This window comes from Paraburkholderia sp. J7 (genome assembly GCF_905220155.1).
Classification (GTDB): domain Bacteria; phylum Pseudomonadota; class Gammaproteobacteria; order Burkholderiales; family Burkholderiaceae; genus Paraburkholderia.
The window spans coordinates 228599-286269 of record NZ_CAJMYZ010000008.1; the positions used below are offsets into that span (position 1 = coordinate 228599).

Genomic DNA, 57671 nt, shown 5'->3' on the forward strand with positions numbered 1-57671 from the left:
TGCCGCATTCCGGCCGAGAACGTCCTGCTCGGGCCAGGCGGCTTCAAGAAGCAGATCTCCGGCTTTAATGTCGAGCGCGTAGGCAATGCGTCACGGGCTCTGGCCCTGGGCCGTCACGCGTTCAATCTCGCGCGCGAGCATGCTGCCATGCGGGAGCAGTTTGGCCACCCCTTGTGCGAGTTTCAGGGCATTCAGTGGAAATTCGCCGATATGGCGCTCAAGCTGGAATCCGCTCAATTGCTGCTCTACAAGGCGGCAAACGTTGCGCGCGGCACGCTGCCTTCGCCCAACGACACGGCGCTTGCCAAGCTCGCATGCAACCTGGCCGGCTGGGAAGTCTCGAACGAGGCGCTTCAAGTGATGGGTGGCATGGGCTACAGTCAGGAGTCGCTGGTGGAATACTGCGTGCGACGAACGCGCGGCTGGATGATTGCCGGTGGATCGATCGAAGTACTCAAGAACCGTATCGCCGAAGGCGTGTTCGAACGCCGTTTCGACCCGCGCAAGTGAAGGGACACCATGAGCATGAATGAGACGATGGAGCCGACTCCCCGCACTGCCGTACGTGACATATCCCTCGCACGCTGTGTGCTGGCGCCCGAAAGCGTCGCGCTGATCGGGGCATCGGACGACCCGGCAAAGACGGCTGGCAGACCGCTGCGCTTTATCCGGCAGGCGGGCTACGAAGGGCGCATTTACCCGATCAACCCGAACCGCGACGTTGTGCAGGGGGAACGCGCCTGGCATCGTGTATCGGATCTGCCCGAAATTCCGGAGCACGCGTTCATCCTCACGGCAACGGAAGCCGCAATCGACGCGCTCGAGGCATGCGCGAACTTCGGCATTCCCGTGGCCACCATACTCGCCGCGGGTTTCTCTGAGACGGGCCCGGACGGCGCAGCACGCGAACAGCGCGTGCGTGACATCGTCGCGCGCACGGGCATTCGTGTTCTCGGGCCGAGCGGTCTCGGTATGGTGAACGTGCGCACAAAGCTCGCATTGACGGCCAATGCCGCCTTTGCCGAGCCGGATCTTCCTGTTGGCGGCGTGTTTGTGGCCTCACACAGCGGCAGCATGATCGGCGGCCTGCTCTCGCGCGGCAAGGCCAAAGGCGTTGGCTTTGCGGGTCTGGTTTCCGTTGGCAACGAAGTCGACCTGAGCGTTGGCGAAATCTGCGCCGCAACGCTCGACGACCCCGCCATCACCGGCTACATGCTCTTTCTCGAAACGCTGCGTCATGCGGACAAACTGCGCGCCTTCGCCCTGGCGGCGGCCGAGCGCGGGAAGCCCGTCGTGGCCTATAAACTGGGGCGCTCCGCGGCGGCAGCAGAGCTTGCTGTCTCGCACACCGGCGCGCTGGCCGGCGAAGACGATGTTGCCGACGCGTTCCTCAAGGATTGCGGCATCGCTCGCGTCGACACGCTCGAAGCATTTCTCGAAAGTCTCCCCCTGCTCCGGCAAATGCCGTTGCCCCGCTCCCGCGAAGCTGCGCGCGTGCCGCGTGTCGCGGTGGTGACCACGACCGGCGGCGGCGCGGCCATGGTGGTCGATCAACTGGGTGTTCGCGGCATCGATGTCGTGCAGCCCCGTGAAGAAACCTTCGCGCGGCTCGCGAGTGCGAGCGTGGACGTGTCCAGCGGGCGCATCGTCGACCTGACACTTGCGGGCACCCGTTATGACGTCATGAGCGCCGCGCTCCGCGTGCTTCGTACGGCACCGGAATTCGATCTCGTCATTGCCGTCGCAGGGTCTTCCGCTCGCTTCGCACCAGAACTCGTGGTTCGCCCGATTATCGATAGCGGGACGGCTGACCCGGCGTTGCTCCCGCTGGCCGCGTTTGTCGTGCCAGAAGCGCCGGAGGCGCTGCTGCGACTGACTGAAGCGGGCGTGCCGTGTTTTCGGACCCCTGAGGCTTGCGCCGATGCCATCGCCGCCGCGGCATCGAGACGCGCGCCGAAGCCCTTCGCGCAGCAAAAAGCGGCAGAGAAAAGCACTGCGAAACATGAGGATGCCTTACTGCTCGACGAGCTCGTGGCGTACGAGCAGCTCGCTCGAGTGGGTGTTGCGCATGCACCGGCATCAGCTATCTCAGTCAGCGAGGCCGCGGCGTTGCCCGAAGGTCTTGCCTACCCGCTCGCGGTCAAAGTTCTCTCTGAGCGGCTGCCTCACAAGACGGATGTTGGCGGTGTCGAACTCGGTATCAGCGACGGCGCCCAGTTGCGTGCAGCAATTGCTCGCATTGTCGAGAACGTGGGAAAGCATGTACCCGATGTCGCGGTGGAGCGCGTCCTCGTGCAACCGATGACCCAAGGCCTCGGCGAGGCGCTGATCGGCTATCGGCTCGACGCGCAGGTGGGCCCGGTCGTCATGCTCGCGGCCGGCGGCGTCTATACCGAGCTTTACCGCGATCGAGCGTTGCGGCTGGCGCCTGTCGATTTCGACGAAGCACGGGCGATGGTTGCCGAAGTCAAGGGACTGCGCGCGCTCGAGGGCTATCGAGGCAAACCACGCGGCGACATGGATGCTCTCGCCAGAGCGGTGGTGGCCATGTCTCGACTGGCCACCCTTCCCGATGTTTGTGTCGTCGAAGCCGAAGTCAATCCGGTGATGATCAGGCGTGAAGGCGACGGCGTACTGGCTGTCGATGCGTTAGTGCGCATCAAACAATGAAGCATGGCGCGCGTGACGGGCGTTCAGACGCACCAGGTTTTCCCGCCTGGTGCGCCCCAGCCAGGCAAATTCGCCAGGCGCACGTCACAGCTCCATACTGACGCCTCGCCTGAACAAGCGGGTGTTGACAAGATAGTAGACAACTCCGGCCGCAAGCCACGCGAGGCCGATCGCCTTTGCTCGCCAATCCATCAGGAACAGGACGTAGCCGATAATAAAAAGGCCGATAAGCGGCAACACCAGATGGAGCATCCATCGCTTTGATCGCTGCCGGATCATGAAGTGATTAATGACCGACAGATGCAGTACGAAGAAACCCGTCAACGCGCCAAAGTTGACGATGCTGCTGAGCTCGTCGATCCGCCCGAGGAAAGCCAGGCCGACCACAAGCGACACAACCGCGACGAGAATCGTGCTCACGTAAGGCGTCTGGTACTTGGGATGAACCTTGGAGAGCACGTGTGGCAGCTTGCGATCACGACCCATCGCGAACAAGATCCGCGAAATGGCCGCCTGCGCGACAAGCGCGTTGGCGATTCCCCACGAAAGCGCCGTGGCCCAAATGGTCGCGTAGCGCAGCGCGGGGCCCCCTGCAATCGCCGCCGTGTCATAGAACGCCCCATCGGTACTGGAGAACGTCGTTCCACGCGCAAGATCGACCGCAACCCACGTCTGCAGGACAAATAGCGAGCCCACCACCAGCAGGGCCCAGAGCGATGCCTTACCTACGCTGTCAACCCCGTCCCTGCTTTCCTCGGACAACGTCGAAATGCCGTCGAATCCCAGAAACGAAAGCACCGCGATCGAAACGGCTCCGACCACCACTGACACACTGAACTTGTCCGCATCGTAGAGCGGTTTCAACGTGAGACCCGTGGGATGATCGCCCGAATAGAGTGCAATCAGGCCCAGCACGATAAATACGGCGAGGATGATGCCTTCGGCCACGAGGATGTACCGGTTCGCCTTCGCGGTGAACTCTACGCCAACGAAGTTGATCAGCGTGTTGATGCCGATAAATCCCACTAGCCACAGCCAGTCCGGCACTTGCGGGAGGATCGGCCGCAGCGCCTCGGCGCTCACGAGATACAGAAGCGCCGGAACGAGAATATAGTCGAGCAGGATCAGCCAGCCCGAAAAGAAGCCAACCGTCTCATGGATGCCACGTTGGGCGTAGGCGTAAACCGAGCCAGCAACCGGGAATGCCCGTGACATCGCCCAGTAACTCATGGCGGTGAAGAACATCGCGACCATGCCAATCAGATAGGCGAGCGGCACCATGCCTCGCGCGTCCTGATAAACGTAGCCGAAGACACCGAATGGCGCGATTGGCACCATGAAAATCATCCCGTAGATGACCAGATCCCAAACGGTGAGTGCGCGCTTGAGCTCCTGCGTATATCCGAATTCTCTTTCGATTGACATAGTGTTTCCTAGAGGACGATTCCGAGCTGCTCCGCGATCGATTTGGGCAGTGCGTAGCGGCATGTTTTCTGAGGGTCAACGACCTGACAGATTTGCAGATCGCCGGCGACTGAGAGCAAATTGACTGCGTCATCTGTCGAGAGCCCCGTCTCACCTGCAATGAAGCTGACCATATTGCGCGCAGCCAGATTGGCTGCGTCATCCAGCAAACGAGCGGATGCGATCGTATAGAGGGTGTCCGCCGTCTGGGCCATCGGTGTCGGGAGCACACGGTCCCTGAGCACTGAAATGCTGACGGTGACTTCGCCGGCTATCTCCATGCCGCAAACGGAGACTTCGCCGTCTCCCATGGCGGCATGCAAATCGCCCAGTGCCAATAGTGCGCCGGGCACGTTGACTGGCAGATAAAGGGTCGTGCCTTCAGTGATGATCTTGCAGTCCATGTTTCCGCCATGCGCGTCCGGAACGCCGCATGACACTGAGTCATTGGACGGGGCCGTGCCGATTACACCGATCATCGGGTTGAGCGGCACGCGTACGCCTTGGGGCAGCGTGCCGAAGCCACCTTCCACGGGAATCACGCGGATCGACGGCGCCGTGATCTCATCGCCACAGACTCCGAGGCCCGGCGCCGTCATCATGACCGCCTGCTTGCCAAGTACGATTCGTTCGATCTGAACGGCGAGGACGTCCCCCGGTTGCGCGCCGTCCACATAGACCGGGCCCGTCGCCGGATTGATGCGACTCCAGTCGAGCCCGGTGTACGGTGTGTCGGCGGACCGGATCTGATCCTCGAAGCAATCACAGGTCTCGAATACGACCCGCTCGCCGTCCTTTACGGTCAAAGCGGGAGCGTTCCCCGGGCCCATTGCATAGATGAGGTGGTTTCTGCTAACTCGATGCACAACGATTCCTTTCTCTTTCAGTTCTCAACGGGCGATAGTGCCTATTAGCCAAGCAAAGTTAGACGTATATAGGATTACTGATTAGCGAGGCCTCTCTGGCTCCGTTGCCTTCCCGCTCGCCCTCAGTCGTTCATGATGACGCGAGGCGCACGGCGGCTGCGTGACGGAGAATTTCCTCGCTCACCTCCACCATGCTTCGATGCGTGGCCATTGCGCTTGAACGCAGCCGTTCGTAGCCTTCTTTCTCGGTGAGGCTGTGTTTCCCGACCAGGTATGCAACGGCCTGCGCGACGAGCGGATAGCCCTCGATTTTTTTCTGCAGTCCGGTGTTTCGCGCCTGCAGTGCGCTAATCCGCTCGCCGAGCGCAAACGCCATCATGAGTGCGGTATAGACCGCGCCCTGCGTGATCGGCGGATGCAGCATCGCCGTGGCGCCGAGCGCCACACCGCGCTGGATCTGCGAAAGCGTTTCCTGGCGCGTCAACGCACAGATCGGCACGCCCTGTGCACGCAGGCGCTCGGCAACGGACGGACTATTGAATGTGTCCAGTTCGACGATGGCAGCGAAGCAATCGTCGATTGACGCTGGCGTGTCGCCGTGCACGGCAAACCAGCGGATACCGAGCCGCTGAAGACTCTTTTCGAGGCTGGCCAGATGGCGTTCGCTGCAGTCGACCAGCGCGACGCGCTGGTGTCCGAAGTCTGGTGCGTTGATGGTCGGCTTCATTTCACGATTCTTAAACGCGGGCGGGTCGAATCGACCGACGAGCTTTCGAAGGTTCTCAAGTCGGTTTGGGTCAGATACGGGTCCGCCTCGATCGGATGAGGTTCGGTGTGAACGATGCGAAAACGGTTGCCCGCGAGTTCGGCGATATGGCAAGGCAGCGCACCGTGGTTATTGCGTGAGCAAAGCTGGATCGCGCCGATTGAGGTTGCGACAGGCCTCTCGTAGAGCCAGGCAAGCAACTGGCCCGGGTCGTCGTTGCCACACGCCGCACGCGCCTCGGCGAAGAGTTCGATCGAGACGTGCGCGCCGGTGTAGAAGTGGGACAGCCGCATTTGCCCGTGCCCGGCGTACTGCCGCCGCGTGAATTCAGGCGCTGACTCTTCGAAAAACGGACCGGCCGTCAGGAGCGACAGCGCCTCCAGCGGACCGATCTTCTCCAGTTCGGCTTCCGTCAGGTCGTAACTGAGCACGGGCAGGCGCAGTCCGAGGCGCTGGCTCGCCGCATCGAGCGTTTGCAGGAACGCATACGACGACTCGCCAACCAGATTGTTGAGAACGAACGCGGGCGGACGGGCCAGGAGTGCGTCGACGAGTTCGTCGATACCCGTGGTCGAACCAAGGTGCAGATAGCGTTCGCCCAGCACCTCGCCGCCCGATATCTGCAGCACTTCGCGCGTAATGCGGTTGCTCTCCCACCCCCAGACGTAGTTCGAGCCGATCAGGAAGGCGGTTTTGCCGTATGCGTGCAGGGCGTATCGCAGCAGGGGCAGCAGAGCCTGATTCGGCGTGGCGCCCAGATAAACGACGTTTTCGTTGCTCTCGAAACCCTCGTAGGAACAGGAATACCAGAGCAGCGCGCCGTGCTGCTGGAGGTCGGGAATGATGTCCTTGCGGCTCGCAGACGTCGACGCGCCGAAGATATGCCGCACGCCCTGCTCGAGCAAAGCGGCCGCGCCGTCGCGATAGGCTTCGGCCCCGCCTCGCGGATCGTATTCGCGCGCGCACAAACGGAATCCATAACGGCCCGAGCGGTTGATACGATCGATAGCATGCCTCGCACCGGCGAGCGAGCTGCGGCCCAGGCACTCGTAAGTGCCTTTGCTCGACCATAGCAATCCAATCGGAACGTCTTCAAGCGTCAAGTTATTGTTCTCGCAATAAAAAAAGCCTGAACCGCCATTCATGGCAGGTTCAGGCTTCGGTGCCTGTTTCAGCGAAACAAAGTCTTAAAGGCCTAACGTCGCCATGCTTTGCGTTTTCAGCTATTCAGCAAAATCGTTGCTCACGCAACAACGCGAGCGGATGATAAAGCAAAAGCGCGAGTGTATCCAATAGGAAATAACCCTTCCCGCAGGCAGCACATTCGGGCGGCCCCTCAGGCTTGCGCTCAGGCGTCGGACGACTCGGCCTTCGCACGCGCAGCCCGCAGCGGCTTTGCCGGATTTGCCCGCTTTGGCGGCTTTGCCACTTTGGCGCTCGATGCCGCAACCGGGACCGCCCCGCCGGCATCCGCGCTGAGCAGCACGCCCGCCGACACGATATAAGCCGCCGCGCTTTCGATATCGCCGCGCAACGCCGCGCAGGCGGCGTCGCCGTCGCCCTTGCGCAGCGCGTCGAGCAGTTTGTCGTGGTGCTTGACGGCAACGCGCTCGCCCACGCGCTTCGAACCTGAGCGCAGGTCGTAGTTGAGAATCGGGCCGATGCGCAGCCACAGCGTCTCGATCATCTGCAGCAGCATGGGCATGCGTGCCGCTTCGTAGATGGCGAAGTGAAACGCCTGGTTCATCGCGATCACCTTCGCACCGTCGGGCTTCGCCTTTTGCATTTCTTCGGCAAAGCGTTCGTGCAGCGTCTGCAGGCGCGACAGGTCTTCTTTCCCGATCCGTGCGGCCGCCTGTGCCGTTGCGAGTCCCTCCACGTTCACGCGGATCTGCGTGATCTCGCCGAACTGGCTGATGCTCATGGTCGATACGCGCAACGCCCGGTTGGGTGTGAGCTCGAGCACCTGCTCGGCTACCAGCCGGTGCACCGCCTCACGCACCGGCATCACGCTAACGCCAAGCGCCGTTGCGATATTGCGCAGCGAAATCTGCTCGCCCGGCATCATCTGGCCGGTAATCAGGAGTTCGCGCAGTTGCGCGTAGACGTCACGGCTGAGCGTTTGGCGCGTCAGCGGGGTCACGAGTTCGTTCAGAGCCATGAGCAGATCATAGCACATAGGGTATGCCCGATATGAGATCTGTGATCACAGTTATAACATTCAATCCGGTCACGATCTATTGACGGAGAGAACACATGTGGAAGGATGAATCGCTTGTCGGCAAGCGCGTGCTCGTCACGGCCGGCGCGGACGGCATCGGACTGGAAATCACGCGAGCCTTCGTGGAAGCAGGCGCGCGCGTGGCCGTCTGCGACGTTGCGGGGCAAAGTCTGGAGCGCATCGCGGCCGAGTTGCCCGGCGTGCTCGCCATCAAGGCGGACGTCTCGAACGAAGGCGACGTCGCGGCGCTCTTCGAGCGCATTGACGCAACGCTCGGCGGTCTCGACGTGCTCGTCAACAACGCGGGCGTGGCCGGGCCGACCGGCGGTGTCGAAACGCTGACGCTTGCCGACTGGGAACGCACGCTCGCCGTCAACATCACCGGCCAGTTTCTCTGCGCGCGGGCCGCGGTGCCGCGCTTGCGCACCGGTCGCGCGCCGGCAATCGTGAACCTCTCGTCGGCAGCGGGCCATCTGGGCATGCCGGGGCGCTCGGCCTACTCGGCCTCGAAGTGGGCCGTGGTGGGCTTCACGAAGTCGCTGGCGCTCGAACTCGGGCCGCAGGGCATTCGTGTGAACACCGTGTTGCCCGGCGCCGTCGACGGCCCACGCATCCGCGCCGTGATCGCGGCCAAGGCGGCTTCGCTCGGCAAGCCGCTCGAGGACGTGACGCGCAGCTACACCTCGCAGGCCGCACTGGGCCGCATGGTGACCATGCGCGACATCGCCTGCATGGTGCGCTTTGCCTGCAGCGATCAGGCTGCGAACGTGCACGGCCAGGAACTCGTCGTCGACGGCCTCACGCAGGCACTCAGCTAGGTCGTCGCGCTCACATCGAACCGGGCGCACAGCCGCCCCACCCCTATCAGGAAGAGCAAGGAGACCCCATGGCCAAGCGAGCCAAAGCCATCATCACCTGCGCGCCCACCGGCGCGATCCATACGCCGAGCATGTCGCCGCATCTGCCCGTTACCGCCGACGAGATCGCCACGGCCGCCATCGACGCCGCTCGCGCCGGTGCTGCAGTTCTGCACCTCCACGCGCGCGACCCGCGCGATGGGCGGCCCTCTCAGGACCCCGAACTGTTTCGCCCGTTCCTCTCGAAGATCAGCGCGGCCACCGACGCGGTGATCAATATCACCACGGGCGGCAGTCCGCATATGACTGTCGAGGAACGCATGCGTCCGGCCACCACCTTCAAGCCAGAGCTGGCGTCGCTCAACATGGGTTCGATGAACTTCGGCCTCTTTCCGATGCTGGAGCGATTCAAGGATTTCGAGCACGACTGGGAGCGCGAGCATCTGGAAAACAGCCGCAACCTCATCTTCAAGAACACCTATCAGGACATCGAGAACATCCTGCGTATCGGTGCGGCGAACGGCACCCGCTTCGAATTCGAGTGCTACGACATCAGCCATCTTTACAATCTCAAGCACTTCGTCGACCGGGGTCTCGTGACGGGCCCCGTGTTCGTGCAGACGGTGTTCGGCATTCTCGGCGGCATTGGCGCGGACCCCGAGGACCTGATGCACATGCACCGGACAGCGCAACGCCTGTTTGGCGAGCGCTTTCGCTGGTCGGTCCTCGGTGCGGGACGCAACCAGATTCCGCTCGCGACCATTGGCGCCGCCATGGGCTCGAACGTGCGCGTGGGTCTCGAGGATTCGCTCTGGATCGGGCCAGGCCAGCTCGCCGCGTCGAGCGCGGAACAGGTCTTGCGCATCCGCGCCGTGCTCGACGCCCTTAACATCGATGTGGCAACGCCTGCCGAAGCGCGCGACATACTGGAACTGAAGGGCGCGAGGGACACGGCGTTCTGAATCTACTGAGCGGCCTGTCCCGACCGCCCCTTTCAACCGACCACCCGGGTCGCCACGCCGGCACAAGCCGCCGGCGTGCCTTGGAGACTTCCGATCATGCCTACCGCTCACGCCTGCGGCGCCTCGCTGTCGCGCCCGGCCGATCGCACACTGACCGCATTGCTGTTTCGCAAGCTGATGCCGCTGCTCGTGCTGGCCTACGTCATCAGCTTCGTTGACCGAACCAATATTGCGCTTGCCAAGGCGCACATTGCCGTCGATCTGCACATCTCGGCGGCCGCGTATGGGCTGGGCGCCGGTCTTTTCTTTCTGTCCTATGCCCTGCTGGAGGTGCCGAGCAACCTCATCATGCATCGCGTGGGCGCGCGCTTCTGGATCGCGCGCATCATGGTGACGTGGGGCGTGCTTTCGGCCGCGATGGCCTTCGTGCAGGGGCCAGTCTCGTTCTACGTCATGCGTGTGCTGCTGGGTGCGGCGGAAGCGGGCCTCTTTCCTGGCGTGATGCTGTACCTGACCTACTGGTTTGGTCAGGAAGACCGCGCACGGGCCATTGGCTACTTTCTGCTTGGCGTGTGTCTCGCCAATATCGTGGGCGGGCCGCTGGGCGGCGCACTGCTGGAAATGGACGGGATCCTGGGCTTCAAGGGCTGGCAGTGGATGTTCCTGATTGAAGGCGTGCCCGCAATCCTGCTCGCATTCGTGATCTGGAAGAAGCTGCCTGACGGCCCGGAATCCGCGGCGTGGCTCACCCCAGCGCAGGCGCAGGAGGTGCGACAGCGCCTCGGCGCCGAAACCGGGAGCCATGCAGCCACCGGCGAGCACACGTTCCTTGGTGCGCTGCGCGATGGCCAGGTGTGGCTCGCGATCTTCATTTACTTCTGCCACCAGATCGCCATTTATACGGTGATCTTCTTTCTGCCCGGCATCATCGGAACGTATGGCAAGCTCACCCCGCTGCAGATCGGCTCGCTCAATTCGCTGCCGTGGGTCGTTGCAGCAGTGGGTGCGGCATGGTTGCCCCAATACGCAAGCACGGCGCGCCGCGGACGGCTGCTGCTTGTCGCCGGTCTCGTCGTCATGGCCGCTGGCATGCTGCTCGCTGCGTCGAGCGGGCCGGTCCTTGGCCTCGTCGGCTTCTCGCTCACCGCGCTGATGTTCTTCGTGGTGCAGTCGATCGTGTTCGTATTCCCGTCGTCGCGGCTCAAAGGCGCGGCGCTCGCAGGCGGGCTCGCGATCATCAACACGTGCGGACTCGTGGGCGGCTTTGTCGGGCCATCGGTCATGGGCGTGATCGAACAGACCACGGGCAGCACGCGCTACGGACTCGTCGTCATCGCGGTGCTGCTGCTCGTCGCGGCTATCGGTGCGCCGTTCATGCGGCAGGGGCACGAATAAGCGTCGCCACAGGGGTCGTTCTGCAACACGGCCACCCGAACGCGAAGGCTCGCAAACAGGATGCCGCCATTCCAGGCGGCATTTTCCGTTTGCGCGCGCTGACAACCACCATGGGATGCGAGACGCCCTGATCGCTGGGCGGGCCCCGGCGGATCAAAGTCCTGCAATGCTCGCAAACATCACGAACTCGCCTGATCACCCACAGGCCGAAGCGCCAGAATCTCGCGAGCCTGTTTCGCCGTAGCAACCGGCCGCCCAAATTCGCCGCACAGCGCAGCCACTCGCTCAACCAACTGAGCATTGCTTTTCGCGAGCGTGTCCTTATCCCAGCGCACGTTGTCCTCGAGACCCGTGCGGCAGTGGCCGCCCATTTCGAGCGTCCAGCGGTTCACCTCCAGCTGATGGCGACCAATACCCGCGGCAGTCCACGTTGCCGTCGGCAGCAGCTTGTTCAGTTGAGCAACTTCGAATTCAAGGATTTCGCGCCGGGCTGGCAATGCGTTCTTCACGCCAAACACGAACTGCACGTGCACGGGCTCCTTCAGAAGACCTTGCTGAACCAGATCCACGGTGCTGTAAAGCATCGCCAGATCGAAGATTTCGATTTCGGGCTTCACGTCGAGGTCGAGCATCGTCTGCGCTAGCGAGCGCACGAAATCCGGCGGGTTTTCGTAGACGATGGTCGGAAAATTCACCGAGCCGGTGGCCAGCGATGCCATATCAGGCCGCAAATCGAGCATCGCACCGCGCTGCTCGAACGAGCGCCCGCGTCCGCCCGTCGAAAACTGGATGACGATGTCCGGGCAGTGCTTGCGGATGCCCTCCTGAAGCGCGGCGAAACGGCTGCGATCGGAACTGGAGCGCTCCTCTTCGTCACGCACATGCAGGTGCACGAGTGTCGCCCCCGCCTCATAGGCCTCGTGCGTACTTTCGATCTGCTCTGGCACCGAAATCGGCACGGCCGGGTTGTCCTTCTTGCGCGGTACGGAACCCGTAATGGCGACGGAAATGATGCAGGGCTGCTTCAAGGTCGAACTCATCGTGACACCTTTTTCCATGTACAGACATCAGGCTATTTGCGCCGAAGGAGCACTGAACACAAGCAGCCCGAGTCGCCCAAGGATAGGCTGACGCCGGTCGGACAGCAATATTTCGAACAGCCGTGGCGCGCGTTTATCGCACGCGCGCGTGCGATAAACGCCCACTTGCCGGGTTTGCACCGAGAGCCAGCCTCCCGCCTCCTCCTTGCCCGCCATAACTTAGTGATACGAAGCAATCGAGTTGTCTGGACCGGCAAGCACGAGCGTGCCGATCTCCCCCCCGATGCAACTTCTCGGGCGAACTCGCCAATTTAATCATAAAATGTACCACTTAGTTAATTTAGGCGACTTACACTCGTATGTCCACGCAAGCGAACACTGAACCGATCCCCGCTCCGGCCCGGATCGGCTTTACCCTGGCAGGTCTGGCCGGCCTGCTCCTGGGGCTTTACTTCACCATCGGCGGCGGCATGCTCATCGCGCGCGGCGGCAGCTGGTACTACCTCCTGGCGGGTCTCGCGCTCTGCGCAACCGGCGTGCAGCTCGCACGACGCCGCTCCAGTGCGTTCGTCATCTACCTCGTCCTGCTGATCGCCACGGCGCTATGGGCCGTGTGGGAAGCCGGCTTCGACTTCTGGCCGCTGAACACACGCATCTTCATGTTCTCGATGATCGGCATGCTGCTCGCGCCAGTGTGGCCCGCGCTGCGCCGGGGCGAAGGCAAGACGCCGGCGCGCGGCGCGGCCTGGGGCCTTGCCGCCGTGCTGCTCGCCTGCAACGTCGCCTTCGGCTACGGCATGTTCGTCCCGCACGGCAAATTCGGCGCCGAAACGCCCACGCCCGCGGCCGGCAACACCGGCACCGAAGACTGGACCGCCTACGGCCACTCGGCCGGCGGCGACCGCTTCGCGGGCAATGCACAGATCAACCGCGACAACGTGAAGAACCTTCAGGTTGCGTGGACCTTCCACACCGGCGACACGCCGATGAGCCCCGACGGCGGCGGCTCGGAAGACCAGGAAACCCCGCTGCAGGTCGGCAAGACGCTGTTCCTGTGCTCGCCGCACAACACCGTGATCGCCGTGGACGCCGCCACCGGCACGCAAAAGTGGCGTCATGAATTCCCGACCAAAACCACGGTTTGGGTGCGCTGCCGCGGCCTCGCCTACTTCGACGCGACCCGGCCGCTCGTGCAACCCACCGTCACCGGATCGACGCCGGTGTCGCCGATTGCCGCCCCGGCCGATGGAACCGATGCGGCCGCCTGCCGCCGTCGCATCTTCATGAACACGATCGACGCGAAACTCGTCGCACTCGACGCCGACACCGGCAAGCTCTGCGACGATTTCGGCGATCACGGCATCATCGACCTCAAGGCGGGGCTCGGCAAAGCGAAGAGTCCGCTGTACCAGCTCACGTCCGCGCCGACCGTCGCGGGCACGACCGTGGTCACGGGCGGCCGGGTGGCCGACAACGTTTCGCTCGACATGCCGGGCGGCGTGATCCGCGGCTTCGACGTAATGACCGGCAAGATGAAGTGGGCGTTCGATCCGGGCAATCCGGACGACCACGCCGAGCCGGCGCAGGGCAAGATCTTCACGCGCTCGACGCCGAACGTGTGGGCGCCGATGACCTATGACGCGACGTCGAACACCGTCTACATGCCGGTGGGCAACGCGGCGATCGACCTGTGGGGCGTGAAGCGCACCGCGCTCGACGAGAAGTACGGCGCGTCGATTCTCGCGCTCGACGCCACCACAGGCGCCGAAAAGTGGCACTTCCAGACCGTTCACCACGATCTCTGGGACTACGACGTGCCGATGCAGCCCACGCTCATCGACTTCCCGATGCAGGACGGCAAGCGCGTGCCGGCCCTCATCGTCGGCACCAAGATGGGCCAGCTGTTCGTGCTCGACCGCCTCACCGGCAAGCCGCTCACGAAGGTCATCGAGCATCCGGTCAAGCCCGCCACGATTCCCAACGAGCCCTACGCGAAGACGCAGCCGCTCTCCGTGGGCATGCCGCAGATCGGCGCCGAAGTGCTCAAGGACTCGGACATGTGGGGCGTCACGCCGATCGACCAGCTCATGTGCCGCGTGATCTTCCGCGGCATGCGCTACGACGGTCTCTTCACCGCGCCGGACACCGACCGCTCGCTCAGCTTCCCGGGCTCGCTCGGCGGCATGAACTGGGGCGGCCTCTCGTATGACCCGAACGCGGACATGATCTATGTGAACGACATGCGCCTCGGTCTCTGGGTCCATCTCGAGAAGGCAAAGAACCGCAGCGGCGCCTCGGACGGCAACGAAGCCGTGAACGCCGGCATGGGCGCGGTGCCGCTTGGCGGCACGCCGTACTCGGTGCTCAAGGACCGCTTCTTCTCGCCGCTCGGCATTCCGTGCCAGAAGCCGCCGTTCGGCAGCCTCACTGCCGTCGACCTGAAGACGCGCAGCATTGCATGGCAAGTGCCGCTCGGCACGGTGAAGGACACGCGCCTCTACGGTGTGCAGATGCAGATGCCCTCGCCCATCGGCATGCCGACCATTGGCGGCTCGCTCACGACGGGTGGCGGCCTCGTATTCTTCGCGGCGACCCAGGACTACTACCTGCGCGCCTTCGATAGCTCGACGGGCAAGGAAGTGTGGAAGGCGCGTCTGCCGGTCGGTAGCCAGGGGACGCCGATGAGCTACACCGTCGACGGCAAGCAGTACATCGTCATTTCGGCGGGCGGCGCGCGCCAGTCGCCGGATCGCGGCGACTACGTGATTGCTTACGCATTGCCTGATCAGAAGTAAGCGTCGAACCAGACCGTATTCGGGAGGGTCGGCATGCCGATCGCCGGTGTGCCGCGCCCTCCCTTTTCTGCTTGACCCATGCGTCATTCTTTTCTCGTACCCTGCGCGTTGCGCTTTGGCGTCGCTGCGACCGCGCTCGTGGCTCACGCCGCCCCCGTCCACGCACAAAGCACCGTGACGCTTTATGGCTCGATCGACACGAGCATCGAAGTCACGAACCCTGGCGCGGGCTACGTCGCCCGCATGGATTCCGGTGCGTATCGCGGCTCGCGCTTCGGCGTGCGCGGCGCGGAGGATATTGGCGACGGCGTCAAGATTCTGTTCGACCTTGAAAACGGTTTCAGCTCCGCTGACGGCACCCTCGCCGTTGCGAACACCCTGTTCAACCGTCAAGCGTGGATCGGGGTCGGCACGCCCTACGGCACGCTGCGCATGGGCCGCCAATATTCGCCGATCTATATCCCGTTCAAGGGTCAGCTCGATGCATTCGGTGCTGGCACGATCGCCTCGGGCCTGAACAATCTCTCGAAGATCACGCCCTACGAAAGCAATGCGCTCACGTATCTTTCGCCCGAAGTGCACGGCTTTTCCACCACGATCATGGCTTCGCTGCGCGACGCAACGGATGGCGACGGCAACGGACTCGCTGGCCACATCGAAACGCTTTCGTGGCACGAAGGCTCATTGCGCCTCTCGTACGCGCACCAGCAAACCCACGGTAGCGGCGCACTGCGCGCGAACCTGGGCGGCGTCTCCTATGCGTTCGGCCCGTTGACCGGATTCCTTTCGTATTTCAACGGGGACGGCGGTACGCCGCGATATCACAACGATGGCGTGTCCGTCTCCGCGCGCTATGCGGCGAGCGCGCGCTTTCGGGCGTCGCTCGGCTATGCCTGGCTGCGTGACCGTTCAGGAGGCGACAACGATGCCGACCAGTTCAGCGCCGCATGCGAATACGATCTCTCGAAGCGGGTGCTGCTCTACGCGAGCGCCGGTTGGCTTCGTAATCGCGGGCAAGCGCAATTCACCCTGAAAGGCGTGAACGTGACCGGCCTTACGCCTTCCTGGCCCGGCGCTTCCGTGCGAGGCGTTCAGCTGGGGATGATCGACCGCTTTTAGACTGACGTTCGCCACAGCGGCGTTATTAACTATTCAGTATACAAATCGTATGCCATACACCTCGTATACCCAGGGATAGCGAGCATTAAAGTCGAGCTCTTCATGCCGATAGTGTTAACCAGTTGGTTAATTCAACCTATCGCCATCTTGCCTATCCGCCAGACATGAAAGTTTCGACCAAGCTCGCCTTACTTGCCGGCACCGCACTCATCGGTTTGCTTTGCATCGCCGCCATCACGTTGACACAACTGAAACAGGCGCTCGTCGAGGGCCGTCAGGAGCAGATCCAGAATCTGCTCCTGAAGGCCGAGCACCTGGCCCTTTACTATCAGTCGCTGGAGTCCCAGGGGAAGATGACGCGCGCGGATGCACAAGCCGCGGCGAAAACCGCCATCGGTCAGCTGAATGCGAACAGTAAGAGCTACTTCTGGGTAACGACGTCAGACAGCATCAATCTCGTCCATCCCGTGGCGGACTTGATTGGCAAGAAGTCCGGCGGCAATCGCACCACTTCCGGGGACCTCACCGATACTCAGGCGTACGCCCAGGGACTCGCCGTCAACCATATCGCGCTCGTCGACGTGCTGATCCACCGCACCCCGACGAGCCCGCTCGAACCCAAATTGCAGGGCGTCGTGGCCATTCCCGCATGGCAATGGTGGATCGGCACGGGGTTTTTCTACGACGACATCGACGCCGCTTTCTGGCGCGTTGCGCGGACCATGCTCGCCGTCTCCTCGCTCATCTTCGCGATGGTCGGCGTCATGGCCTGGTCGATGATGCGTGGCATTCGCCGTGCGCTGGGCGGTGAGCCTGTCGACGCTGCCGAATTCGCCGCGCAGATCGCAGCCGGCAATCTCGCAGCACACATCGAGCTTCACGCTGGCGACAGATCGAGCCTGCTCCACGCGCTCAGCGAAATGCGCGGCAAGCTGCGAGAACTGGTTCAAGGCATTCAGCAATCGAGCGACTCGATTGCAACCGGCGCGTCGGAGATCGCGCACGGCAATACCGACCTCTCGCAACGTACCGAAGAACAGGCCGCCTCGCTGGAGGAAACGGCGGCCAGCATGGAGCAATTGACCGCCACGGTGAAGCAGAATGCCGACAACGCACGGCAGGCACGCCAGCTCGCCGCACTCGCGTCCGACGCGACCGGCCGGGGCGGCTCCGCAGTCGACGAAGTCATCCTGACCATGCGGGGAATTGCCGAAGAATCGAGAAAAATCGAAGAGATCATCGGCACGATCGAAGGCATTGCATTTCAGACCAACATTCTCGCGCTCAATGCGGCCGTCGAGGCCGCGCGCGCCGGCGAGGAAGGCCGCGGATTCGCGGTCGTCGCTGGAGAGGTCCGCGCGCTCGCGCAGCGCAGTGCGTCGGCTGCGAAGGATATCAAGGCGCTCATTGGCGCTTCGGTGGGACGCGTGGACGAAGGTACGGGTCAGGTCGCGCTTGCGGGCGAAAGAATGAAGGAGATCGTGCATTCCATCACGCGCGTGAGCGACATCATGGGCGAGATTGAATCGGCCTCCGTCGAGCAAAGCACGGGCATCGAGGAAGTCAATCGCGCGGTTTCGCAGATGGATGAGGTCACCCAGCAAAATGCGGCGCTCGTTGAAGAGGCTGCCGCGGCCGCCGCAGCGCTCGACGAGCAGGCGGCACGGTTGCGCGCGACAGTCGGTGCGTTCAGGCTTGCGCCGTGAGCGCTAAGCGCGCGCGATGACCGTGCCGCGCAACTGAGCAGGCAAACAGGCAGCTTTACAGGCGGCGCCGCTTGACGCGTCGCTTCAAAACGCGCCGCCGCGCGAATCGGCGCCCTGTTGATAGTGGCGGTTGGTCTGTTGCGGATTCCGGTTGACCAGTGGCCGTGCATAAAGCGGGTGATGCAAACTCCGCACTTCGTGTTCGAGTTCGAAGCAACGCGCACGCGATGCAGGATTCACGATGCTGGCAAAGCGGAACTGATGGGGCTCTTCACCATAGACCACGCCGTGTTCGGCCAGACGCGCGTACGGCTCCGAAAAACTCGCGGCGTACACCGCAATGTGATGCCCGTCGTACTCGGGAATCGGCTCTGAAGTTTCCGCATAGAGCAGTTGCTGATGCGTTCCGACGCCGATCACGGCGCACTGCGCGCCGTCCTGGTCCTGCACGGCAACCGGCGTGCGGAAAACATCCCGATAGAAGTCGGCGATCTGGGCAGCGCTGCCGACCGGCACATCGAGCTTGACGAACGCCATTCCCAAATCGATTTTCGACCACGGAGCCGAGTCCGGGCGGCGCTGGGGATCGAGGCAGTGATAGCGATTCCCCCATGGACAGGTCACCTCAACGTAGCCAGCGCGTTCGGCCCATGCGAACTGCGTGTCGCTGAGCAGCGGCGCAACCGCTTGCAGGCGCGTGACGAGCGCATCCAGCTCACCGACGACGATACCGACGCTGCCTCTTAGGCGCTGTGCTTCTCCGGTCGGCAAATGAACCTGCGATCGGCCGATATTGATCCACATATTGTTCACGCCGGTCATCATGAACGGGTCGCGCGTGAGCCCGAGACCGCTCACGTAAAAGGTGGTGGCGAGAAGCTGGTCAGGCACCCGAAGATTGACGTGCTCGAGCAGAATCAGGTTACCTGTATCGTCGGCTGCGTAGATATGTTCCATTGGGTCGGCGTGGCGATCGGGAGCTGTTAAAGGAACCGCGAGACGTCCTGCAAAATTATGCCGCATCACGGCACAGGTTCCGCCAAGCATTCAGGTTCGCATTTTTCAGCCGACGCGTCGAGTCATATGGCTCGCGCCCAGTTCGTCGGGCCGGCACACGCCAAGCAGGGCCATGTTGCGCATCATCTCGGCGGCGACGATCGCAAACGCATGCAGTATGCCCGCCTGCCCGGCCACCGCGCCCGCGTAATTGAACGGCCTGCCGATAAAGACCGCCCGCGCGCCCAGCGCGAGCGCCATGAGCACGTCGCCGCCGCGCTGGAATCCGCTGTCGATCATCACGGGGCATGCGTCGTCGACGGCGGCCACCACGGCGGGCAGCGCGCGCAGCGGCGCGATCGATCCGTCGAGCTGACGCCCGCCATGATTCGACACGATCAGTCCATCGGCCCCAAGCTCGCGGGCGCGGCGGGCATCGTCGGGATTCAGGATGCCCTTGACGACAAGCTTGCCTGGCCATTGCTGCCGGATCAGCCGCAAATGCTCCCAGTTCAGATGATCGCGGGCGCCGAAGTCACGCAGCACGTTCGACGAAAGAATCGGCGCGCCGCGCGCCGTGCGCGAGTTTTCGAAGTGCGGCATGCCGTGCCGCCACAACGTGCGCAACGCGGTGCCCAGCAGCCAGCGCGGGTGCGTCGCGCCATCCCACGCCAGCCGCAGCGTGGGCCGCAGCGGCGTCGAGAAGCCCGCGCGCAGGTTGTTCTCCCGGTTGCCCGACACGGGCACGTCGGCGGTCAGAACCAGCGTGCGAAAGCCGGCATTCGCCACGCGTTCGAGCAGCGCCGATATTTTGTCGGGCTCGCCAGGCACGTACATCTGGAACCACGCCTGTGGATTGGCCGCGCAGATCTCCTCCATGCGGATGAGCGATGAGCCGCTCATGATCATCGGCACATTCGCAAGCGCTGCCGCTTGCGCCTGGATCAGGTCGCCCCGATACGCCGTGAGCGCGCTGATGCCCATGGGCGCGATGCCGAAAGGCGCCGCATAGGTTTGATCGAACAGCGTCGTTTCCAGCGAGCGCTTCGACGTATCGACGAGCACGCGCGGCACCCAGTCGTAATCCTCGAACGCGCTGCGATTCTCGCGCAGCGAGCGGTCGGTTTCGCAGCCTCCGCTCACATAGGCGAAGATCGGCCGCGGCAGATGGCGGCGCGCCATGACTTCGAAGTCCGCGAGCGACAACACGCGCGCGAGACGCCGCGGAATGTGCGGCGACTCTGCGGTGCGCGGCGCGGTGTGATTGGCGAGCGGATAGTCGCGCAGGTTGAACGTATCTGACATGATCCCGATGCGAGGTCGAACGGCCGTTCTCAGGCGACGCGCGGCAACGCAATGCCGGGCACGCCAACGTCGGCCACGAGCACACTGCCGCTCTTCGATTCGGTGATGAAAATCTGCTGCCGCTGCGCTCCGCCGAAAGCCAGATTGGTCACCGTTTCGCCCGCGCACGACTTCACGCGCGCAATGCATTCGCCATTGGGCGCAAACACGAATACCTGCCCGAGCGACGCGTGCGCGACGTACAGGTTGCCGGCTTCGTCCATCGCGAGTCCATCGGGGCCGCTCGTGCCAAAGAGCGAACAGAAGCGCCCCACTTTCGCGGTGCCGCCGTTCGCGAGCAGCGGCACGCGCCACACCGCGTTATCGCGCGTCATCGCGACGAACAGCACGCGTCCGGACGGGTCGAGCACGAGCCCGTTCGGGCTCACCCCGTTCGCAAGCAGGCAGTCGAGACGGCCATCGGCGCTCAGGCGGTACACGCGGCCCGTCGGGTCTTGCAGGCCCGTTTGACCCTGGTCCGTGAAATAGATGTCGCCGTTGGCGGCGATCGCGAGATCGTTGCAGCCCTTGAACGATTCGCCGTTGCGCGACACCAGCAGCGGCTCCACGCGCCCGGTTTGCTGATCGAGCTGCATGATGCCGTTGCGATAGTCGGCAATCAGAATACGGCCGTCCGGGTGAAACTTGAGACCGTTCGGCTCGCCGTCGTATTGGGCGACCAGCGTCCAGCCCCCTTCCTTGCCGATGCGAAAGATCCTGCCGAACGGAATGTCCACCACGTACAGGCGCCCTTGCGCGTCGAACGACGGCCCTTCGAGGAAACTGTCGACGCTCTGCCCTGCCTTGTTGGCATTCGCCCATGCCGACGCAACAGCGTTCTGGCGAAAATGTTCGGGCATTGCGGAAAACACGCGCGTTTCGATAACGCGCGGCGGTTGATCGAGATAGAACATGTCGTAACCTTCTGCCTGGTGTTATCCGGAGATCTGTTCGAGGCTCAGGCCACGCGAGCGCGGACCGAAGAATCCAATCGTCAGGACGACTACGAACATCGATCCTGCGATGAGCGTGAACACGCCCGCCACGCCCATATGCCGCAGAAAGAAGCCGATGAGGAAACCCGAAAGCATCGCGCTGATGCGGCTCGCCGAATACACGAGCCCGATGGCGCGTGCCCGCATCCGGGTGGGAAAGAGTTCTGCCTGATAGGTGCGATACGAGAACGTCATGCAATTGCCAGCGAGCGTCATCAAGAGACCCATCGCGACGAGCAGCGCGGGATCGCGCTGCTGCGCGAAAATCACGCCGAGCGCGGCCATGGCGGCGGCCGAGCCCACGATCAGCCATTTGCGCTCCACGCGGTCGGCGATCAGCATGGAGAGCAGCGGCCCGAGCGGGCTGGCAATGGCGATGAGAAACGAATACCAGAGGCTGTGCGTGAGCGTCACGCCTTTCTCCGCCAGCAAGGTGGGCACCCAGCTCGCAAACCCGTAATAGCCGATCGACTGGAAGAAGTTGAACACCAGCAGCATCACTGTACGGCGGCGATAGCGGTTGCTCCAGGGGCCATCGTTCGACGCAGACTGACTCGTTGCTTGCGCAACGTTCTGCGCGCTCGAAGATGCGCTCGCCGCAGCCGGCAAGGGCTTACCCGTCGCGCGTTCGATGCGCCGTTCGAGCCGCGTGACGATCGCCTCGGCTTCGGCCATGCGGCCGTGCTGGATCAGCCAGCGCGGGCTCTCGGGCAGCCCGAGCCGGATCAGCCAGACGAATACCGCGCCCGAGCAGCCGATCCACACGACCCAGCGCCAGCCGTCGTGGCCGAACGGCGCGATCGGCACCAGTTGCCACGACAGAAAGGCAATGGTGGGAATCGAGGTGTACTGGATCGCCTGCACGAATGCGAATGCGCGGCCGCGCAGGCGCGCGGGCACGAACTCCGAGACATACGCGTCGATGGTCACAAGCTCCGCGCCCACGCCAATGCCCGCGACCACGCGCCAGAACACGACCCATACGGGATCGCTTTGCAGCGACATCATCACGGCGGCGAACGTATAGCAGAGCAGCGCCCCGACGAACACGCGGCGCCGGCCCAGGCGGTCAGCAACGAATGCCACGCCGATCGTGCCGATGAAGAGCCCGAGAAAAAGCGCCGCGACGAAGGCGCCCAGGCCGCCCAGATCGAACAGCGACGCCGTCGTCTTCGTGAAGATGCCCGCCTTCACGAGCCCCGGCGCGATGTAGGCGGTGAGAAACATGTCGTAGATCTCGAACCAGCCGCCCATGGCAAGCGCGGCGATCAACAGCCACACGGGCGCGCTGGGCGGCAGGCGGTCGAGGCGCGCCGAGATCTGGCGCGCGTGGGCATCGGGTGCGAGCGCTGCGTGGGGTGCGGCGTGCGGTGCAAGCGCATCGTGGTTCGCGCCTGCCACGTCGTGCGCGTCGGCGGTGTTTGAATAGGGATGCATGGCCTCGTCTCCTGATTGTTGTGCTGGCGATGCCGCCGCGGCCCGGGCGGCATCTGCGGCGTATGCCGCGCGAAGGATTCGCTCGATGCGCCAGCGGCGCTTACACCGGGCAGCCCTTCTTGCGCAGCAGCGCGTTGAAGCGCTCCGGGTCGGCCGTACCCGCTGCGTTGCTCGCGCGGATCGTCGCTTCCTTGTCCGCGTGTGCGCGCACGAGCGGCAGCAGCGCGTCGAGCCGATCCACCGGCACGGCGATCACGCCGTCCGCATCGCCCATCACGAGATCGCCGGGGTTGACAACGAGGCCCGCACACGCGACCGGCACGTTGACTTCACCGGGGCCCTCCTTGCTCGGCCCGCGGAACGTGTGGCCGCGCGCATAGACCGGAATCACGCCCTCGGCCCATTCCGCGAGATCGCGGATCGCGCCGTCGACCACGAAGCCGCCAATGTGCTTCGTGAGGGCCGACGTGCGCATGAGGCCGCCGATCAGCGCCTGGGTCAGGTCGCCGCCGCCGTCGATCACGATCACGTCGCCGGGCTGCGCGAGTTCGATCGCCTTGTGGATCATCATGTTGTCGCCGGGGCGCACGCGCACCGTGAGGGCCGGCCCGCACATCGTGAGCGAAACCGAGTGGTGATAAGCCGTCAGACCCATCGCACCGATGCTGCGGCCAAGGCAATCGCCTGCGTGCGCGACGGGCACGTTGCGAAACGCTTCGACCTGCGCGGGCGTCGGCAGCGACGTGCGTTGACCGACGAAGAAGCCTGCGGGCCAGCCGGCCCGATCCTGCGACGTATTCATGCGATGACCTTTTTTTCGGAGTGGAGAGCGTCGGGGTTCACGCAGCTCGTGGCGTCGACGCCCTCGCCGCGCAGATAGCGCAAACAGGTTTCGGCGGCGCTCACCGCGACGGCATCGAGCGCGTCGGGCGTCGAGCCGCCCACATGCGGCGTGAGCACCACATTCGGCAGCACGGCCAGCGGATCGTCCGCGCCGAGCGGCTCATTGCGAAAGGTGTCGAGGCCCGCGGCGGCGAGCTTGCCGCTTTGCAGCGCCGCGACGAGCGCGGCTTCGTCGATCAGCTCGCCGCGCGCCGTGTTCACGACGATGGCGCCGTCGGGCAGCCGCGCGATGGCGTTCGCGTCGAGCAGATTGCGCGTGTGCGCATTGACGGGGCAATGCAGGCTCAGCACTTCCGCCTGCGCCAGCAGGTCCTCGACCGAGCGTTCGAGCGTGACGAAAGGCTGCGCGCCGGACGGCGTCGCGACGGGATCGAAGGCACGCACCGTCATGCCGAGCGCGTGTGCGATCGCCGCGACGCTGCGGCCGATCTGGCCATAGCCGACGAGACCGAGCGTGCGCCCATGCAACTGGCGGCCGTCGCCCGTGCGGGTCCAGCGGCCCGCGCGCAACTCGCTGTCGTAGAAGTTGACCTTGCGCGCGGCGCCGAGCATGAGCGCCATCGTCAATTCGGCGACGGAATGCGTGTTGGTGCCGGGCGTGGTGAAAACGGGAATGCCGTGGCGCGTGGCGGCTTCTACGTCGATGTTCGTCACGCCCACGCCGTGCTTGCAGATGACGCGCAGCGACGGGCAGCCCGCGATCGCCGCCCCGGAAAGCTCGACGGTGCGCGAAATCACGGCGTCGATGGGCTGGGTGGCAAGAATGTGGGCGACCTGGGCGGCGTTCTGCGCGTCGTCGATGTAGACGACTTCGCACTGCGCCGCGGCCAGCACCCTTCGCCCGGCCTGCGCGAGACGCGGCGCCGTGACGAGAATTCGGTGGGACATGGGTGTCTCCTTCTGTCTGCATGAGGCTTCACGACATTGTTGACACCGCGACTCATAATGTCTATTTTCGATTTTTCATCTTTTCATTCCTGATGGTTATGTATTCGTCCACCCAACGGGGCCGCCCATGGTGATGAACCTGCAGGTACGCGACCTGATGTACTTTGCGAAAGTCGCCGAGCTGGGGCACCTGGGCCGCGCATCGCAAGCGCTGCACATTACGCAGCCCGCGCTTTCCAAGTGCATCGACCGGCTGGAAGAGAACTATGGCGCGGCGCTCTTCGAGCGCAGCGGCCGCGGCATCCGGCTTACCGACGCGGGGCGGCTGTTGCAGCAGCGCGCGGGGCTCGTCGAGCGCACACTGGACGAAACGCAGCGGGAAATTGCGTCGTTAGGCGCTGGGCTGGCGGGTCTTGTGAAGATTGGCGCGGCGGCCACCATCGCCGAATTCATCATGCCGACGGTGTGCCGCGTGTTGCAGGAGGAGGCGCCTGCCGTTGTCGTCGAATTGCAGATCGGCATGAACGACGTCTTGCAGGATGCGCTGCGCAAGCGGCTGCTCGACGTGGTGATCGGTCCGCTCGGCGGTCACGACGAAACACTGGTGCAGATTCCCATCGTCGCCGACCATGTCGTGGTTGCCGCCAGCGCCACGCATCCGCTCGCGGGCAAGCGTGCGACGCTCGAAGCCATGTCCCGCTATGGCTGGGTGCTGCCCGCGCAATCCGTGGCGACGCGCCAGTGGCTCGAACACGCGTTCGCCTCGCGCGGGCTGCCGTTGCCGCGCGCGGCCATCATGACGAGCTCGATCGCCGCGCTGCCGCGCCTGATCGCCGAAACGGGCCTGCTGAGTTTTATTTCCCGGCGCAACCTGGAAGCGGGCCGCTTCACGCCCGCGCTCGTCGAGCTGCCGAATCCCGAGACGACGATGACGCGACAATTCGGCGTCGTGCATCGCAACGACGGCTATTTATCGCCGGCCGCGCGGCGAATCATCGATATCGTGCGCGAGCAGAACGAAACGGCAAAAGCGCCGGCGATGCGGCGCAAATCCGTTTCTGCGGGAACCCGGAAGGTGAGAAAGGACCCATAGGCTTTCTACCCCGTCCGCTTGATCGTAACGCGCGTTTGCTTCTACTTCGCCGCCTTGAGTACCGACCAGCCCGATTCGATATGCTTGCGCATCGCGAGCATGGCGGCAGTCACGTCGCCGGCTGCAAAGGCCTGGAGAATTTCCTCGTGTTCGGCTACGGCATCGCTGCCGCGATCGTGCGCGGCGTTGATGATGTCGAACGGATAGCGCGCCCAGAGAATCTGCGTGAAATGGAGGGTCTGCGGCATGTCCGCTATGTCGTACATGCGCCGGTGAAAGCGATAGTTGATGCCTCTCGCAACCGCGCGATCCCCCTTGGCGAACGCCACGGCGAATTCGTCGGCGAGCTGGCGCAGCTCGACGATGTCCTGCGCCTTGATCTTTTCAACCGTGCCCTTCACGAGCTGCGTTTCGAGCAAAAGCCGCAGATTCAGGATTTCCGACGATGCCGCCGCGTCGAACGGCACCACGCGCGCGCCGCGGTACGAGTCTCCGCTGATATACCCCTCGGCCTCCAGCAGCTTGAGCGCCTCGCGTACGGGCGTGATGCTCAGGTGCAACTGCTCGGCGATCTCGGCCTGCTTGAGCCGCGAGCCGCGCGCGATCGCGCCAGAGATGATTTGCTCGCGCAGGAAATCGGCAACCTGCTCTTCCTTGGTTCTGTATTCCATTTGCTGTCGTCTGGGCCGGTTGGGTCTCGATCTGATGGCGCGCATGGCGCGCAAGGTCCGGCCGCGCCGCGGGCCCGCCTCCGGGCTGATTTTAAGCGATGTCGCCCTCGCCCGATTCCGCGAGAATGCGCCGCGCGCGCTCGACCACGGGCTTGTCGATCATCTTCCCCGCCACCGCCGTCGCGGCGCCGCCGCTCGCCGCGAACGCCTCGACCACCTGGCGCGCCCAGTCGCACTCCCCGGCGGACGGCCGGAACGCCGAGTTCACCGCAGCGACCTGCGCCGGGTGAATGCAGAGCTTGCCGCCGAAGCCGAGCGCGCGCGAGTGTGCGGCAGCGGCGCCCAGCGCCTGCGCGTCGGCGAAACCGGTGCTCACCCCGTCCACCGGCGCCGCGAGCCCCGCATGGCAAGACTCCAGTACGATCTGCGTGCGCACGGCGAGCAGCGCGCCGCCCTCGTCGGCAATGCCGGTCTCGGCGCTGAAGTCCACGCTGCCGAAGGCGAGACGCGCTACGCCCGGCACCGCCGCGAGCGCGCGCAACGCCAGGTAGCCCCGCACGGTTTCGATGAGCGCGACGATGCGCCTTCCGGGCAACGCGTCGGAGGTGGCGCGCAGCGAGGCCTCGTCGGCTTTGGGCAGCATCACCGCCGCCCCCGGCGCACGGGCGAGCAGGCGCAGGTCGTCCTCGTACCATTCGGTGCCCATCGCGTTGATGCGCACGAGCGTGTCGCGCCCTGCGCCCAGCCAGTCAGCCACCGCCTCGCGCGCCGCAGGTTTGGCCTCGGGCGCGACGGCGTCTTCCAGATCCACGATCACTTCGTGCGCGCCGCTCGCGAGCGCCTTTTCGAAGCGTGCCGGACGATCGCCCGGCACGAACAGCAAACTGCGTGCGATCCGCATGGCCCCCCTCACTCGAACGTCACGCCGTGCGACGTGCTGAGCGTGCAGAAGCGCCGCAGCCCCGCAATCGCGTTCTCGTGTTCCTCGGCCGTGATCGCGCAGCAGCAATCTTCGAGCACCGTCATCGAGTAGTCGCGGTCGTGGCCTTCGCGCACGGTCGCCTGCACGACGGCGTTCGTCGAGATGCCCGAGCAGACGATCCGCCTGATGCCGTGCGCTCGCAAGATCGCTTCGAGGCTCGTCGCGTAGAACGGGCTCACGCGGTGCTTGACGATATCGAAGTCGCCGCTTTGCTGGCCAAGGTCGGGATGCACCTCCGTGCCCCACGTCCCCAGCTTGAAGATGCCGTTCTTGCGGGCTCCCGAGAAGATCGGCGAATCGGGCGGGCACTCGCGGTAGTCCGGCGAAAAGCCCACGCGCACGAAGCCGACCGGCACGCCAGCGGCGCGCGCCTTGTCAATGGCGCGACGCGTGTTCTCGATGATGCGCCGGCCGGCGACCTGCTCCGCATAGCCCGCCTTGCCGTTCGGGCCGTCTGCGTGGACGAGGTCGTTCTCCATGTCCAGCACGAGATAGATGGTGTCTTTCACGACATGCTCCTTGCTCGTTCTTCGGGTGGCGCGCTCGCGCGCCGCTTTTCAACAGATGATTTCGCGCGCTTCCAGATCGTCGCGCTGCGCGCGGCTCAACGCCAGCAGTTCGCCGAACACGTAATCCTCGTCTTGCCCGAGCGCGGGGGTGAGCGACCGGATCCCCACATCGGACGTGCGTGAAAAACGCGCGGGCGCGCCCACCGCGGCGCGCGCGGGAAGATCGGGCGCGCTCACATCGACGATGGCGCCGCGGGCGCGCAGATGCGGATCGCAAGCGATGTCCTGCATGGTCCAGGAAACGTGCGCGCACACGCCCTCGCGTTGCAGCGCCTCGGCAATGCGGTCGGCGTCGCAACCGGCAAGCCACGCGGCCACGCGCGCGTCGAGCGCCTCGCGGCGCGCGAGCCGCATGGACCCGGTGGCGTAATCGGGGTCGTCCTCGGACCAGCCCGCCACGCGCGCGAGCGCGCGCCACGCAGCGTCGTCGCGTACGGCAAGCGTGAGCCAGCGGTCTGGCGTGGCGGTGGCGTAGACGCCGTGCGGCGCCATCGACGCGTCGCCGTTGCCCGGGCGCGGCGGCGTGATCCCCGCGCTTGCGAGCACGAGCGCGTCGCCTATCATCGCCGAGGCCACCTCGCGCGCCGCGAGATCCACGTGCTGCGCATGCCCTGTCCTGCGCCGCTGATGCAGCGCGGCGAGCGTCGCGAGCGCGGCATGCAGGCCAGCGGAATGATCCATGACGTGGCGCATTTCGACGGGCGGCCCGTCGCTGTAGCCGCTCATCCAGCCGAGCCCGCCCCACGCGCCGAAGAGCGGCGCATAGCCCGCGAACGACGAATCCGGCCCGCTCTGGCCGCACGATGAGAGCGAGAGCATGACGATATCGGGCCGGCTCTCGCGCAACGCTTCGAAGCCGAGGCCGAGCCGCTCCAGCACGCCGGGACGAAAGCTCTCCGCCGCGACGTCCGATACCGCGACGAGCCGCTTCGCGAGCGCAATCGCTTCGGGCTGCTTGAGATTGAGCCGCACCGAGCGCTTGTTCGACGACACCTGATCGAACGTCGCCGCCGACATCCGGCCATAGACGGCATGCGGCTTGCGAAACGCATCGGGCCGGCTGCGGCTTTCGATCTTGATGCATTCGGCGCCGAGTTGCGCGAGCAGGTGCGTGCAGAACGGCCCAGCCGCGTGAATCGTGAAATCGGCGATGCGTACACCGGCGAGTGGCGCACTGGCTGAATTCATCAGCAGTCCTCCTTTTTGAGTTCGCCCGGCGCCGGTACGCGCGCTTGCGTATCGAGCGTCGTGCAGCGGAACTGGAACGGCGCAACGAGCACGTCCACGGCGCGGCCGTCGGGGAGCGTTGCCTGCGCAAACAGGCCGCGCGCGCTTTCGTGCGCGCCCGCGAGCACTTCCTCGGGCGTGCGGTATTTCGCGGCCGGCACGCCGAGCGCCTGCGCGCGTCTCACGATGTCTTCCACACGCTCCTGCGCCATCCACGCGCGAATGTGACGGTTGATCTCGCCGCCGCGGCGGCTGCGTTCGAGCGGATCGCGCAACGCCTCCTCCTGCGCCCACGCGGGCGAGCCGAGCAACTGCACCAGTGCGCTCCACTGGCGGTCTTCGAGCGTGAGCACTTCCACGAAGCCATCTTTCGCCTCGAATACGCCGCCGTAGCGGAAGCTGCGCGTCGAGCGATGTTCGAGCGAGCCGTCGCCGAGCCGTTGCAGCGCGAACGCGCCTACCGCGAGGGCCGCGTCTTGCACCGAGACGTCCACGTACTGACCGCCCGCGGATGGCACGGCCCACCACGCCGTGAGCGCCGCCAGTGCGGCCGTGCAGCCGCCCTGATAGCCCGCAAAATGGCCGTAGATCTTGAGCGGCGCGCGTTGCGGAAACAACTCCCCAGAGAGGCCGTTTGGCAGCAGGTAGCCTTCGCCGCCCGCGTGCAGCAGGTTCACCTCTTCGCCGTCCCAGGCCGCCTTCGGGCCATGGGCGCCAAAGGGCAACACAGAGACGTGCACGAGTTGCGCAAAGCGAGCGCCCAGCCGTTTCGGGTCGAGACCTTGCGACTCGCGCTCGGCGAGCGGGGTGTCGTCGATCAGGATGTCCGCGCGCTCGAGTTCGTGCTCGAACCGCGCCTTGCCCTCGGGCGTCGCGAGATCGCACAAGAGGCTGTGCTTGCCCGCCGCCAGATACGCGAACAGCGCGCTCTCACCGCTGCCCTCGATGAGCGGCGCTGCACCACGCAGGCGATGCCCCTGAGGCGGCTCCATCATCACCACGCGCGCGCCCATTGCGGCGAGAAGACGTCCCGCCCACGCCGCCGCCACGGTGCGCGAGTGCTCCAGCACGCGGCAGCCCGCGAGCGGGAGTGCGGCGCGGCCGGCTTCCTCGTTGCTTTCCATGTGCTCCCCTCCCTGACTCGCTGTTGTCGCGCTGCCGCCGTGCCGCGCGCCAGCGCCTGGTCACACGCTCAGCGCACGACCGGCAGTTCGAGGTCGATGCCCGCGCCGTCGATGAAAGCAGGCAGCCGCACGTCGCGCGAAGGCAGCGCCACGGTCGCAAGTCCTGGCGTGGTCACTTCGCCGCGCTGGTTGACTGCGGCAAGTTCGATGTCGACGAGCCCCGCGCCGTCCTTCATGTACTTGCGCACGACCTTGCCCTTGCAGAAGGTGGTATCGCCCATGATGTTGAAGCGCCGCATTTCGGTGCGCACGCGCTTGATGAAGCCCGCGTCGCCCATCCAGTTCGTGACGAGCGAGCACATCCACGACGAGCGCTGCGGGCCGTAGTCGTAAGTCCCCGGCACGCCCACTTCCTTCGCCACCGACTCGCGATGGTGGCCGATGCCGGTGTACTCCACGCCGCCGCCCGCTTCCGGGTTGCGGAAGAAGTGGCCCGGATGCTTGACGGCCGTCTGCAGCACCACGCCGTGCGTGTGGCCGCGTCCGCAGCCGACGAGAAAGCCCATGGTGTCCATCAGCGAAAGCGGACCGCGCGCGATGGCGGGCAATTCCTCGCCTTCGCGAACGTCTTCCCAATAGCGCACGTTCGCGCCGCGAATGTGCTTGGGCTCGTCGAGCACCATTTGATCGATGCGGTCGCGTTCTTCGTCGCTGTACTCGTGCTGGACGATTTCCTTGTACTTGCCGGTGTCGCGCGCCGCCTTGCGCTCGTGACGCGTGCAGGTGCCGAGCGCGCGCGCCACGAGTTCGCTGCGCTGGTTGTAATAGCTAGCCTCGACATACTGCAGCACGAGGCGGCCCGAGAACTTGCTCTCCTTCTCCTCCACGCCGACCACGCGTTCGATCGCCGTGATGCGGTCGCCCGGGCGCACATGGCGGAACAGTTCCCAGTCGTTGCCCGCGTAAAAGCCATGCACGCCCGCAAGACCCCAGCGCGTTCTGCCGAGCCAGCCGAACGCCATCGGAAACATCGGGTGCGCGACCATCGAGCCGAAGCGCGTGGCCGGCCCATAGCCGTAGTCGCGATAGAGCGGGTTCAGGTCGCCGATGCCGTTGCACCAGTTGCGCAGCGTATCGGCGCTTGCGTCCTGCAAATACGGGCCTTCGGGGCGCAGTTGCAGGCCGATCATTGCGCGCGCTTCGGCAATGGCCTGATCGGTGATGCGGCCTTCGGCCGGTGCGTTGCCTACGTCGCTTTGGGCAGGGGTGAGCGTGGTCGTATCCAAGTGGTTTCTCCGTGATTTAACTGCAAAGGGTGCAGAATGCATTCTTTTTGAGATGACGAAACGTGGCCTGTGAATCACATCACTCAGGTATCCTTATCGATATTTTTGTCAGTCCCGCGTTGCGGGCTCAGGTCTATAACCCGTTACGCCGCGCGCTCAATCATGGAATCGACACGCGCGCGGCACAGCATGCTCAAGTGGCCAGCGTCAGCCCTGGCCGCGGCCACCGGGCCTCGAACAGTTGCCCGTAGCCCGAAAGCGTGATGAACGCCGTACGCCGGTCGGGGCCGCCAAAGCAGATATTCGTGCAGTAGCCCTCGGGCGCCTCATGGAACTCGAGCAGTTCACCCTCGGGCGAAAACACGCTGATCCCGCCGCGCACGAGCGTCGCCACGCAGATGTTGCCGCTCTCCTCCACTGCGAGCGAATCGAAGCGCTGATAGCCCGCGAGCCCATGCACGAGCCGTCCGCCATTCGGTGACGGCCAGGCTTCCTGACCCAGCTCTCCTTTCCCGATGACCGGATACGACCAGAGCCGGCTCGTCTCCGTTTCGCTCACGTAGAGCGTGCGGCCGTCGGGCGAGAGGCCCACGCCGTTCGGCGTCAGCACGGGATGCGCGGCGCAGCGGATCTGGCTGCCGTCCGCGCGCGCGTAATACACGGCGCCGCGCATGATGCGGTCTTCGAAGGTCTTGCCGAAGTCCGTGAACCAGAAGCCGCCTTCGGCATCGAACACGATGTCGTTCGGCCCATGCAGCGGCACGTCGCCGCAATGCGTATAGAGCGTTTCGACTTCGCCTGTCTTGATGTTCACGCGCTGGATCGAGCCGCCGCCGTAGTTCGCCGCGGCACCTGTTGGGCGCGTAAAGCCGTTGTCGGTGCGCCAGCTGAAGCCACCGTTGTTGCAGACATAGCAATGTCCGTCGGGTCCGAGCGCCGCACCGTTCGGGCCGCCGCCCAGTTCGGCAACCACCTTCAGTTCTCCGTCCGGCATCACGCGCGTGAGGCGCCCGCCCGCGATCTCCACCACCAGCACGCTGCCATCGGGCAGCGCCACCGGACCTTCCGGAAATTTCAGGCCGCTCGCCATCACGCGGCCCTGCAGGGTGAGATTGATGCGTGCTCCCATGATCGTCGTGCCCTCTTCCGTTCTAGATGTGTACGTTCGCGCGCTCGTCCTGACGCGCGCCCAGATAGGCGTCCACGGCTCGCTGCCGGCCTTCGCGGCTGCGCAGGAGCGGCTCGTCGAGTTCGCCGACGATATGGCCGTGCCGCATCACCCACGCATGCGAGGCCAGCTTCGCCGCCGCGTGAAAACTCTGCTCGACCAGCAGCGCCGCGAGTTGCTGCTCCTGCTGGATGCGAGCGAGCCGTTCATACACGCGCGCGACGAGCAGCGGCGCGAGCCCAAGCGAAGGCTCGTCGAGCAGCAACAGACGCGGCCCCGACATCAGCCCGCGCCCGATCGCGAGCATCTGCTGCTCGCCGCCGCTCAGCAGGCCCGCCGGCGCCTTGAGCCGGTTGGCGATTTCCGGGAAGAAGTCGAGCACCATGTCGCGGCGCCGCGAACGCGTGCGCGCGTCGACGAAATACGCGCCGAGCGTAAGGTTCTCCGCCACCGAGATATCGGCGACGATGGCGCGTCCCTCCGGCACGTAGACGATGCCCGCACGAAAACGCGCAGCCACGTTCAGGCGGCTCACGTCGTGGCCGTCGAAACACACGCGGCCCTGCGCGGCCTCCAGGCCCGCGATGGCGCGCAGCGTGCTCGATTTGCCCGCGCCGTTGGCACCGAGCAGCGCGCCCACGCTGCCGTGCCCCACGCCGAAGCTCACGCCGTGCACGACCGGGCCCGCGCCGTACCGCACGGTGAGCGCCTCGACTTCGAGCAGACGCTGCGCTAGCGCTTCACTCATCGTCTTCTCCCAGATAAACACGCACCACGTCCGCGTTCGCGCGGATCTGCGCGGGACTGCCCGACGCGAGCACGCGACCGACATTGAGCACGTGAATGGTGTCGCACACGTCCATGATGAGATCCATGTCGTGCTCGACGACCACGAGCACGAGTTCGGGACCGCGCAATTTCTTCAGCGCGTTCGCGAGATCGCGTGTTTCGAGCGAATTGAGGCCCGCGGCCGGTTCATCGAGCAGCAACACGCGCGGCGAGCCCGCAATCGCCCGCGCGATTTCTGCGAGACGCAGCACGCCGGGTGGCAGTTGTGCGGGCAACGAATCGGCGACAGGCTCGATGCCGAGGCGCGCGAGTGCGGCCAGCGCCATCTCGCGGTGCCGCGCACGTTCGGCACGGCCGCGCGAACGCGGCAGGAACGCGTCGAGCCAGCCGGCCGCTGCCCCCCGCTGGAGTCCGATCATAACGTTCTCGGCAATCGTCAACTCGGGGCACAGCGCGACATGCTGGAAGCTGCGCGAGAAGCCTCGCGCGGCGCGCCCCGTGGGCGGCACGCGCGTCATGTCCTCACCGCCGAAACGGATGCTGCCGCGCTGCGGCGCATAGAGTCCCGTGAGGCAGTTGAAGAAACTCGTTTTGCCCGCGCCGTTCGGGCCAATGAGCCCGGTGATCTCCCCCGCTTCGAGCCGCACGCCCACGTCGCGCAGCACTTCGTTGCCGCCGAACGAAAGCACGAGATTGTCAACGACAAGCGCGCGTGCCCCGGCGGACATCTCCAATGCGCCCTCTGCGTGCGCCATCGTAGCCTCGCTCATTGACGCCTCCCTTCGAGCCGTGCGCGCCAGCCGGCGGGCAGCGCGTTCGCACCCAGCACGACTGCGAGCAGCGCCGCGCCGTACAGAATCGGCACCCAGTCACCCGCGCCGGCCAGCAGCAGCGGCACGAGCGTGAGGAACAGACCGCCCGCAAGCGCGCCCATCAGCGACAGCGCATAGAGGCTCACGACCGACCCCACCAGCAGGAAGATCGACGTCCACAGCGTGAAGCTGTTGGGCGACACGGTCGACGCGGTGAACGCCTGCATCGCCCCGGCAATCGCGGCAATGGCCCCGCTCAACGCCATGCATGACAGGCGCGCCCAACTGCGTCGCACGCCGAACGATTCGGCGGCGTGCGTGGAATCGCGGATCAGCAGCAGCGCCATGGCCTGGCGCGAGTGGCGGAATTGCCGCAGCAACGCGATCACGGCGAACAGCACGAGAAGCGGAAAGTAATAGCGTTGCAGATTGCGCGGCACGCCGCCGAGCGCATCGAGCTTCACATACAGCCCTTCGTAACCGCCGGAGATCTTCGAGAAGTGCATGAGGAACTCGGGAAACGCGAGCGCGAGCGCCATGGTCGCCACCGCCAGCGCGATTCCTTTCAGGTGGCGCGACGGATACGCGAACAGCATGCCGAACACCCCGCCAACGATCGCGGCGAGCGGCAGGCTCGCGAAGATCGGCAAGCCCCAGTACTTCTCCACGAGCGCCACGGTATAGGCGCCCGCCGCGACGAACACGCCGTGCCCGATCGACACTTCGCCGCCGTAGCGCACGAGAAAGCTCACTGCAATGATGGCAATGGCGTTCGCGAAGCACAGGCCGAGCGTATAGATCCAGTAGCCGCCGCCCACGAGCGGCAGGGCGAGCAGCACGAGCCCGGCAACGCCGCTCACGCCGAATGCACGCCATGACCTGCTGCGGCCGGCGGCCAACGCGGCATCTGCCCCTTGGGCCTCGTTCGCGACGGCGGCTGGGGGAATGAACATGTCAGGCACGGGCGCCTCCTCGCGCGGCCAGTACGCCGCGTGGGAACAGATTGAGCACGAACAGCATCAGTACGAGCATGTACGTGTTGCTGAACTCGGCGGAAAGATAGAACGACAGCATATTCATCAGGATGCCTACGAATATCCCGCCAATCACCGCACCGGGTAGACTGCTGAAACCGCCCACCACTGCCGCCGCAAACGCCTGCAGCATGAACGACGCGACGCTCGTCGACGAAAGAAACGTGGTCGGCACGATCAGAAGCGCGGCCACGAGACCGAGCAACCCGGCCAGCACCCACGAAAAGAGGTGGATGCGCCCGAGCTTCAGCCCGCATACGCGGCTCGCGAACGGATTGGCCGAGACGGCGCGAAACGCCACGCCAATGCGCGTGCGCTCGATCAGCAGATACAGCATTGCGACGATCACGACCGTAGCCGCGAGCACCGCGAGATCGTACGACGTCACCCGCACCGGCCCAAGATGCGCGCGCCACCTCGGCAACGGCAAATCGAGCGACACCACGTTCGAGCCGAACAGCAATTGCGTGCCGCCCTGGGCGATCAACCCGATGCCGAGGGTGGCGATCGTGCTGGTAATGTCCGACTTGAGCACGAGCGGCGCGATCACGGCGCAACTGAGCGTCGTGACGACCACCATCAGGACCAGCGTGAGCGGCACGGCCACGCCCCAGTCCATCTGGGCGAACGTGCCCGCGGTAAAGCCATAGACGAGGAACGCGGCGAGGCCCGCTAGATTGCCGTGCGCGAAGTTCACGACGTTCGAACTCTTGTAGATGAGCACGAGTCCGATGGCGCCGAGCGCATAGAGACACCCGCTCACCATGCCCGCCCAGACGAGGCCGAGAAAATCCGTCATGCCGTGGCCCCTCCCGGCGCGAGTTCTGCGTCTCGCGCGATCAGTTCGATCACGGCCGGAAAATATCTTCCGCTGTAGCCCTGCTGCGCCGTGGCGGCATAGTAGCGGTGCGCGAGTTCCGTGATGCGCGTCGACACACCCGTCTGCCCCGCGAGTTCGAGCACGTAGCCGATGTCCTTGAGCACGTACTCGGGCGGAAACGACTTCTCCGGAAACTGGCGTGGCAGCATGGCCTTGCGGCCGTGATTGCGCAGCACGAAGCTGTCGCCCGAGCCCTTCGATACCGCGTCGAGCAGCGTGGCGGGCTCCACGCCCGCGCGTTCTCCGAGCACCATCATCTCGGCCAGCGCCACCGTGTTCTCGAAGACGAGCGCGTTGTTGATGAGCTTGACCACCTGGCCGCAACCAATGGCTCCGCAGTGCGTGACGTCGGTGCCGATGTAGTGCAGCAGCGGCGCGATACGTGCGAAGAGCGCTGCGTCCGCGCCCACCATGATGCTCAGTTCGCCGCGCTGCGCCGCTTCACGCGTGCGTGCGACAGGTGCATCCGCGAATGCAACGTTGCGTGCGGCCAGCGCATCGCCCACCTTGCGCGCCGAAGCGACCGTCGTGGTGCTGAGATCGACGATCGCCTGCGGCCGCCGCGCGCCGCTCGCGAGGCCCTGCGCTCCGAGCGTCACAGCTTCCACGGCGGGGCCGCCGGGCAGCGAAAGAAACACCATATCGGCCTGCGCCGCGATCTCGTCGAGCGATTCCGCGCGGCGCGCTTGCGTGCCCTCGAGCACCTGAAAGGCCTCGCCGTTCGTGTCGAATGCCAGCACTTCGCCCGTGTGCTTGAGCGCCATGTTGCGGCACATCGGGCCGCCCATCACGCCGAGGCCCACGAAGCCGATCACCGCCTGATTGTCTGTCGCCATCGCTCGCTCCTCGCCCTCAGTCCATCCACATGCCGCCGCTGATATCGAGCGACGTGCCGGTGATCCAGTTCGAGGCCGGCGAACAGAGGAACAGCGCGGCCTGGGCGATATCGTCGGCATTGCCGTAGCGGCCGAGCGGCACGGTTGCGTTCGCCGCAGGCGCGACGTTGCCCGTCACGTTCGACCACATCGCCGTTTCGACCGGTCCGGGCGCGAGCACGTTGGCGTAGACGCCGTGCGGCGCGCCCGCCTTGGCCACCCAGCGCATCATGCCGTGCACCGCCGACTTGGCCGACACATACGCCGGCCCCGAGGCCACGCCGCCGTTCTTCGCGGCGATCGACCCGGCCGCGAGAATCTTGCCGAAACCGCGCTCGCACATGAGCGGAAAGAGCTTGCGCGTGGGATTCACCACACCGCGTACGTTCACGTTGAGGATCGCGTCCCACTCCTCGTCCGTGCTGTCACCAAGCGGCGTACGTGCGATGATGCCGGCGCACAGCACGAGAATGTCGATGGCGCCGTGCTGGGCAAGCACCCCGTCGATCACGCGGTCGGTCTCCACACGCGAAGTCACGTCGTAGCGCAGATATTGCACGCCCGCTCCGATGTCTTCGTGCACGCCGAGGTCGGTGGCGATCACGCGCGCGCCTGCGCGGCGAAACGTATTCGCAATGGCGCGGCCCATGCCGCCCGCGCCGCCCGTGATCAACGCGACCTGCCCTTCCAGATTCGCTGGACCGCTCAGATGTTGTGCCATGTGTCAGGTTTCCTGTGTTCCGATTGAGAATCCGATTGAGGTACCGACGGCGCCCGCGATAAGGAGGCGCAGCGAAGCCGGGGCGCTACGCGAAAACCGCCGTGGCCGACATCGCCAGTTCGCCCTGTGCGCCGCGCGCCCAGAGATCGAGCCCGCCCTCCGCTGCCGCGCGCCCTTCGAGCGAAAACGCGCGGTCGACGAACAGCGGGCTGACACCGCGAAAATCGAAGCGCGCGAGCCGCCGCCCGCCGCCATGCTCGACGGCGAACTGCTGCAGCAGCGTCGCGGTGAGCGGACCATGAACGACGAGACCGGGATAGCCCTCCTCGTCGCGCGCGTAGGTCTCGTCGTAGTGAATGCGATGACCGTTGAAGGTCAGCGCCGAATAGCGGAAAAGCAGCGTCGAATCCGCGCGGCAATCGCGCCGCCATTGCGCCTGCGCCTCGTACACAGCCGGTGCCGCCGCGTTCGCGCCGCCCGGCGGCGCTGCCTCGCGATAGACGATGTCCTGCTCCTCCTCGATGCACGGCAGGCCATCGCACGACGTGACGTGTCCCACCGTGACGAACCACAGCGTCCCGCGCTTGCCCGCCTTCTTCTCGACCTTGAGGATACGGCTCGTGCGCGTCGCGCTGGCATCGACAGGTACGGACTGCAGATAGCGGATGCGACTGCCCGCCCACATGCGCCGCGGCAACGCAATCGGCGGCAGGAAACCGCCGCGTTGCGGGTGGCCGTCCGCGCCCAGGCCGCTGCGCCGCACGGCGGGATTGAAAAAGAGCCATTGCCAACCGGGCGGCAACGCCTCGCCGGGCGTGGGCGCCGCGTCGAGATCGAGCGTGGCGGCCATGGCGCGCACGGCGCCCGCCTCGATGCGGGCCGTGTGCACCTCCTCGCGGCCGATCCACGACTCGTACACGTTCTCCAGTTCCACTTCGCTCATGAGAGCCTCGCGTCGAACACCTGCTCGGGGTACGGCTTGAAATCGCGCACCAGTTTGAAGCCGTCGCTGGTCGCCTGAATGATGCCTTCCTGGCGCGCGCCGCGATGATCGCCGGGCTTGAAACTCACACCCCGCGTGCCGCCAATGTTCTGATCGTGCATCGTCTCCATCACGTCGACGAGACTGGCGCGCGTGAGCGGCTTGCCGCTTTCGAGCAGCATGTTGAAGGACTTCACGAACAGCATGCCGTTGCTCCAGCCGTTGAGGCCGAAAACGCCCACGGGGTCGCTCGCGTAGTACTTCGCGATGCTGTCACGGTAGGCCTTGATTTCGGCGTCGTTCGAGGTGACGGGCATGAGCCACGACGAGAAGTACACGCCGTCGAGCAACGATCCCGCGAGCTTGCGCGTGGTGGGATCGGCGGTGAAGAACGGCGCCATCCATTTCGCCTCGAAGCCGATACGGTCCGCCGATTTCAGCGCGGCGGCGAGATTCGAGTTCGATCCGAACAGAATGACCACGTCTGCCTTCGCGTTGACAAGACGGCGAATATGCGGCGTGAAATCCGTATTTCGGACTTCGAACGGAATCGATTCGACGGCCTGCTTCTTCGCTCCTTCGAGGTACAGCTCGAAGCCGCGTTTGGCCGACCGGCCAAGCTCGTCGTTCTCCCACAGCAGCGCGACGCGGCTCACGCCGAGCGCCTTGAGCGCGTAGTCCGCGTTCGAGGCGGCGGACCAGCCGTAGTCAGGCAGAAGGGGAAACGACAGGCGCTCGGTGAAGAGCGCGCTCGCGCCACCCACCGGGCCGACCATGGGCAAGCCCACTTCCTTCGCGTAGGGAATCACGGCCTGGGTCTGCGCGGTGCCCACTGGCGCTGCGAGCGCGAAGATCTTGTTCTCTTCGACGAGCCGCCGCGTCACTGCGACGCTGCGCGCAGGCTCGTAGCCATCGTCGTAGACGACGTAGTTGATCTTCCAGCCCTTGAGCGCGTTGGTGTCGTTGGACCACTTGAAGCAGGCGTCGGTAGCGCGCGTGACGATCGCGTAAAAAGGCACCGGCCCCGTGATCGGAGTGAACGCACCGACCGTCACGGTCTTGCTGACGGGGTCGATGCCCGGCGTCGCCTGCTGGGCAAAGCTTAAACCGGGCAACCCGGCTGACACGGCTGCCGTACTGCTGAAGACAAAGGTTCTTCTGCGCATGGTCTCACCTATTGGTGTCGTTAAGAATGCATTCTATAAAGTATTGAAGAACGTTCAAGTCAGGGTTTTTCCCGTATTTATGGCGTTTCACGGACTTCAAGCGGAATATAGAATGCATTCTTAGACGCCTTTCTCATCCCACCACCGAGAAACCCATGAGACACGCACCCCTCGCCGGACGACGCATCATCGAACTGGGCACCATGCTCGCCGCCCCTTTCGCCAGCCACATCCTTGCGCAGCTGGGCGCCGAGGTCATCAAGATCGAGCCGCCCGCCGGCGACCCGACGCGCAGCCTCGTGCGCGGCGGCCCGAGCGGGACATTCATCGCCTATAGCCACGGCAAGAAGAGCGTGTGCCTCGACCTCGGCAAGCCCGAAGGCCAGGCGGCATTCATGAAGCTCGTGGCCCAAGCCGACGTGCTCGTGCACAATCTCGCGCCCAAAGCCGCGTGCAAGCTCGGCGTGACGCGCGAAGCGTGCCGCGCCGTCAATCCCGCGCTCGTCTACTGCCATATCCGCGGCTATGCGGCGGGGCCGCAGGCCGAAGATCTCGCGTCGAACCCCGTTGCCGAGGCCTCCACCGGCGTGATGGAGGCCAATCGCGTGAATGGCCGCCCAAGCCGCCTCGGGCCCTCGTATCACGATCAGTTTGCGGGCGCCTATGCAGTGATCGGCATCCTCGCGACCTTGCTCGAAGGCCGCGAACACGCGGACGGCGGCGAGCGCCACGTGGAGGTCGGGCTCTATGAAACGGGCCTGCATGTGGCGTCGCGGGATCTCGTCGGCGTGCAGTTGAAGACGCATCTTTTCGGCCGGCCGGAGCGCGAGCCGCACGGCGAATTCAGCATGCCGGGCTATGGCGCGTACCTCACGGCCGACGACCGCTGGATCTATCTGCTCATGCTCAACGACGCCCACTGGCGCAAGTTCTGCGAAGCGCTCGGCCTGCCGCAGGCCGCCGATGCGTCGCTCGCCACGCTGCGTCAGCGCAAGAAGGCGCGGGAGAGCGTCGAGGAGATCGTGCGCCATGCCGTGCGCGCCTGTGCCTTCGACGACGTTGCCGCGCGCCTGAAGGCAATCGGCGTGGGTTGCACTGAGGTGTTGCCGCTCGAACGCGTGCTCGAAGCGCCGCAGGCGCATCAGCCGGGGAAACTGCGCGCGGTCGACTATCGCGGCTTGCCGTTCGACGTGCCCGAGTTTCCGCGCATGGCCGAGCAAGGCGCATCGCCCGGCACGCTGCCACCGCCGGAACTCGGCGAGCACACGCTCGAGGTGCTCGAAGCCGCCGGGCTCAGCGCACAGGAGTGCGCGGCGCTGCTCGCCTGCGGCGCGGTTGGCGTGCGTCAGGACGATTCGTTCGCCTGGGCGCCGGTTCGTCAGCCGGTATGACGCTTGCTGAGCACGCGCAGGCGCGCGATGCGTCTGCGTGTCGCTTCGTTGTACGAAGTGACCTGTGGCGGCATGACTGTTCGCATCGGCCATTCGGGCATGTCCAGCAAAACGTTGCAAAGAAAAGAAACGCGCGCAAACACTGCGCGCCCGGGCATCCGGGCGTGTACCCTCAGGCGGCGCCCGGACGCGCTCCGCAGCGCGGCCGGAGCCGCCCTGCTACCGAATCCCGCTTTGGGTCAAGGCGCCGCGCGGCTGGCGAGTGCCGCGCCCTCGCGACGCGTGCGCAGCAACACGGCGGCCACGATCAACGTCACCACGATGAAACCCGCGAGCCCCAGCATTCCGCTCGCAAACGTGCCGGTCTCCTGCTTGAGCACGCCAACCGCATAGGGCGCGAGAAACCCGGCGATATTGCCGATCGAACTGACGACCGCAATGCCCGCCGCCGCCTCGGCTTGCGCGAGCAGCGTGGGCGTGAGCGCCCAGAACACCGGGAGATTGGCGAACGCGCCGAAGCCGCCGGCAATCAACGCGGCGAGCCGCACCGGCGGATAGTCGGTCAGCGCGACGACGATCAGCGCCAGCACCGCGACCATGCCGGGAATCATGAGGTGCCAGCGCCGCTCGCGCAGCCGGTCCGAGCGCGCGCCCCACCACAGCACGCCGATCGCCGCCGCGACGAACGGCAACGCCGACATGAAGCCCACCGCCGTGAACGACGCGCCGAAAGCGCGCACGATCTGCGGCAGGAAGAAGGTCACGCCGTAATTGGCCGCGACGATCCCGCAATACACGAAGCCGAGCGCCCACGCGCGCGGATTGCGCAGCGCGCGCCACGCGCCCGCATGACCGTCGCCGGGCGGCAGCGCGCGGCGCTCATCGGCGAGGCGCGTGCCAAGCCAGCGGCGCTCCTCGTCGTCGAGCCAGGCGGCCTCGCTCGGCGAGTCGGCCAGCGTGCGCAGCAGCACGACGCCGAGCACGAGCGAAGGCACTGCCTCGATGATGAAAAGCCACTGCCAGCCGCTCAGGCCGCCCGCGCCGTGCAGGTTCAGCAGCAGGCCGGAAAGCGGCGCGCCGATGCCCGCAGAGGCCGGAATCGCCACGGCGAACGCGCCGATCATGCGTGCGCGGTGCGTGGCGGGAAACCACTGCGTGAGAAAGAACATCACGCCGGGAAAGAAGCCGGCTTCGGCCACGCCCAGCAGGAAGCGCAAGCCCATGAATTGCGGCGTCGTGCGCACGAAGGCGAACATCAGCGAAAGTACACCCCACGTGAGCATGATGCGCGCGAACCATCGGCGCGCGCCGAAGCGGCGCAGCGCCAGATTGCGTGGCACCTCGAACAGTACGTAGCCCAAAAAGAAAATACCTGCCCCGGCGCCGAACACGGCGGGCGTGAAGCCCAGTTCCTCGTTCATTGAGAGCGCGGCGAAGCTGAGGTTCACGCGGTCGAGGTACGCCGCGAAATAGCACAGCATCAGGAGCGGCACGATATGCCGGCGAATCTTCGAAATGATCGCGGCTTCCTGTGAGGCCATTGTCATTGTCCGTCTCCTTGATGTCGGCGATCCAGCGAAAGTCCGTGTGCGCGCTGCACTGCGCCGCCGCGAAAGCGGCGCGTGGCGCAAAGCTGTCTCAGTCCGGCTCGCTCACGTGCCGCTGTGGCGCGGGCGAGCCGACGCGCCCGTCCACGAGCTGCACGATCGCCGGGTGATAGTTCTGGCCGAAGCCCGCGTCGCGCGCACGGCACATGAGGTCATACGTGTAGTTCGCGATATGCGGCTCGAACCCCGCCTCCGCCGCGAGATTGAGCGCGAGCCCCGCGTCCTTGATCGCGTAGACGAGCGGGAACACCTTCTCGGGAAAGCTGTCCGGCACGAGCGACTTCATGCCGTGATTGCGCAGCACGAAGCTGTCCGCGGAGCCCTTCGAGAGCAGGCTGAAAAGCGTCTCGCCGTCGAAGCCCGCGCGCCGGCCGAGCGTGATGATTTCCGAAAGCGCGTTGACGGTCATGAACACCAGCATGTTGTTGAGGATCTTGATCGTCTGGCCGTTGCCGACCGGCCCGCAATGCAGCACGTCCGAGCCCATCAGCGCGAGCAGCGGCTGCACGGCCGCGAAGTCGGCCTCGGTCGCGCCCACCGAAATCATCAGCGTGCCCTTCACGGCGGCCTCGCGCGTGCGGGCCACCGGTGCGTCGATCAGCGTGATGCCGCGCTCGCCGAGCTTCTGCGCCAGCGCGCGCGTGCGTGCGACATCGCTCGTGCTCATGTCCACGATGGTTCGCAGGCGCTCGCCTGCGCTCGCGAGTTCGGCGCACACGCTCTCGACCTGATCGATCGAGGGCAGCGAGAGAAACACGATGTCGGCGGCGCGCGCCACTGCCGTCGGCGAAGCCTCCGCGGTGACGCCGTTCGCGACGGCTTCGGCGAGCGCCTCCTTCGACATGTCGAATGCGTGAACCGGCAGCGCCGACTTGCGCGCGAGATTCGCGCACATGGGGCCGCCCATCACGCCAAGCCCGATGAATCCGATACGGGTAATCGCGTTCATATGCCTGCTTCTCCTGTCATGCGTTCTGGCCGCGCGCTCACGTGCGGATCGCGAACGGGTCGCGCACGGCGCTCGAGTAATCGATCATCACGTTCTTCGTGGTCAGGTATTCGCGCAGCCCCGCTTCGCCGCGCTCGCGGCCGATGCCCGATTCCTTCATGCCGCCGAACGGCGCCTGCGCCGCGAGTGCGCGATAGGTGTTGACCCACACGGTGCCGCAGTTCAGCGCCTTCGACACACGCATCGCACGCGAAATGTCCTGCGACCAGATGCCGGCCGCGAGGCCATAGCGCGAGTCGTTGGCGAGTTTGATCGCCTCGGCTTCGGTGTCGAACGCAATGATCGCGAGCACGGGGCCGAAGATCTCTTCCTGGGCGAGTTCGCTGGCGTTGTCGACATCGGCGAAGATGGTCGGTTCGATGAAGAAGCCCTTGCCGAGCGCCGCGCCTTGCGCGCGCGCGCCGCCCGTGACGAGGCGCGCGCCCGCGGCCTTGGCCGCCTCGATGGCGGCGAGGATGCGGCGGAACTGCGGCTCGTTGGCCACGGTGCCCATTTCGGTGGCCGCATCGCACGGGTCGCCCATGCGGATGGCCCGCGCGCGTACGGCGAGACGCTCGACCACCTCGGCATACACGCCGCGCTGCACGAAGAGGCGCGAGCCCGCCACGCAGGTTTGCCCGGTCGCGCCGAAGATGCCGGCGAGCGCGCCCACCACGGCCTTGTCGAGATCGGCGTCGTCGAAAATGATGTTGGGCGACTTGCCGCCCAGTTCCAGCTTCACGGGAACGAGGCGCCGCCCCGCCGCCGCCGCGATCTCGCGGCCCACGTTGGCGCTACCCGTGAAGCTCACGAGCGCAATGCCGGGATCGTTCACGAGCGCGCGCCCGGTTTCGGCGCCGCCGGTCACCACGTTGAATACACCCGGCGGAAAACCCGCTTCCTCGACCAGCGAGGCGAATTCGAGCGTCGACACTGAAGCGTGCTCGGACGGCTTCACCACCACGCAGTTACCCGCGGCGAGCGCGGGCGCGAGCTTGTTCGCGAGCAGCGAGAGCGGCGAGTTCCAGGCCGTGATGAGGCCCACCACGCCATACGGTTCGAGCGAAACGAAGTCGAGCGTATCGGCCTGATCGAGCGGAACATGCTGGCCGAACAGCTTGTCGGCGTAGCCGGCGAAATAGCGCAACTGGCGTCCCACCCACAGCATTTGCGGGCGCGTCTCGCGGACGATCTTGCCATTGTCGGCGCTCTCGATTGCCGACATGCGGTCCGCATTGGCTTCGATCAGCGCGGCGAGCTTGAGCATGAGCGCTGCGCGCGCCACGCCCGAAGTCTGCCGCCAGCCGTCGTGAAAGGCGCGCGTCGCGGCCGCCACCGCGCGCGCGACGTCCGCTTCGTCCGCCTCGGGAATCTCGGCCCACACTTCGCCCGTATAGGGATTCACGCTCGGCAGCACGCGAGCGCTGTGCGCCTCGACACGCTGCCCACCGATATACAGCCGACACTTCCTGATATCCACATCGCCTCCTTGATCTGGCCGCGCGTCGCGCGCGCCGGGTGGTTGTGCGGTTTGCGCGGCGCGCTAACGGTCCACGAGCCGCGCCGGCAACGCGAGCGCGAGCAGCGCGCCGAGCGCCATGCATGCCGCGAGCAGATACATGGCCGGCGCGCTGCTATGCGTCGCCTCCTTAAGCCAGCCCACCGCGTATGGCCCGAGAAAACCCGCGAGATTGCCGATTGCGTTGATGAATGCGATACCGGCCGCCGCCGCCGCGCCGCCCAGGAACGCCGTGGGCAAGCACCAGAACAGCGGCAGCGTCGTGATGATGCCGGCCGTCGCGAGCGTCAGTGCACACATGGCGAGCGCTGTGTGGTTCGCCCAGAGCACGGCGAGCAGAAGCCCGAGCGCGCCCGCCAACGCCGAAGCCGCGACGTGCTTGCGGCGCTCGCGGCGGTGGTCGGCGTGCCTCGCCGCCGCCAGCATCGCGATCACGGCCGCGCCGAACGGAATCGCCGAGAGCAGACCAATCGTCAGCGGATCGGCCACGCCGGTGCTCTTGATGATGGTGGGCAGCCAGAAGCCCACGCCGTAGAGCCCCATCACGAACAGGAAGTGGATGAGCGAAATGAGCCAGACGCGCGGATTCGCAAAGAGCGCACGCAGGCAGACAACGGGTTTCGCCTGGGCGTCCGCGCGCAGATTGGCGAGCAGGAGCGACTTTTCGTCGTCGCTGAGCCAGCGGGCCGTTTCGATGCGCTCGTCGAGCTTCGCCAGCACGACGAAGCCGACAAGGACGGAAGGCAGCCCCTCCACCAGAAAGAGCCACTGCCAGCCGTGCCACTGGTTCACGCCGTCGAGCGTCTTGAGCAGCCAGCCCGAAAGCGGGCCGCCGATCAGCCCGGAGAGCGCCACGGCGGTGACGAGCCACGCCGTCGTCATGCCGCGCCGGCTCGACGGATACCAATACGTCAAATACAGGATCACACCGGGAAAGAAGCCCGCTTCGGCCACGCCGAGCAAGAAGCGCATCACGAAGAACATGCCCGGCGTGCGCACGAACATCGTCAGCGCCGAGACCACGCCCCACGTGATCATGATGCGCGCGATCCATACCCGCGCGCCGACGCGATGCAGGATCAGATTGCTCGGCACCTCGAAGAGGAAATAGCCGAGAAAGAACACGCCCGCGCCGAAGCCATAGACGGCGTCCGATAGCTGCAGGTCGGCGGCCATCTGCAGCTTGGCGAAGCCCACGTTCACGCGGTCGAGGTAGGCGACCACATAGCACAGCAGCAACAGCGGCGTGAGGCGCCACGCCACCTTGCGGTAAGTGGCCTGCTCCGAAATCGCGGCTGCGCTGCTGACGGGAATCGACAAGGGGCCGCTCGGGGTTGCCATGCTCATGTCTCCTGGCTCTGCACAAAGGCTCGGGCCAACGGACACACGCCGCTTGCCGAGGCACGTTCTTGTGGTTCTGATTCATTTGCCGCAGCGCACGGCCCTGCGTGCGTGGCGGCGGTGGCCGGATCGGTGCAAGGCTTCCGGCGCAGCAGGCTTACCCGCAGACATACCGGCGCGCGAACCGTGGCACACACAACGAATCGTCACTGCGCACGCTCGCCATGGCCGACGAGATGGCGAAAGCCTAGTCCTTTCCTCGACCCGTCATGTAGCCAGGGAATGTACTTACTGGAGTACTTGTGTATACAGTCGTATTCTGACTCGGACAATCAGGCGGTCTGCGTGTCGTCAGCGAAGTACGCGGAAAGCGCGAGAAAAGCGTTTGGTTGCGCGCGAAACGATTGCCGGTGCCAGGCCGGACGAAACGCGCAGGCCATCATTCGGACCGACATCGAAACGCCAGCAAACGTCCACACTGAGAGGAGCCCCGGAATGACCGACTATGACGTGATCGTGGTAGGCGCAGGCAACGCCGCACTGGCCGCCGCCGTATCGGCGCGCGAAAACGGCGCCCAACGCGTTGTCGTGCTGGAAAAGGCGCCGCGCGGCATGCGCGGCGGCAACACGCACTGGAGCGGCGGCGTGCTGCGCTTCGCCTTCGACGACCCGCGCGAGATCGGCCCGCTCCTGCCGGGCGTGGAAAAGGAGTTCGAGGACTTTTACGCGGGCATCCATCCTTACACGCGCAGCGACTTTCACGGCGACCTCATGCGCGTGACGAGCGGCCAGACCGACCCTGTGCTCTCGCGCGTGCTCGTCGACAATTCGAAAGACACCGTGTTCTGGATGCACGAAACCGGCCAGATCCGCATGGAGCCGGCCGTGAGCCTCACCGGCGTGCGCAAGGGAAATCAGATCATCTGGGCGCGCGGGCTCGTGGTGCGCGCGGAACACGAGGGCGTGGGCCTGTCGCGCGGCTGGTTCGCGGCGGCGGAGCGACTCGACATCGAGGTGCGTTACGGCGCGGCCGTCACGGCGCTGCTGCAGGACGCGAGCGGCCGCGTATGCGGCGTGCGCGTGCGCGACGACGAAGGCATCCGCACGCTCAACAGCCGCTCGGTGATCCTCGGCTGCGGCGGCTTCGAGGCGAACGTGCAGATGCGCACGCAGCATATCGGCCCGCTCGTGGGTGGGGCGAAGGTGCGCGGCACGCCGCACAACCAGGGCGATGGCTTGCGCATGGCAATGGAGATCGGCGCGATGCCGTGGGGCCAGTGGAGCGGCTGCCACGCCACGCCGATCAGCGCCGACTGGGGCAACTTCGCGCCGCGCGAAATGACCGACCGCAGCAATCGCCTGAGCTACCTCTATGGCGTGATGATCAACCGCAAGGGCCTGCGCTTCGTGGACGAAGGCGAGGACGGCGCGATGTTCACCTATGCGAAGTACGGCCGCGCGATTCTTGCGGAGCCCGGCGCGAAGGTCTATCAGCTGTTCGACTCGCAGACCGTGCATCTGCTGGAACCGCGCTACGCGACGAGCGAGCCGCTCAAGGCGGACACGCTGGAGGCGCTGATCGCCCAGCTCGACATCGATGACAAGGCGCAGGCGCTGCGCACCGTGCAAGCCTATAACGCCGCCGCGCACGACGCCTCGGACGGCTTCGACCCCACCGGCAAGGACGGACTCGCCACGCACGGCCTGAGCCCCGACAAGACCAACTGGGCGCTCAAGCTCGACAAGGCGCCGTTCTATGCGTACTCGGCCACGGGCGGCATCACTTTCACGTTCGGCGGCCTGAAGATCGACGAAGAGGCCCGTGTGATCGGCACGGACTGGCGGCCCATCGAGGGGCTCACCGCCTGCGGCGAGATGGTCGGCGGCCTCTTCTACGACAACTACCCGGCGGGAACCGGGCTCGTTTCGGGCGCAACGTTCGGGCGCATTGCCGGCCGCACGTCGGCGCGCTCGTGAACGCGCACAGCGAGGGCAAACCGATGACCGAACACACACTCATTGCCGCCGCGCTGCCGCTGGCCCGGCGCATCGCGGCCTTCGACGCGCGCAAGGCCACACCGCACGCCCGGGCCGCGACGCGCGACGCCATCATCGAGACCGTCGGCGCGTTGATGAGCGGGGCCGGCAGCCCGGCAGCGCAGCGGCTCGCGCATACGCCAGGCGCGCTGGCCGAGGATGGGCCATGCCTCGTTGCGGGCACCGCGCGCCGCACAACGGCGCTCGACGCCGCGCTCGCGAACGGCGCGGCGGCAGCCGCCGGACAGCGGGGCGCGGGCACGGGAAACGGCGATGCGCACGCCGCGCGCTTCGCCGCGCTGTTCGCGCTGGCCGGCGCACGCAGGCTCTCCGGTGAGCGGTTCCATGCCGCATGGCTTGCGGGTGAAGCGGCCGCCCACGGGCTTGCGAGCGCTGCGCCAAACCTCGCGCCCATGCTCGCCACGACGCTTGCGACGGTCGCCGCGGCAAGCCATCTGCTTCGCTTCGACGCCTCGACGACGGCGGCAGCGCTCGCGCCTGGCGCAATGATGATGGATGAAGCCGACTTCACAGCCGCCGCGCCCGACGAGGCGCTCACAGCCCCCTTGCACGCCGGTCAGTGCGCGCGCGTGGCGCTCCATACGGTCGCGCTTGCGGAGCAAGGCGAGACAGCCGGGCCAACACCGCACGGCCCGCTGATCGACGCATTGACCGACGCATTGACGCGGGCCGCCGACGCCTTCGGCGAGCCGCGCCATGGCCCATCGAGCGCCGCGCCGCCCGCACACCATGACCGCTGCGACGCCTTCGTCGCGCGTTGCATTGCAACCATCGGCGCGTCCGAAGCGCTCGCGCTCTACGAACGCCTCGAAGCCATCGACGAGGCGAGCGACATCGCCCTGCTCGGCACGCTCATGGCGAGGCGCACGCTGCCTGGCGCCGACGCGGCGAGCGCACCGCTCGCGCTGAGCACGACGCCCGGCGACGGTTCCGACGAAACCGCCTGGGTTCCCTGATCGCGCGCCGGCACGCAAGGGCACATAGACCATGAACGATGAACTGATCGCCGCGCGCGTCGACAGGCTGCCCGTCTCGCGCTTTCATCGCAGGCTGCTGCTGCTCATCAGCCTGCCGTTCTTTTTCGACATCTCGGACATCTTCACGTTTTCATATGCCGCGCCGGTGCTCGTCAAGGAATGGGGACTGTCGCTCACCCGCATCGCTCTCCTCACCTCCGCTGGCTTCTTCGGCATGTTCCTCGGGGCGACGCTCGGCGGCATGCTGTCCGACCGCATCGGGCGCAAACGCGCGCTCATGCTGTGCGTGGCGACCTATTCGTTCTTCTCGCTCGCGAACGCGCTTGCGCCCAACGTGCCGCTGCTGATGATCGCGCGGCTGCTCACCGGCATCGGCGTGTCGTCGGCCACGGCCGTGGTGATCGCCTATATCGCGGAGATGTACCCCGCCGCGCGCCGTGGCGCCTGGCAAGGCTGGGCGATGGCGATCGCGCTCAGCGCCGTGCCCATCACGAGTTGGGTGGCGCGGCTCGTCGTGCCGCTCGGTCCGAACGGATGGCGGCTCATCTTCGTCTGGGGCGCGCTGGGCGCCGTGTTTCTCGCATTCGGGCGCTTCTTTCCCGAGTCGCCGCGCTGGCTCGCGCGGCAAGGGCGCATGGAAGAAGCCGACCGCGAGCTTCGCGCGATCGAAGCCGAAGTCGAGCGCAGCGCCGGGCCGCTGCCCGCCGTACTGCTGATCTCGCAGACCGCCGAGCCACGCACGCACTGGGGCGCGCTCTTCAAGCGCCCCTACGCCGGACGCACCTTCACGCTATGGGCGATCTGGATCCTGCAGACACTGGGCTTCTATGGTTTCCAGGCGTGGGTGCCGACCTTGCTCGTGCGGCACGGCGTGACCGTTGTGCAAAGCCTCACCTACATCACGCTGATCAATCTTGGCGCGGTGCCCGGCGCCCTGCTCGCGGCCGCGCTCTCCGACCGCGTGGAGCGCAAGTTCAGCATTGCCGGGACATCCGTTCTGATCGCCGTGTGCGGCCTGCTCTACGGGTTCGGCACGTCCCCCGCGGTCATCGTGCCGTTCGGATTTTGCGTCGGCATGCTCACGCAGACTTTCGTTTCGCTGTGCTACGCATATACGCCGGAGCAATATCCCACCGATATCCGCAACACGGGAGCGGGCTTCGCGTATGGCGTGGGACGGCTCGCCAATGTCGGCAACGCGTTCATCGTTGCGGCGATCTTCACGCGTTTCGGCTATGTGTGGGTGTTCGCGTATATCGCCGGGGCGTGGCTCGCGGTCGCAGCCGTCACGCTCGTATTCGGTGCGCGCACGACGGGGCGCAAGCTCGAAACGATCAGCCCCGCGCTCGCCGGAACGCCGGACGAACCGCTCAGCACGGCGGCCGAGCGGTTCTGAATCCTAACTTCCCGACTGACCGCTCTCCGGGCCGAACAGCATCTGCAGGCGCAGTTCGGTCGCGGCGGCGACGTGCGCCTGCGCGGCCTTTTCCGCGCCGTTCGCGTCGTGCCGCGCGATGCATGCAACAATCAGCTTGTTCTCCGCGAGTCCGCTCTTGATGCGGCCGGGCTGCGAATAGGTGGTCGTGCCGAGCAGCGCGAGCGCGTCGCCGAGCACACTCGCAGCCTTCGACAAATACTCGTTATGCGCGGCGGCCACGATGATTTCATGCAGACGCCGGTTCAACGCTGCTACTTCCTCCGGCACTTTCGTGCGCTCCAGTTGCGAAATGACCTGGTTCATCGAAAGCACTTCGATCGGCGAAGCCTGCTCGGCCGCGAAGCGGGCCGCCGCGCCAACCATGACCTTGCGCATCGCGTAAAGCTCCATGACCTGCCGTTCCGAAAGCTGCTCGACGACATAGCCCCGTGGCGGCGCGAAACGCACCATGCCCTCCGACTCGAGCCGCTTGAGCGCCTCGCGGACGGGGGTCCGACTCACGGCCAGACGCTCGGCAATATCGTTTTCCCGCAGCCGTGTGCCCGAACCGAGTTCGCGGTTGCGAATTTCCTGGCGAAGCCGGGTATAGACATATTGAGCTAGCGAGCCCTGTCCGGCATCCGCCGGCGGCTCGATCTCGCGTAACGATGAATTGGATTTTTCGCTCAAGGACTCACCTTCGGCCGGTTGACTGCGGACCTGACTTGATGCGTACCATTGTATACGTAAGTACCCAAAGTTAGATACCTGTACGCTGTCAGGATGAACGACATCGAGAACGTTCCCGTAGACAGGGTTGTGCGCCTCTAGCCCTAATCGGGAGACATCTCGAGGTGCGATGCGAAGTGTGTCAAAGTAACAACTCATTCTCGTGAGTGCCCCTACATGACCAGGTTACCAATTGCCCAGCGGTGGTTTGAACTCAAACGCATCAGCGATGACATCACCCTGTTTTGGGAACCCCACGTTGTGCCGCTGATGCGCTGCAATATCTGGCATGTGCGCGGCCGCGACCGAGACCTGATGATCGACACAGGCATGGGTATCGCGAGCCTACGCGATGCGGCAAAGCATCTGCTGCAGAACAACGTAACCGCCGTTGCGACGCATACACACTCGGATCATGTCGGCGGACATCACGAATTCGAACACACACTGGTTCACGAATTGGAGGCAGAGAATCTGCGCTCGCCGCGCGAGCCAGGCACCCTTCTGGCGTCGGTATTAGGCGACAAAGCCATTCGCCGGTATCGCGAAGCCGGGTATTCGTTCGACGGTGATTTGATCACGGCCCTTCCCGACGCTGATTACTCGATGTCTGACTATCGCGTGCGGGCCGCGACGGTCACGGAAATCGTCAAGGATGGGAACGTCGTTGATCTCGGCAACAGGAATTTTGAAGTTCTGCATCTGCCCGGCCACTCACCGGGCAGCATTGGCCTGTGGGAAGCGGCTACTGGCACTCTTTTCTCTGGCGATGCGATCTACGATGGCCCGCTACTGGATGAGATAAGCGGCGCTGATATTCCGACTTACGTGCGAACGATGAAACGCTTGCGTGAACTGCCCGTGCAAGTAGTCCACGCTGGGCATGATGGGAGCTTCGGGCGAGAACGACTGGTCGAGTTAGTCGATGCCTATCTGGCGAAACGTACCTGATCGCTCTTCGGGGTCGGCGCTTCCGGCCATAGTGACTGGCTGGTTAGGGTCGGCTTACGCCTCCCGCATAGACTCGTCTGGTGGCGGCCGATCTGGCGCACGCCGTCGGTCAAAGTACGGCCATCAACGGCCGCTCATCCAGGTCGTTGCACGGACGTTTGAACGTCGGCGTCGCCTCGCATGACGGACGGTCATGCCGACTCCTCTCATCCCTCGTCGTCGAAGTCAGGTAATTGTTACGCGTATGCGCGTTAGCGCACACTTGGAACGTAGCGACGAGAATACTGTTTGTCTCGAAGTTGGTCTTGCACAACGCTGGAACCCGCAAACGTCGCAGAGTGTTTGCGGAGAAGGAAACGTCCCAGTTGCCTTGGCTCTCGCAAAACTGTAATACGCTGATGGCGTCGCGAACCCACAATCCGGCGAGAATCCCGTCGCGTTCGTGGAAAAAAATCTGGCATTGACCGAGGCAGATGGGGCCGTCTTCGCGCGGGCCGCATTCGCTTTTAACAGATTGCCGAAGCGACTGGTCTTCTTGAACGGTCCGCCGAAAACGCCTGCCTGCGAAGTGCTGCGGTGGCAATGGCAAAACCCATTGATAAATTGAATCTAAAAATTCCGTCGGCGCGCCGTGCCGCAATTGCTGCTTCCATTGCCTACGACCGTAGCGGCCTGACGAAAAATCCCGATCTGGAGGAGGTTTAAAATGACTCCCAACGGCGCGCCGACAGGCGAACCAATCATCATTGGACAATTGCAGATCCGATACCTGATCGACGGAACTGCCACTGGCGGCATGGGTATTTTTGAGCTGACAGTGCCGCCCAACTCTCCAGTTCCGCCGCCACATAGCCATACCCTTAACGAAGAATGCGTTTATGTCCTGGAGGGCGTGCTTCGATGCTCGGTTGATGGAATAGTCCGAGACCTGACGCCGGGAGAATGCGGGGTTAGCCCAAGAGGATCGGTTCACCACTTCAGCAACCCGTACACTGACACAGCACGCGCCCTCGTCGTCCTTACGCCCGACATCGGAGCGCAGTATTTTCGTGATGTCGGAACGATCATAAATGCCGGCGGCCCCCCCGACCGCGACAAGCTGATCGGTGTCATGTCGAGGTACGGACTGGTGCCCGCTCCGCTTCCGTGAAATAGCGAACGGTCGTTGCCCGACAATCGTTTCTGGCTCTCGATGTCCGATCTGCGGACTAATGCTACAGCTCGATTCGGTTCCCGCACTGGACCGACGCAATCGGGATGGTCAAGCACGCGTCGGCTGGCATGCCCGCACGGATGTCTGCAGGGCACCCGATAGTTGCCATCGAGAGCGTACGGGAACGAATGACGGGAAAGGGTCGGCTACGGCCGACCACGTCCGGCGGTAATCGGCCACCTCCAGCCTTTCGTCGGCACATTTAGATGGACAGTCAAATGTCCATTCTGCCCGCGTCAACGGGCGTTCGAGGTCCGCGCGCCCGCTCTCGCGGTATCGAGACACGGCGGGGCGTCGGTCCCTGGTCAGAGACCGTCGGTCGAAAGCGTTATCTATTCGCCATTGCTCGCCGACACTTTCTGCTCCACAGCCTGCATACGCAAAGGTCGAACGCAACGCGGTGCTGCTGGCAAACGCGGCCTACAGGCTCAATGCCCCAGTGAACCGTTCAATATACCGATGCCATACCTGGTGGTCGATGCTTGAAACGTCGGTGCACCCAGTAATACTGCTCGGGAAACTTAACGACCTGTTCCTCAAGGAACGCATTCATGCGACGCGCGTCGACCATATCGCTCCCCGATGGGAACTCCGCGAGCGGCTCGAAAATTGTCAGCTTATACCCTTGATAATTCGGGAGCACCTCGGTCACGAAGGGAACAACCCGCGCGCGCGCCAGTCTCGCGATACGCGAAACGGCTGTGAGCGTGCAGGCGGGAACGCCGAAGAATGGGACAAATACGGAGTTGTCAACGCCTTGGTCCATATCCGCCGCGAGCATGACTGGTTTGCCGGAACGCAGCAATGCCACGATCTTTCTTGCACTGGTCGCACGCTCGATCATCTCCGCACCGAATCTCCCGCGTTGCCGCTTGGCGAGGTCACACAGGGTTGTGCTTGACATACGCGTATACAGAGAGGCGACGGGAAGGTGCGTCGAGTAGAGCATGCAGCCGACCTCAATGCCCACAAAATGAAAACCCATGAAGATGGTGGGCGGGGCTGCATCGTCATCGAGATCAATTTTGCTTTCGATCTGGACGATATCCCGGATCGACTGCGCACTGCCAAACCACTGGATGCCGCGCTCAAGATAGCTACGAACAACATGGCGGAAGTGAGCTCTGGCGAGTTTCTGATGTTCGCGGCTGGTTTTCTCTGGGAAGCAAAGACGCAAGTTCACCAGGACAATATGCTTGCGGCGACTCGGAAGCGCGTACAACGCAGTGCCGACAACCATTCCGAGCCTGGCGACAAATTTGTAAGGAAGGATGGAAAGCGTGCGTAGCAACGCCACGATGAGCACATGGCTGAGACGTTTCAAAGATTGTCCCTTATAGGCGGTGAAACCAGGAAAGCGAAGTCAAATGCCAGGCAGGTGACCTTTCTGCTCGTCACCGTTCAATGGAAACGGTTTCGCTCAAGAGATCAACCGTGGAGCATACAGTCCCGGCGTGATCACCGGGCAACTGGGACGACTCGCGAAATTACCGACTCTAACAAACGGCTTAGGTGCGATCTATCCCAAAAGATCCTGGTGGTGAGTAGTCGCCGCTGGCACCGGCGGCGCTTTCCCACAACTGAAAGGGGGTTCCTGCCTGCGGTGGTTATGCGAATGGCACTTCCGCGCCGCAAGGGGACCTTCGTTCTGCAAGACAGCGAACGACGGCTACGGGTCGGCCAGGGCCGACCACGTCCGGCGGCAGTCGGCTATCTCCGGTCGTTCGAGCTTGTTCTCGGCGCGACATCTGAACGTCGGATCAGGGAACGCCACCGGGCATTCGAGCGATGTCCTCCGTGCCCGCGGACATCGTTCCATTCGTAGGTCACAAACGAGGAAGCCGAGCCATGTATCACGCATCGAGCGCCACTACCGGTGTGCCGCAGTGATCCCCGGTGCGGTGGCCGAGACGCCATCGGCGTGGACCGCCGTCGGTCGATGTGCCTCATGTAGAACTGACTGGTGCATGTGCTTGAGCACCGATGCCGCGAGCAGGCGCGGCTCTTCGAACATTGTCGCGAGTTCGAAGAAGAAGAGGAAAGCGAGCATATAACCCGCGGCCTGCTTGCGTTCCATAATTCGCAAGAAGAGCGGCGCGAAGCGCGAGCGTATCGGTGCACGCGTCAGGAGCCATGCGCAGAAGGCTCCAATGCCCGCGCCCGCGATGACGTCGGTCGGATAGTGCAGCCCCAAATAGATGCGAGGCAGACACACGAACACCACACAATGGATGATCGCAAGCAGGCCGATCCATCTCCAGACACTGAAAATACCGACGGCTATGGCCATCCAGAGCGCGGCATGATCGCTGGGAAACGAGCTCCACAAGCGCATTGCGTCGCCCGTCTGATCGGATAGTGGAAACGACAAATGAACGGAGGGCTCATAAATCGGGCGGAGGCGGAACGGCAGCGTCAGCGCAAGCAGGCGGCCAATCACGAATGCCGAGAGCGCCGCGCACAGCGTCGCGACGACAATTTGGCGGCGCTTTAGTTGTGAGTCGCCTGGTTGAAACCAGATGGCACAAAGAATCGCGAGCGGAACGACGCCCTTGGTGAAATAAAGCTGGACCACCGCGCCAACCGCGTGGGTAAAGTAAAAGGATGATGAACCTATATGAACGAGCCAAGCTTGGACAGCCGCATCGAAAGCGTTCACTCTTGGCTCCCCTTTTGATTTGAACATCTGTTGCAAGCGTACGTACGACGCAGCGAAATCTCCGTTCAATACCCCGCATATTTTCGAAGCAAGCTACCAGGATGCGGCTCATCGATTACCACAGCACTTCGAATATTGTCAGGATCGAATGTTTCTTTCATTTGCACTGCTACGGATGTCACGTCGCTGTCGATGAAAACAGTCACCCGCGTGGGAGTACCGTGCTGCCCCGCAGGCCTGGGCTCCGCCGTTCAAGCTCTCAACGCTTGAACGGCAGAGGTGGGTCGACAAGCGCCCTCCGCGTCGCAGGAAACCATCACACACACATTTCCCCAAAACCGTCCTTTGCGCGCTTCGCCCGGCGCGCAACACCGCGTCGCCCTTTCTGGTTTTCGCGCCAACTGGATCCGGCTGACACAGGAAGCGCGCGCACGATGAGCAGATACGCCATCGCGCTAACCGGCCTTATCGCCGCCCCGAACGCCTGGCACGCTGCTCCGAAAGGCGCTGGCGTTCCGTCTCACGCTACCGCCCCCAACGCCCGTCACTCGGACCCGTTTGCGCCATCCACGCCACTGGCAAGTACGCTCGGCGAAGACGTTGAGTGGGCGGCCGAATCAAGGCACCTGGGATTCGCTACCCGTGGACCGCGCCTCCGGAAATCTGACCCCATTCTCTTCTGGCCTGCATCCACGGGGTCGTCGCAGACTGCGTTGCACGCTCCGCCCCCCAAATATTCTCTTTGACAAACACTCTTAAGATATATATCTTAAGACATGTTTTAAGACACCCTAGAGATAAGGAGGCCCTATGCGCCACCATCCGCACTTTGGTCATACCGGCCGTCACGGCCACGCCGCGCGCGATCCGCGCGCTTTCTTCGGCGGCCGCCACCCGGCCATGCAGGCGCTTCACGCGCTGCGTCACGCCATGGGCCGCCATCGCGGCGGCGAAGGTCCCGGCGACTTTGGCGACCGCTTCGGCGAAGGTTTCGGCCGCGGCTTCGGCGGGTTCGGCG

At 64.8% G+C, this 57671-nt stretch carries 51 protein-coding genes (2 of these 51 running past the window's edge); 17 read left to right on the plus strand and 34 right to left on the minus strand.

Annotated features, from left to right (window positions below):
- Together U5A58_RS15695 and U5A58_RS15700 are read left to right on the plus strand one after the other, a co-directional pair.
- Positions 1-510, plus strand: partial view of an acyl-CoA dehydrogenase family protein gene (locus U5A58_RS15695; RefSeq protein ID WP_321962088.1) — the 3' portion only. Its footprint begins 636 nt before the window's first position; 510 of the gene's 1146 nt are visible here — the last part of the coding sequence; the start codon falls outside the window, past its left edge; it ends in the stop codon at positions 508-510.
- Between the two features lie 27 nt (positions 511-537).
- Positions 538-2670 (plus strand): acetate--CoA ligase family protein, encoded by a 2133-nt coding sequence (locus U5A58_RS15700; protein WP_321962157.1) that lies wholly within the window; start codon positions 538-540, stop codon positions 2668-2670.
- 84 nt (positions 2671-2754) lie between these two features.
- Here U5A58_RS15700 and U5A58_RS15705 read toward each other — a convergent pair whose 3' ends face one another.
- The 5 genes from U5A58_RS15705 to U5A58_RS15725 form a co-directional block, all read right to left on the minus strand.
- Complete coding sequence (locus tag U5A58_RS15705) at positions 2755-4095, minus strand: APC family permease (protein WP_321962089.1); 1341 nt, start codon at positions 4093-4095, stop codon at positions 2755-2757.
- 8 nt (positions 4096-4103) lie between these two features.
- On the minus strand, positions 4104-4940 hold the full coding sequence (locus U5A58_RS15710; protein WP_321962090.1) for an acetamidase/formamidase family protein: 837 nt from the start codon (positions 4938-4940) through the stop codon (positions 4104-4106).
- Between the two features lie 190 nt (positions 4941-5130).
- On the minus strand, positions 5131-5727 hold the full coding sequence (locus U5A58_RS15715) for an ANTAR domain-containing response regulator (RefSeq protein WP_321962091.1): 597 nt from the start codon (positions 5725-5727) through the stop codon (positions 5131-5133).
- Positions 5724-6869 carry a transporter substrate-binding protein gene (locus U5A58_RS15720; protein WP_321962092.1) on the minus strand — a complete coding sequence of 382 codons (1146 nt, stop codon included), beginning with the start codon at positions 6867-6869 and terminating at the stop codon, positions 5724-5726. The genes U5A58_RS15715 and U5A58_RS15720 overlap by 4 nt, the downstream gene beginning before the upstream one ends.
- Before the next feature lie 245 nt (positions 6870-7114).
- Positions 7115-7927 carry a GntR family transcriptional regulator gene (locus U5A58_RS15725; protein WP_321962093.1) on the minus strand — a complete coding sequence of 271 codons (813 nt, stop codon included), beginning with the start codon at positions 7925-7927 and terminating at the stop codon, positions 7115-7117.
- Between the two features lie 95 nt (positions 7928-8022).
- On the opposite strand from U5A58_RS15725, the gene U5A58_RS15730 reads away from it, so the two are divergent.
- From U5A58_RS15730 to U5A58_RS15740, 3 genes are all read left to right on the plus strand, one after another.
- A complete protein-coding gene (locus U5A58_RS15730) occupies positions 8023-8805 on the plus strand; it encodes an SDR family oxidoreductase (protein ID WP_321962094.1) in 783 nt (260 codons plus the stop codon).
- A gap of 68 nt (positions 8806-8873) precedes the next feature.
- Positions 8874-9806: a 3-keto-5-aminohexanoate cleavage protein gene (locus U5A58_RS15735; protein WP_321962095.1), complete on the plus strand. Its 933-nt coding sequence runs from the start codon at positions 8874-8876 to the stop codon at positions 9804-9806.
- Positions 9807-9902: 96 nt separating this feature from the next.
- Positions 9903-11201 carry an MFS transporter gene (locus tag U5A58_RS15740; RefSeq protein ID WP_321962096.1) on the plus strand — a complete coding sequence of 433 codons (1299 nt, stop codon included), beginning with the start codon at positions 9903-9905 and terminating at the stop codon, positions 11199-11201.
- 179 nt (positions 11202-11380) lie between these two features.
- On the opposite strand, the gene U5A58_RS15745 is transcribed toward U5A58_RS15740, so the two are convergent.
- Positions 11381-12241, minus strand: a complete 861-nt coding sequence (locus U5A58_RS15745; RefSeq protein ID WP_321914516.1) for a 3-keto-5-aminohexanoate cleavage protein — start codon at positions 12239-12241, stop codon at positions 11381-11383.
- A gap of 359 nt (positions 12242-12600) precedes the next feature.
- Here U5A58_RS15745 and U5A58_RS15750 point away from each other — a divergent pair, with 359 nt between their 5' ends.
- The 3 genes from U5A58_RS15750 to U5A58_RS15760 all read left to right on the plus strand — a co-directional run bounded on the left by U5A58_RS15750 (position 12601) and on the right by U5A58_RS15760 (position 17861).
- A complete protein-coding gene (locus U5A58_RS15750) occupies positions 12601-15036 on the plus strand; it encodes a membrane-bound PQQ-dependent dehydrogenase, glucose/quinate/shikimate family (protein ID WP_321962097.1) in 2436 nt (811 codons plus the stop codon).
- A 78-nt stretch (positions 15037-15114) separates the two neighbouring features.
- A complete protein-coding gene (locus tag U5A58_RS15755; protein ID WP_321962098.1) occupies positions 15115-16155 on the plus strand; it encodes a porin in 1041 nt (346 codons plus the stop codon).
- Positions 16156-16319: 164 nt separating this feature from the next.
- A complete protein-coding gene (locus tag U5A58_RS15760) occupies positions 16320-17861 on the plus strand; it encodes a methyl-accepting chemotaxis protein (protein ID WP_321962099.1) in 1542 nt (513 codons plus the stop codon).
- Between the two features lie 84 nt (positions 17862-17945).
- On the opposite strand, the gene U5A58_RS15765 is transcribed toward U5A58_RS15760, so the two are convergent.
- From U5A58_RS15765 to U5A58_RS15790, 6 genes are all read right to left on the minus strand, one after another.
- Positions 17946-18908 carry a glyoxalase/bleomycin resistance/dioxygenase family protein gene (locus tag U5A58_RS15765; RefSeq protein ID WP_321962100.1) on the minus strand — a complete coding sequence of 321 codons (963 nt, stop codon included), beginning with the start codon at positions 18906-18908 and terminating at the stop codon, positions 17946-17948.
- A gap of 15 nt (positions 18909-18923) precedes the next feature.
- Positions 18924-20162, minus strand: coding sequence for an alpha-hydroxy acid oxidase (locus U5A58_RS15770; protein ID WP_321962101.1), 1239 nt, complete (start codon positions 20160-20162; stop codon positions 18924-18926).
- A 29-nt stretch (positions 20163-20191) separates the two neighbouring features.
- Positions 20192-21115: an SMP-30/gluconolactonase/LRE family protein gene (locus U5A58_RS15775; protein WP_321962102.1), complete on the minus strand. Its 924-nt coding sequence runs from the start codon at positions 21113-21115 to the stop codon at positions 20192-20194.
- Between the two features lie 21 nt (positions 21116-21136).
- Complete coding sequence (locus U5A58_RS15780) at positions 21137-22633, minus strand: MFS transporter (protein ID WP_321962103.1); 1497 nt, start codon at positions 22631-22633, stop codon at positions 21137-21139.
- 100 nt (positions 22634-22733) lie between these two features.
- Positions 22734-23435 carry an RraA family protein gene (locus U5A58_RS15785; RefSeq protein WP_321962104.1) on the minus strand — a complete coding sequence of 234 codons (702 nt, stop codon included), beginning with the start codon at positions 23433-23435 and terminating at the stop codon, positions 22734-22736.
- Positions 23432-24424 carry a hydroxyacid dehydrogenase gene (locus U5A58_RS15790; RefSeq protein ID WP_321962105.1) on the minus strand — a complete coding sequence of 331 codons (993 nt, stop codon included), beginning with the start codon at positions 24422-24424 and terminating at the stop codon, positions 23432-23434. Before U5A58_RS15790 ends, U5A58_RS15785 begins: the two co-directional genes overlap by 4 nt.
- Before the next feature lie 127 nt (positions 24425-24551).
- Between U5A58_RS15790 and U5A58_RS15795 the strand changes: the two genes are divergently transcribed.
- On the plus strand, positions 24552-25517 hold the full coding sequence (locus U5A58_RS15795) for a LysR family transcriptional regulator (RefSeq protein WP_321962106.1): 966 nt from the start codon (positions 24552-24554) through the stop codon (positions 25515-25517).
- Positions 25518-25558: 41 nt separating this feature from the next.
- On the opposite strand, the gene U5A58_RS15800 is transcribed toward U5A58_RS15795, so the two are convergent.
- From U5A58_RS15800 to U5A58_RS15870, 15 genes are all read right to left on the minus strand, one after another.
- Positions 25559-26188: a GntR family transcriptional regulator gene (locus tag U5A58_RS15800; RefSeq protein ID WP_321914505.1), complete on the minus strand. Its 630-nt coding sequence runs from the start codon at positions 26186-26188 to the stop codon at positions 25559-25561.
- A 91-nt stretch (positions 26189-26279) separates the two neighbouring features.
- The gene (locus tag U5A58_RS15805) at positions 26280-27089 is read right to left on the minus strand and encodes a CoA ester lyase (RefSeq protein WP_321962107.1); all 810 of its coding nucleotides are present in this window, start codon (positions 27087-27089) and stop codon (positions 26280-26282) included.
- Positions 27090-27097: 8 nt separating this feature from the next.
- Complete coding sequence (locus U5A58_RS15810) at positions 27098-27679, minus strand: cysteine hydrolase (RefSeq protein ID WP_321914503.1); 582 nt, start codon at positions 27677-27679, stop codon at positions 27098-27100.
- Positions 27680-27727: 48 nt separating this feature from the next.
- Complete coding sequence (locus U5A58_RS15815) at positions 27728-28927, minus strand: CoA transferase (RefSeq protein WP_321962108.1); 1200 nt, start codon at positions 28925-28927, stop codon at positions 27728-27730.
- Complete coding sequence (locus U5A58_RS15820) at positions 28927-30090, minus strand: CoA transferase (RefSeq protein ID WP_321962109.1); 1164 nt, start codon at positions 30088-30090, stop codon at positions 28927-28929. The genes U5A58_RS15815 and U5A58_RS15820 overlap by 1 nt, the downstream gene beginning before the upstream one ends.
- 68 nt (positions 30091-30158) lie before the next feature.
- Entirely contained in the window at positions 30159-31376 is a 1218-nt protein-coding gene (locus tag U5A58_RS15825; protein WP_321962110.1) for an FAS1-like dehydratase domain-containing protein, read from the minus strand.
- Between the two features lie 193 nt (positions 31377-31569).
- Positions 31570-32505, minus strand: coding sequence for an SMP-30/gluconolactonase/LRE family protein (locus U5A58_RS15830; RefSeq protein ID WP_321962111.1), 936 nt, complete (start codon positions 32503-32505; stop codon positions 31570-31572).
- A gap of 22 nt (positions 32506-32527) precedes the next feature.
- Complete coding sequence (locus U5A58_RS15835; protein WP_321962112.1) at positions 32528-33292, minus strand: ABC transporter ATP-binding protein; 765 nt, start codon at positions 33290-33292, stop codon at positions 32528-32530.
- The gene (locus tag U5A58_RS15840; protein WP_321962113.1) at positions 33285-34103 is read right to left on the minus strand and encodes an ABC transporter ATP-binding protein; all 819 of its coding nucleotides are present in this window, start codon (positions 34101-34103) and stop codon (positions 33285-33287) included. The genes U5A58_RS15835 and U5A58_RS15840 overlap by 8 nt, the downstream gene beginning before the upstream one ends.
- On the minus strand, positions 34100-35098 hold the full coding sequence (locus U5A58_RS15845) for a branched-chain amino acid ABC transporter permease (RefSeq protein WP_321962158.1): 999 nt from the start codon (positions 35096-35098) through the stop codon (positions 34100-34102). The genes U5A58_RS15840 and U5A58_RS15845 overlap by 4 nt, the downstream gene beginning before the upstream one ends.
- A 1-nt stretch (position 35099) precedes the next feature.
- Positions 35100-35978, minus strand: a complete 879-nt coding sequence (locus U5A58_RS15850) for a branched-chain amino acid ABC transporter permease (RefSeq protein ID WP_321933483.1) — start codon at positions 35976-35978, stop codon at positions 35100-35102.
- Complete coding sequence (locus tag U5A58_RS15855; protein WP_321962114.1) at positions 35975-36895, minus strand: NAD(P)-dependent oxidoreductase; 921 nt, start codon at positions 36893-36895, stop codon at positions 35975-35977. The genes U5A58_RS15850 and U5A58_RS15855 overlap by 4 nt, the downstream gene beginning before the upstream one ends.
- Positions 36896-36911: 16 nt before the next feature.
- On the minus strand, positions 36912-37655 hold the full coding sequence (locus U5A58_RS15860; RefSeq protein WP_321914495.1) for an SDR family NAD(P)-dependent oxidoreductase: 744 nt from the start codon (positions 37653-37655) through the stop codon (positions 36912-36914).
- Between the two features lie 85 nt (positions 37656-37740).
- Positions 37741-38598: an FAS1-like dehydratase domain-containing protein gene (locus U5A58_RS15865; protein WP_321962115.1), complete on the minus strand. Its 858-nt coding sequence runs from the start codon at positions 38596-38598 to the stop codon at positions 37741-37743.
- Positions 38595-39803 (minus strand): ABC transporter substrate-binding protein, encoded by a 1209-nt coding sequence (locus U5A58_RS15870; RefSeq protein ID WP_321914492.1) that lies wholly within the window; start codon positions 39801-39803, stop codon positions 38595-38597. The genes U5A58_RS15865 and U5A58_RS15870 overlap by 4 nt, the downstream gene beginning before the upstream one ends.
- 155 nt (positions 39804-39958) lie before the next feature.
- Here U5A58_RS15870 and U5A58_RS15875 point away from each other — a divergent pair, with 155 nt between their 5' ends.
- Positions 39959-41194 (plus strand): CaiB/BaiF CoA-transferase family protein, encoded by a 1236-nt coding sequence (locus U5A58_RS15875; RefSeq protein ID WP_321962116.1) that lies wholly within the window; start codon positions 39959-39961, stop codon positions 41192-41194.
- A gap of 239 nt (positions 41195-41433) precedes the next feature.
- Here the strand turns inward: U5A58_RS15875 and U5A58_RS15880 are convergent, their stop codons facing one another.
- From U5A58_RS15880 to U5A58_RS15895, 4 genes are all read right to left on the minus strand, one after another.
- Positions 41434-42741, minus strand: a complete 1308-nt coding sequence (locus U5A58_RS15880; RefSeq protein WP_321962117.1) for an MFS transporter — start codon at positions 42739-42741, stop codon at positions 41434-41436.
- 91 nt (positions 42742-42832) lie between these two features.
- Positions 42833-43750 carry an NAD(P)-dependent oxidoreductase gene (locus U5A58_RS15885; RefSeq protein WP_321914489.1) on the minus strand — a complete coding sequence of 306 codons (918 nt, stop codon included), beginning with the start codon at positions 43748-43750 and terminating at the stop codon, positions 42833-42835.
- A 37-nt stretch (positions 43751-43787) separates the two neighbouring features.
- Entirely contained in the window at positions 43788-45269 is a 1482-nt protein-coding gene (locus U5A58_RS15890; protein ID WP_321914488.1) for an aldehyde dehydrogenase, read from the minus strand.
- 63 nt (positions 45270-45332) lie between these two features.
- Positions 45333-46649, minus strand: coding sequence for an MFS transporter (locus tag U5A58_RS15895; RefSeq protein ID WP_321962118.1), 1317 nt, complete (start codon positions 46647-46649; stop codon positions 45333-45335).
- A 495-nt stretch (positions 46650-47144) separates the two neighbouring features.
- Here U5A58_RS15895 and tcuA point away from each other — a divergent pair, with 495 nt between their 5' ends.
- The 3 genes from tcuA to U5A58_RS15910 are packed head-to-tail and all read left to right on the plus strand — an operon-like array spanning position 47145 to position 51080.
- Positions 47145-48626, plus strand: coding sequence for an FAD-dependent tricarballylate dehydrogenase TcuA (gene tcuA / locus U5A58_RS15900; RefSeq protein ID WP_321933496.1), 1482 nt, complete (start codon positions 47145-47147; stop codon positions 48624-48626).
- Between the two features lie 23 nt (positions 48627-48649).
- Complete coding sequence (locus U5A58_RS15905; RefSeq protein ID WP_321962119.1) at positions 48650-49663, plus strand: MmgE/PrpD family protein; 1014 nt, start codon at positions 48650-48652, stop codon at positions 49661-49663.
- A 31-nt stretch (positions 49664-49694) separates the two neighbouring features.
- The gene (locus U5A58_RS15910) at positions 49695-51080 is read left to right on the plus strand and encodes an MFS transporter (protein WP_321962120.1); all 1386 of its coding nucleotides are present in this window, start codon (positions 49695-49697) and stop codon (positions 51078-51080) included.
- Between the two features lie 3 nt (positions 51081-51083).
- On the opposite strand, the gene U5A58_RS15915 is transcribed toward U5A58_RS15910, so the two are convergent.
- A complete protein-coding gene (locus U5A58_RS15915; protein WP_321962121.1) occupies positions 51084-51791 on the minus strand; it encodes a GntR family transcriptional regulator in 708 nt (235 codons plus the stop codon).
- A 216-nt stretch (positions 51792-52007) separates the two neighbouring features.
- On the opposite strand from U5A58_RS15915, the gene U5A58_RS15920 reads away from it, so the two are divergent.
- From U5A58_RS15920 to U5A58_RS15930, 3 genes are all read left to right on the plus strand, one after another.
- Positions 52008-52781, plus strand: coding sequence for an MBL fold metallo-hydrolase (locus tag U5A58_RS15920; RefSeq protein ID WP_321962122.1), 774 nt, complete (start codon positions 52008-52010; stop codon positions 52779-52781).
- A 582-nt stretch (positions 52782-53363) separates the two neighbouring features.
- Entirely contained in the window at positions 53364-53486 is a 123-nt protein-coding gene (locus U5A58_RS15925; protein ID WP_321918087.1) for a hypothetical protein, read from the plus strand.
- Position 53487: 1 nt separating this feature from the next.
- Positions 53488-53931 carry a cupin domain-containing protein gene (locus tag U5A58_RS15930; RefSeq protein ID WP_321962123.1) on the plus strand — a complete coding sequence of 148 codons (444 nt, stop codon included), beginning with the start codon at positions 53488-53490 and terminating at the stop codon, positions 53929-53931.
- A 511-nt stretch (positions 53932-54442) separates the two neighbouring features.
- Here the strand turns inward: U5A58_RS15930 and U5A58_RS15935 are convergent.
- A complete protein-coding gene (locus tag U5A58_RS15935) occupies positions 54443-55318 on the minus strand; it encodes a lipid A biosynthesis lauroyl acyltransferase (RefSeq protein WP_321914482.1) in 876 nt (291 codons plus the stop codon).
- 546 nt (positions 55319-55864) lie between these two features.
- The gene (locus U5A58_RS15940; RefSeq protein ID WP_321962124.1) at positions 55865-56653 is read right to left on the minus strand and encodes a phosphatase PAP2 family protein; all 789 of its coding nucleotides are present in this window, start codon (positions 56651-56653) and stop codon (positions 55865-55867) included.
- Between the two features lie 810 nt (positions 56654-57463).
- On the opposite strand from U5A58_RS15940, the gene U5A58_RS15945 reads away from it, so the two are divergent.
- A protein-coding gene (locus U5A58_RS15945) for a PadR family transcriptional regulator (RefSeq protein ID WP_415774231.1) crosses the window boundary here: on the plus strand, positions 57464-57671 show its beginning. 527 nt of this gene lie beyond the right edge of the window; 208 of the gene's 735 nt are visible here — the first part of the coding sequence; it begins with the start codon at positions 57464-57466; its stop codon lies beyond the right edge, outside the window.

What these genes read in the sequence shown, in the direction of transcription:
- U5A58_RS15700 (WP_321962157.1), top strand. Translation starts at nt 538, where the DNA reads ATGGAGCCGACTCCCCGCACTGCCGTACGTGACATATCCCTCGCACGC.
- U5A58_RS15705 (WP_321962089.1), bottom strand. Translation starts at nt 4,095, where the DNA reads ATGTCAATCGAAAGAGAATTCGGATATACGCAGGAGCTCAAGCGCGCA.
- U5A58_RS15715 (WP_321962091.1), bottom strand. Translation starts at nt 5,727, where the DNA reads ATGAAGCCGACCATCAACGCACCAGACTTCGGACACCAGCGCGTCGCG.
- U5A58_RS15725 (WP_321962093.1), bottom strand. Translation starts at nt 7,927, where the DNA reads ATGGCTCTGAACGAACTCGTGACCCCGCTGACGCGCCAAACGCTCAGC.
- U5A58_RS15730 (WP_321962094.1), top strand. Translation starts at nt 8,023, where the DNA reads ATGTGGAAGGATGAATCGCTTGTCGGCAAGCGCGTGCTCGTCACGGCC.
- U5A58_RS15735 (WP_321962095.1), top strand. Translation starts at nt 8,874, where the DNA reads ATGGCCAAGCGAGCCAAAGCCATCATCACCTGCGCGCCCACCGGCGCG.
- U5A58_RS15740 (WP_321962096.1), top strand. Translation starts at nt 9,903, where the DNA reads ATGCCTACCGCTCACGCCTGCGGCGCCTCGCTGTCGCGCCCGGCCGAT.
- U5A58_RS15745 (WP_321914516.1), bottom strand. Translation starts at nt 12,241, where the DNA reads ATGAGTTCGACCTTGAAGCAGCCCTGCATCATTTCCGTCGCCATTACG.
- U5A58_RS15750 (WP_321962097.1), top strand. Translation starts at nt 12,601, where the DNA reads ATGTCCACGCAAGCGAACACTGAACCGATCCCCGCTCCGGCCCGGATC.
- U5A58_RS15755 (WP_321962098.1), top strand. Translation starts at nt 15,115, where the DNA reads ATGCGTCATTCTTTTCTCGTACCCTGCGCGTTGCGCTTTGGCGTCGCT.
- U5A58_RS15760 (WP_321962099.1), top strand. Translation starts at nt 16,320, where the DNA reads ATGAAAGTTTCGACCAAGCTCGCCTTACTTGCCGGCACCGCACTCATC.
- U5A58_RS15765 (WP_321962100.1), bottom strand. Translation starts at nt 18,908, where the DNA reads ATGCTTGGCGGAACCTGTGCCGTGATGCGGCATAATTTTGCAGGACGT.
- U5A58_RS15770 (WP_321962101.1), bottom strand. Translation starts at nt 20,162, where the DNA reads ATGTCAGATACGTTCAACCTGCGCGACTATCCGCTCGCCAATCACACC.
- U5A58_RS15775 (WP_321962102.1), bottom strand. Translation starts at nt 21,115, where the DNA reads ATGTTCTATCTCGATCAACCGCCGCGCGTTATCGAAACGCGCGTGTTT.
- U5A58_RS15780 (WP_321962103.1), bottom strand. Translation starts at nt 22,633, where the DNA reads ATGCATCCCTATTCAAACACCGCCGACGCGCACGACGTGGCAGGCGCG.
- U5A58_RS15785 (WP_321962104.1), bottom strand. Translation starts at nt 23,435, where the DNA reads ATGAATACGTCGCAGGATCGGGCCGGCTGGCCCGCAGGCTTCTTCGTC.
- U5A58_RS15790 (WP_321962105.1), bottom strand. Translation starts at nt 24,424, where the DNA reads ATGTCCCACCGAATTCTCGTCACGGCGCCGCGTCTCGCGCAGGCCGGG.
- U5A58_RS15795 (WP_321962106.1), top strand. Translation starts at nt 24,552, where the DNA reads ATGGTGATGAACCTGCAGGTACGCGACCTGATGTACTTTGCGAAAGTC.
- U5A58_RS15800 (WP_321914505.1), bottom strand. Translation starts at nt 26,188, where the DNA reads ATGGAATACAGAACCAAGGAAGAGCAGGTTGCCGATTTCCTGCGCGAG.
- U5A58_RS15805 (WP_321962107.1), bottom strand. Translation starts at nt 27,089, where the DNA reads ATGCGGATCGCACGCAGTTTGCTGTTCGTGCCGGGCGATCGTCCGGCA.
- U5A58_RS15815 (WP_321962108.1), bottom strand. Translation starts at nt 28,927, where the DNA reads ATGAATTCAGCCAGTGCGCCACTCGCCGGTGTACGCATCGCCGATTTC.
- U5A58_RS15820 (WP_321962109.1), bottom strand. Translation starts at nt 30,090, where the DNA reads ATGGAAAGCAACGAGGAAGCCGGCCGCGCCGCACTCCCGCTCGCGGGC.
- U5A58_RS15830 (WP_321962111.1), bottom strand. Translation starts at nt 32,505, where the DNA reads ATGGGAGCACGCATCAATCTCACCCTGCAGGGCCGCGTGATGGCGAGC.
- U5A58_RS15835 (WP_321962112.1), bottom strand. Translation starts at nt 33,292, where the DNA reads ATGAGTGAAGCGCTAGCGCAGCGTCTGCTCGAAGTCGAGGCGCTCACC.
- U5A58_RS15840 (WP_321962113.1), bottom strand. Translation starts at nt 34,103, where the DNA reads ATGAGCGAGGCTACGATGGCGCACGCAGAGGGCGCATTGGAGATGTCC.
- U5A58_RS15845 (WP_321962158.1), bottom strand. Translation starts at nt 35,098, where the DNA reads ATGTTCATTCCCCCAGCCGCCGTCGCGAACGAGGCCCAAGGGGCAGAT.
- U5A58_RS15850 (WP_321933483.1), bottom strand. Translation starts at nt 35,978, where the DNA reads ATGACGGATTTTCTCGGCCTCGTCTGGGCGGGCATGGTGAGCGGGTGT.
- U5A58_RS15855 (WP_321962114.1), bottom strand. Translation starts at nt 36,895, where the DNA reads ATGGCGACAGACAATCAGGCGGTGATCGGCTTCGTGGGCCTCGGCGTG.
- U5A58_RS15860 (WP_321914495.1), bottom strand. Translation starts at nt 37,655, where the DNA reads ATGGCACAACATCTGAGCGGTCCAGCGAATCTGGAAGGGCAGGTCGCG.
- U5A58_RS15865 (WP_321962115.1), bottom strand. Translation starts at nt 38,598, where the DNA reads ATGAGCGAAGTGGAACTGGAGAACGTGTACGAGTCGTGGATCGGCCGC.
- U5A58_RS15870 (WP_321914492.1), bottom strand. Translation starts at nt 39,803, where the DNA reads ATGCGCAGAAGAACCTTTGTCTTCAGCAGTACGGCAGCCGTGTCAGCC.
- U5A58_RS15875 (WP_321962116.1), top strand. Translation starts at nt 39,959, where the DNA reads ATGAGACACGCACCCCTCGCCGGACGACGCATCATCGAACTGGGCACC.
- U5A58_RS15880 (WP_321962117.1), bottom strand. Translation starts at nt 42,741, where the DNA reads ATGACAATGGCCTCACAGGAAGCCGCGATCATTTCGAAGATTCGCCGG.
- U5A58_RS15885 (WP_321914489.1), bottom strand. Translation starts at nt 43,750, where the DNA reads ATGAACGCGATTACCCGTATCGGATTCATCGGGCTTGGCGTGATGGGC.
- U5A58_RS15895 (WP_321962118.1), bottom strand. Translation starts at nt 46,649, where the DNA reads ATGGCAACCCCGAGCGGCCCCTTGTCGATTCCCGTCAGCAGCGCAGCC.
- tcuA (WP_321933496.1), top strand. Translation starts at nt 47,145, where the DNA reads ATGACCGACTATGACGTGATCGTGGTAGGCGCAGGCAACGCCGCACTG.
- U5A58_RS15905 (WP_321962119.1), top strand. Translation starts at nt 48,650, where the DNA reads ATGACCGAACACACACTCATTGCCGCCGCGCTGCCGCTGGCCCGGCGC.
- U5A58_RS15910 (WP_321962120.1), top strand. Translation starts at nt 49,695, where the DNA reads ATGAACGATGAACTGATCGCCGCGCGCGTCGACAGGCTGCCCGTCTCG.
- U5A58_RS15920 (WP_321962122.1), top strand. Translation starts at nt 52,008, where the DNA reads ATGACCAGGTTACCAATTGCCCAGCGGTGGTTTGAACTCAAACGCATC.
- U5A58_RS15925 (WP_321918087.1), top strand. Translation starts at nt 53,364, where the DNA reads ATGGCAAAACCCATTGATAAATTGAATCTAAAAATTCCGTCGGCGCGC.
- U5A58_RS15930 (WP_321962123.1), top strand. Translation starts at nt 53,488, where the DNA reads ATGACTCCCAACGGCGCGCCGACAGGCGAACCAATCATCATTGGACAA.